The organism is Puniceibacterium antarcticum (genome assembly GCF_002760615.1).
Lineage (GTDB): Bacteria > Pseudomonadota > Alphaproteobacteria > Rhodobacterales > Rhodobacteraceae > Puniceibacterium > Puniceibacterium antarcticum.
On the sequence record NZ_AWWI01000122.1, the window covers coordinates 1 to 56,869 of the forward strand.

58 protein-coding genes and 1 pseudogene (1 of these 59 cut by a window edge) are annotated in these 56,869 nt (G+C 59.3%); 28 read left to right on the top strand and 31 right to left on the bottom strand.

Features of this window, described 5'->3' with window-relative positions:
* The first annotated feature begins 213 nt into the window (after positions 1-213).
* From P775_RS18910 to P775_RS18950, 9 genes are all read left to right on the top strand, one after another.
* Positions 214-807 (top strand): helix-turn-helix domain-containing protein, encoded by a 594-nt coding sequence (locus tag P775_RS18910; protein ID WP_099912463.1) that lies wholly within the window; start codon positions 214-216, stop codon positions 805-807.
* Positions 794-3,127, top strand: coding sequence for a relaxase/mobilization nuclease domain-containing protein (locus tag P775_RS18915; protein WP_099912464.1), 2,334 nt, complete (start codon positions 794-796; stop codon positions 3,125-3,127). Before P775_RS18910 ends, P775_RS18915 begins: the two co-directional genes overlap by 14 nt.
* Before the next feature lie 65 nt (positions 3,128-3,192).
* Positions 3,193-5,115, top strand: a complete 1,923-nt coding sequence (locus P775_RS18920; RefSeq protein WP_099912504.1) for a type IV secretory system conjugative DNA transfer family protein — start codon at positions 3,193-3,195, stop codon at positions 5,113-5,115.
* Between the two features lie 206 nt (positions 5,116-5,321).
* Positions 5,322-6,479: a cysteine desulfurase family protein gene (locus P775_RS18925; protein WP_099912465.1), complete on the top strand. Its 1,158-nt coding sequence runs from the start codon at positions 5,322-5,324 to the stop codon at positions 6,477-6,479.
* A 9-nt stretch (positions 6,480-6,488) separates the two neighbouring features.
* Positions 6,489-7,415, top strand: coding sequence for a DUF4007 family protein (locus tag P775_RS18930; protein WP_099912466.1), 927 nt, complete (start codon positions 6,489-6,491; stop codon positions 7,413-7,415).
* A gap of 1 nt (position 7,416) precedes the next feature.
* Positions 7,417-10,719: an ATP-binding protein gene (locus tag P775_RS18935; RefSeq protein WP_099912467.1), complete on the top strand. Its 3,303-nt coding sequence runs from the start codon at positions 7,417-7,419 to the stop codon at positions 10,717-10,719.
* Positions 10,716-11,552 (top strand): phosphoadenosine phosphosulfate reductase family protein, encoded by an 837-nt coding sequence (locus tag P775_RS18940; protein ID WP_099912468.1) that lies wholly within the window; start codon positions 10,716-10,718, stop codon positions 11,550-11,552. The genes P775_RS18935 and P775_RS18940 overlap by 4 nt, the downstream gene beginning before the upstream one ends.
* 66 nt (positions 11,553-11,618) lie before the next feature.
* Positions 11,619-14,024 (top strand): sensor histidine kinase, encoded by a 2,406-nt coding sequence (locus P775_RS18945; protein WP_099912469.1) that lies wholly within the window; start codon positions 11,619-11,621, stop codon positions 14,022-14,024.
* Positions 14,021-15,964 (top strand): hypothetical protein, encoded by a 1,944-nt coding sequence (locus P775_RS18950; RefSeq protein ID WP_099912470.1) that lies wholly within the window; start codon positions 14,021-14,023, stop codon positions 15,962-15,964. The genes P775_RS18945 and P775_RS18950 overlap by 4 nt, the downstream gene beginning before the upstream one ends.
* A gap of 81 nt (positions 15,965-16,045) precedes the next feature.
* Here the strand turns inward: P775_RS18950 and P775_RS18955 are convergent, their stop codons facing one another.
* From P775_RS18955 to P775_RS19035, 17 genes are all read right to left on the bottom strand, one after another.
* A complete protein-coding gene (locus tag P775_RS18955; RefSeq protein WP_099912471.1) occupies positions 16,046-16,984 on the bottom strand; it encodes a phospholipase D family protein in 939 nt (312 codons plus the stop codon).
* Entirely contained in the window at positions 16,984-18,816 is a 1,833-nt protein-coding gene (locus P775_RS18960; protein WP_099912472.1) for an ATP-binding protein, read from the bottom strand. The genes P775_RS18955 and P775_RS18960 overlap by 1 nt, the downstream gene beginning before the upstream one ends.
* Positions 18,800-20,452 carry a DEAD/DEAH box helicase gene (locus P775_RS18965; protein WP_218967728.1) on the bottom strand — a complete coding sequence of 551 codons (1,653 nt, stop codon included), beginning with the start codon at positions 20,450-20,452 and terminating at the stop codon, positions 18,800-18,802. The genes P775_RS18960 and P775_RS18965 overlap by 17 nt, the downstream gene beginning before the upstream one ends.
* 187 nt (positions 20,453-20,639) lie before the next feature.
* The gene (locus tag P775_RS18970; RefSeq protein ID WP_099912473.1) at positions 20,640-21,719 is read right to left on the bottom strand and encodes a TrbL/VirB6 family protein; all 1,080 of its coding nucleotides are present in this window, start codon (positions 21,717-21,719) and stop codon (positions 20,640-20,642) included.
* Positions 21,720-22,126: 407 nt separating this feature from the next.
* On the bottom strand, positions 22,127-22,315 hold the full coding sequence (locus P775_RS18980; protein ID WP_099912475.1) for a hypothetical protein: 189 nt from the start codon (positions 22,313-22,315) through the stop codon (positions 22,127-22,129).
* Positions 22,312-23,298, bottom strand: a complete 987-nt coding sequence (locus P775_RS18985; protein WP_099912476.1) for an ATPase, T2SS/T4P/T4SS family — start codon at positions 23,296-23,298, stop codon at positions 22,312-22,314. Before P775_RS18985 ends, P775_RS18980 begins: the two co-directional genes overlap by 4 nt.
* 4 nt (positions 23,299-23,302) lie before the next feature.
* Positions 23,303-24,682 (bottom strand): TraB/TrbI/VirB10 family type IV secretion system protein, encoded by a 1,380-nt coding sequence (locus P775_RS18990; RefSeq protein WP_099912477.1) that lies wholly within the window; start codon positions 24,680-24,682, stop codon positions 23,303-23,305.
* On the bottom strand, positions 24,679-25,374 hold the full coding sequence (locus tag P775_RS18995; RefSeq protein WP_099912478.1) for a TrbG/VirB9 family P-type conjugative transfer protein: 696 nt from the start codon (positions 25,372-25,374) through the stop codon (positions 24,679-24,681). The genes P775_RS18990 and P775_RS18995 overlap by 4 nt, the downstream gene beginning before the upstream one ends.
* A gap of 2 nt (positions 25,375-25,376) precedes the next feature.
* Positions 25,377-26,030, bottom strand: a complete 654-nt coding sequence (locus P775_RS19000; protein WP_099912479.1) for a VirB8 family type IV secretion system protein — start codon at positions 26,028-26,030, stop codon at positions 25,377-25,379.
* A gap of 17 nt (positions 26,031-26,047) precedes the next feature.
* Positions 26,048-26,857 (bottom strand): type IV secretion system protein, encoded by an 810-nt coding sequence (locus P775_RS19005; RefSeq protein WP_099912506.1) that lies wholly within the window; start codon positions 26,855-26,857, stop codon positions 26,048-26,050.
* Positions 26,857-28,011 carry a lytic transglycosylase domain-containing protein gene (locus P775_RS19010; RefSeq protein ID WP_180287503.1) on the bottom strand — a complete coding sequence of 385 codons (1,155 nt, stop codon included), beginning with the start codon at positions 28,009-28,011 and terminating at the stop codon, positions 26,857-26,859. The genes P775_RS19005 and P775_RS19010 overlap by 1 nt, the downstream gene beginning before the upstream one ends.
* Positions 28,001-28,168, bottom strand: coding sequence for a hypothetical protein (locus P775_RS28185; protein ID WP_180287504.1), 168 nt, complete (start codon positions 28,166-28,168; stop codon positions 28,001-28,003). The genes P775_RS19010 and P775_RS28185 overlap by 11 nt, the downstream gene beginning before the upstream one ends.
* On the bottom strand, positions 28,165-30,540 hold the full coding sequence (locus tag P775_RS19015) for a VirB4 family type IV secretion/conjugal transfer ATPase (RefSeq protein ID WP_099912481.1): 2,376 nt from the start codon (positions 30,538-30,540) through the stop codon (positions 28,165-28,167). The genes P775_RS28185 and P775_RS19015 overlap by 4 nt, the downstream gene beginning before the upstream one ends.
* A complete protein-coding gene (locus P775_RS19020; protein ID WP_025042451.1) occupies positions 30,530-30,808 on the bottom strand; it encodes a VirB3 family type IV secretion system protein in 279 nt (92 codons plus the stop codon). Before P775_RS19020 ends, P775_RS19015 begins: the two co-directional genes overlap by 11 nt.
* Positions 30,801-31,094 carry a TrbC/VirB2 family protein gene (locus tag P775_RS19025; protein WP_099912482.1) on the bottom strand — a complete coding sequence of 98 codons (294 nt, stop codon included), beginning with the start codon at positions 31,092-31,094 and terminating at the stop codon, positions 30,801-30,803. The genes P775_RS19020 and P775_RS19025 overlap by 8 nt, the downstream gene beginning before the upstream one ends.
* Positions 31,091-31,711 (bottom strand): lytic transglycosylase domain-containing protein, encoded by a 621-nt coding sequence (locus P775_RS19030; protein WP_099912483.1) that lies wholly within the window; start codon positions 31,709-31,711, stop codon positions 31,091-31,093. The genes P775_RS19025 and P775_RS19030 overlap by 4 nt, the downstream gene beginning before the upstream one ends.
* 43 nt (positions 31,712-31,754) lie before the next feature.
* Positions 31,755-32,123: a hypothetical protein gene (locus tag P775_RS19035; RefSeq protein WP_099912484.1), complete on the bottom strand. Its 369-nt coding sequence runs from the start codon at positions 32,121-32,123 to the stop codon at positions 31,755-31,757.
* A 202-nt stretch (positions 32,124-32,325) separates the two neighbouring features.
* Between P775_RS19035 and P775_RS19040 the strand changes: the two genes are divergently transcribed.
* The 3 genes from P775_RS19040 (at position 32,326) to P775_RS28580 (ending at position 33,365) form a co-directional block, all read left to right on the top strand.
* The gene (locus tag P775_RS19040; RefSeq protein ID WP_056037269.1) at positions 32,326-32,586 is read left to right on the top strand and encodes a hypothetical protein; all 261 of its coding nucleotides are present in this window, start codon (positions 32,326-32,328) and stop codon (positions 32,584-32,586) included.
* 124 nt (positions 32,587-32,710) lie between these two features.
* Positions 32,711-32,968: a helix-turn-helix domain-containing protein gene (locus P775_RS19045; RefSeq protein WP_047997961.1), complete on the top strand. Its 258-nt coding sequence runs from the start codon at positions 32,711-32,713 to the stop codon at positions 32,966-32,968.
* 169 nt (positions 32,969-33,137) lie between these two features.
* Positions 33,138-33,365: a hypothetical protein gene (locus tag P775_RS28580; RefSeq protein WP_099912485.1), complete on the top strand. Its 228-nt coding sequence runs from the start codon at positions 33,138-33,140 to the stop codon at positions 33,363-33,365.
* A gap of 120 nt (positions 33,366-33,485) precedes the next feature.
* On the opposite strand, the gene P775_RS19055 is transcribed toward P775_RS28580, so the two are convergent.
* Positions 33,486-34,241, bottom strand: coding sequence for a hypothetical protein (locus P775_RS19055; protein ID WP_245875763.1), 756 nt, complete (start codon positions 34,239-34,241; stop codon positions 33,486-33,488).
* A gap of 279 nt (positions 34,242-34,520) precedes the next feature.
* Between P775_RS19055 and P775_RS19060 the strand changes: the two genes are divergently transcribed.
* Positions 34,521-35,186: a L,D-transpeptidase gene (locus P775_RS19060; RefSeq protein ID WP_040652264.1), complete on the top strand. Its 666-nt coding sequence runs from the start codon at positions 34,521-34,523 to the stop codon at positions 35,184-35,186.
* A gap of 370 nt (positions 35,187-35,556) precedes the next feature.
* Here P775_RS19060 and P775_RS19070 read toward each other — a convergent pair whose 3' ends face one another.
* The 7 genes from P775_RS19070 to P775_RS19100 form a co-directional block, all read right to left on the bottom strand.
* Positions 35,557-36,147 carry a L,D-transpeptidase gene (locus P775_RS19070; protein ID WP_099912507.1) on the bottom strand — a complete coding sequence of 197 codons (591 nt, stop codon included), beginning with the start codon at positions 36,145-36,147 and terminating at the stop codon, positions 35,557-35,559.
* 108 nt (positions 36,148-36,255) lie between these two features.
* Positions 36,256-36,813 (bottom strand): methyltransferase family protein, encoded by a 558-nt coding sequence (locus P775_RS19075; RefSeq protein WP_237273224.1) that lies wholly within the window; start codon positions 36,811-36,813, stop codon positions 36,256-36,258.
* Positions 36,806-37,714, bottom strand: coding sequence for a cation diffusion facilitator family transporter (locus P775_RS19080; RefSeq protein WP_099912487.1), 909 nt, complete (start codon positions 37,712-37,714; stop codon positions 36,806-36,808). Before P775_RS19080 ends, P775_RS19075 begins: the two co-directional genes overlap by 8 nt.
* Positions 37,704-38,474, bottom strand: a complete 771-nt coding sequence (locus tag P775_RS19085) for a transglutaminase-like domain-containing protein (RefSeq protein ID WP_099912488.1) — start codon at positions 38,472-38,474, stop codon at positions 37,704-37,706. Before P775_RS19085 ends, P775_RS19080 begins: the two co-directional genes overlap by 11 nt.
* Positions 38,475-38,560: 86 nt before the next feature.
* Positions 38,561-39,178 (bottom strand): cation efflux transmembrane domain-containing protein, encoded by a 618-nt coding sequence (locus P775_RS19090; protein ID WP_099912489.1) that lies wholly within the window; start codon positions 39,176-39,178, stop codon positions 38,561-38,563.
* A 113-nt stretch (positions 39,179-39,291) separates the two neighbouring features.
* Entirely contained in the window at positions 39,292-39,648 is a 357-nt protein-coding gene (locus tag P775_RS19095) for a YnfA family protein (RefSeq protein ID WP_208596091.1), read from the bottom strand.
* The gene (locus tag P775_RS19100; protein WP_099912490.1) at positions 39,615-40,043 is read right to left on the bottom strand and encodes a MerR family transcriptional regulator; all 429 of its coding nucleotides are present in this window, start codon (positions 40,041-40,043) and stop codon (positions 39,615-39,617) included. Before P775_RS19100 ends, P775_RS19095 begins: the two co-directional genes overlap by 34 nt.
* A gap of 247 nt (positions 40,044-40,290) precedes the next feature.
* Here P775_RS19100 and P775_RS19105 point away from each other — a divergent pair, with 247 nt between their 5' ends.
* The 11 genes from P775_RS19105 (at position 40,291) to P775_RS28190 (ending at position 47,858) form a co-directional block, all read left to right on the top strand.
* Positions 40,291-40,830: an SCO family protein gene (locus tag P775_RS19105; protein WP_245875764.1), complete on the top strand. Its 540-nt coding sequence runs from the start codon at positions 40,291-40,293 to the stop codon at positions 40,828-40,830.
* Positions 40,827-41,270, top strand: coding sequence for a disulfide bond formation protein B (locus P775_RS19110; RefSeq protein WP_099912491.1), 444 nt, complete (start codon positions 40,827-40,829; stop codon positions 41,268-41,270). Before P775_RS19105 ends, P775_RS19110 begins: the two co-directional genes overlap by 4 nt.
* Positions 41,267-41,929, top strand: a complete 663-nt coding sequence (locus P775_RS19115; protein ID WP_099912492.1) for a DsbA family protein — start codon at positions 41,267-41,269, stop codon at positions 41,927-41,929. Before P775_RS19110 ends, P775_RS19115 begins: the two co-directional genes overlap by 4 nt.
* A gap of 70 nt (positions 41,930-41,999) precedes the next feature.
* Positions 42,000-42,431, top strand: a complete 432-nt coding sequence (locus P775_RS19120) for a copper chaperone PCu(A)C (RefSeq protein WP_043939878.1) — start codon at positions 42,000-42,002, stop codon at positions 42,429-42,431.
* 8 nt (positions 42,432-42,439) lie between these two features.
* On the top strand, positions 42,440-43,063 hold the full coding sequence (locus tag P775_RS19125) for an SCO family protein (RefSeq protein WP_099912493.1): 624 nt from the start codon (positions 42,440-42,442) through the stop codon (positions 43,061-43,063).
* The gene (locus P775_RS19130; RefSeq protein WP_245875765.1) at positions 43,060-44,409 is read left to right on the top strand and encodes a M23 family metallopeptidase; all 1,350 of its coding nucleotides are present in this window, start codon (positions 43,060-43,062) and stop codon (positions 44,407-44,409) included. The genes P775_RS19125 and P775_RS19130 overlap by 4 nt, the downstream gene beginning before the upstream one ends.
* Positions 44,410-44,429: 20 nt before the next feature.
* Positions 44,430-44,882 (top strand): DUF411 domain-containing protein, encoded by a 453-nt coding sequence (locus P775_RS19135; protein ID WP_099912494.1) that lies wholly within the window; start codon positions 44,430-44,432, stop codon positions 44,880-44,882.
* A 67-nt stretch (positions 44,883-44,949) separates the two neighbouring features.
* Positions 44,950-45,675: a ZIP family metal transporter gene (locus P775_RS19140; protein ID WP_043939879.1), complete on the top strand. Its 726-nt coding sequence runs from the start codon at positions 44,950-44,952 to the stop codon at positions 45,673-45,675.
* Positions 45,676-45,678: 3 nt separating this feature from the next.
* A complete protein-coding gene (lspA, locus tag P775_RS19145; protein ID WP_099912495.1) occupies positions 45,679-46,155 on the top strand; it encodes a signal peptidase II in 477 nt (158 codons plus the stop codon).
* A 6-nt stretch (positions 46,156-46,161) separates the two neighbouring features.
* A complete protein-coding gene (gene lnt / locus P775_RS19150) occupies positions 46,162-47,697 on the top strand; it encodes an apolipoprotein N-acyltransferase (RefSeq protein WP_099912496.1) in 1,536 nt (511 codons plus the stop codon).
* Positions 47,694-47,858 (top strand): hypothetical protein, encoded by a 165-nt coding sequence (locus P775_RS28190; RefSeq protein ID WP_099912497.1) that lies wholly within the window; start codon positions 47,694-47,696, stop codon positions 47,856-47,858. Before lnt ends, P775_RS28190 begins: the two co-directional genes overlap by 4 nt.
* Positions 47,859-47,883: 25 nt before the next feature.
* On the opposite strand, the gene P775_RS19160 is transcribed toward P775_RS28190, so the two are convergent.
* Complete coding sequence (locus P775_RS19160) at positions 47,884-48,384, bottom strand: L,D-transpeptidase family protein (RefSeq protein WP_047998128.1); 501 nt, start codon at positions 48,382-48,384, stop codon at positions 47,884-47,886.
* A gap of 61 nt (positions 48,385-48,445) precedes the next feature.
* Entirely contained in the window at positions 48,446-50,797 is a 2,352-nt protein-coding gene (locus tag P775_RS19165) for a heavy metal translocating P-type ATPase (protein ID WP_180287505.1), read from the bottom strand.
* 190 nt (positions 50,798-50,987) lie between these two features.
* On the opposite strand from P775_RS19165, the gene tnpA (P775_RS19170) reads away from it, so the two are divergent.
* The 3 genes from tnpA (P775_RS19170) to tnpC (P775_RS19180) are packed head-to-tail and all read left to right on the top strand — an operon-like array spanning position 50,988 to position 53,358.
* Positions 50,988-51,392, top strand: coding sequence for an IS66-like element accessory protein TnpA (gene tnpA, locus P775_RS19170; protein ID WP_099912498.1), 405 nt, complete (start codon positions 50,988-50,990; stop codon positions 51,390-51,392).
* Positions 51,389-51,742, top strand: coding sequence for an IS66 family insertion sequence element accessory protein TnpB (gene tnpB, locus P775_RS19175; RefSeq protein ID WP_099912499.1), 354 nt, complete (start codon positions 51,389-51,391; stop codon positions 51,740-51,742). The genes tnpA (P775_RS19170) and tnpB (P775_RS19175) overlap by 4 nt, the downstream gene beginning before the upstream one ends.
* 56 nt (positions 51,743-51,798) lie before the next feature.
* Positions 51,799-53,358 (top strand): IS66 family transposase, encoded by a 1,560-nt coding sequence (tnpC, locus tag P775_RS19180; RefSeq protein ID WP_099912500.1) that lies wholly within the window; start codon positions 51,799-51,801, stop codon positions 53,356-53,358.
* A 29-nt stretch (positions 53,359-53,387) separates the two neighbouring features.
* On the opposite strand, the pseudogene tnpC (P775_RS19185) reads toward tnpC (P775_RS19180), so the two are convergent.
* From tnpC (P775_RS19185) to tnpA (P775_RS19195), 3 genes and pseudogenes are all read right to left on the bottom strand, one after another.
* Positions 53,388-54,356 (bottom strand): annotated as a pseudogene (gene tnpC / locus P775_RS19185) (IS66 family transposase); the annotation flags it as partial.
* 63 nt (positions 54,357-54,419) lie between these two features.
* On the bottom strand, positions 54,420-54,773 hold the full coding sequence (gene tnpB / locus P775_RS19190) for an IS66 family insertion sequence element accessory protein TnpB (RefSeq protein ID WP_099912501.1): 354 nt from the start codon (positions 54,771-54,773) through the stop codon (positions 54,420-54,422).
* Complete coding sequence (gene tnpA / locus P775_RS19195; protein ID WP_099912511.1) at positions 54,770-55,201, bottom strand: IS66-like element accessory protein TnpA; 432 nt, start codon at positions 55,199-55,201, stop codon at positions 54,770-54,772. The genes tnpB (P775_RS19190) and tnpA (P775_RS19195) overlap by 4 nt, the downstream gene beginning before the upstream one ends.
* A 215-nt stretch (positions 55,202-55,416) precedes the next feature.
* Between tnpA (P775_RS19195) and P775_RS19200 the strand changes: the two genes are divergently transcribed.
* Positions 55,417-56,031 (top strand): efflux RND transporter permease subunit, encoded by a 615-nt coding sequence (locus tag P775_RS19200; RefSeq protein WP_245875766.1) that lies wholly within the window; start codon positions 55,417-55,419, stop codon positions 56,029-56,031.
* Between the two features lie 50 nt (positions 56,032-56,081).
* Here P775_RS19200 and P775_RS19205 read toward each other — a convergent pair whose 3' ends face one another.
* Positions 56,082-56,869, bottom strand: partial view of a sialidase family protein gene (locus P775_RS19205; protein WP_245875767.1) — the 3' portion only. 454 nt of this gene lie beyond the right edge of the window; the window shows 788 of its 1,242 coding nt (coding positions 455-1,242); its start codon lies beyond the right edge, outside the window — the gene reads right to left on this strand; the stop codon is at positions 56,082-56,084.

Here is a 56,869-nt window from a genome sequence, read left to right on the forward strand (position 1 = left end):
GGGCGGGGCTGGCGGATGGGCCCCCTAGGACAGGTGGGTCGCCCGGTGGTGAGGGCGGCATTGCCGCGTCCCTGCGGGCCGCGGGGGAAGCGGACACCAAGGCTGCCTGAGACTGAATGCGACGTAAGTATATAATTGACAGATCGGTATATTATCGTAAGGTGGGGGCAGCCTTGGTGGAAGGTGGCAGGAAATAGGGGGTCTTTCTTCCGCATGTCCCGAACAAAACGCCTGACAGAGATCGAGAAGATGCAGATCGTCCGCGAGGCCGCGGAGGGTGTGTCGACGACCGCTCTGGCGACGCAGTTCGGGGTGACGGCACGGGCCGTGCGGTACGTCCTGAAAGCTGATGTCGAACGCCAGACGGACACGGGCGTTCCTGTTTCTGCGGTCAGTGTGAAGGTGACCACCGCCGAGCTCGCAGCCCTTGACGCGGTGCTGGCGACAGCCGGGATCGAGAGCCGGGCCGAGGGGCTGCGGCGGCTCATTCAGGCGGCGGGTGGCGTGTTCGTTCCGGACGCGCAGATGGCAGCAGAGATGGCGCGCTACCGCGCCTCTCTGCACGAGGTTGGCAATGGGGTCGCGCAGATCGCCAAGCAGATGACGCTGGCCAACCGGCAAGGGCAGGGGGCCGGGGGAGGCACGAGTGCCGAGTTCACCGAATTGCGCCTTGCCCAGATGCGCGGGTTGGCGCGGTTCATCCTGGATTCCGCTGACGAGATCGATCTGCTCCTGCGGCGCCGTCGGGACGCGATGCAGCTGGAGGCCACGGCCGCGCTGAGGGAGTTTGCGCATGCGGCTGAATGATGCCGTCCATGCCGTCACGGGCGAGGTCTTCCGGGATGGCTGGAGCCGCGTCCGGGGCTCGATGCAAGGTCTGCATGTCGCCAAGCAGACCCAGCTTACCCGCGCGGCAGCAGGGCATCGGCCAGCGGTCTTCAAGGCGATCCGGGGCGGGGGCACGCATACCAAATCGCAGCTCGCAAACCAGCTCGATTACCTCACCACCAAGTCCACCCATATCGTCGACAGTAGCGGCTTCCTGGATGGCAAGGCGAAACTCGAGGCGGGTGACATCAAGGACCTGACCGAGCGCTTTGCCAAGCGCTGGGATGCGGGCTTCAGGCCCAAGCTGGGCCAGACCACCCACATGCTCATGTCATTCCCCATCGGCACGCGCGGGGAGGATGTGCGCGACATCGCAACCGATGTGGCCGAGCGGTTCTTCCAGACTGACGCGGGGCATTTCGACTACATCATCGCGGTGCATGAGGACCGCGATCACCCCCATGCGCATCTGGTGCTGAACCGCCGCTCGCAGGAAGGCGAGTTCTTCTTTCTGGGGCGCAACCACCGCTTCAACTACGACGATTTCCGCCTCGCCATGGTCGAGGAGGCGGAGAAGTACGGCGTGCGGCTGGAGGCCACGCGCCGGGTGGATCGCGGGGTTGTGCATTACCCGGCCCGCACAAGCGAGATCTATGCGGCGAAAGAAGAGGGTCGCGCGCCCCGCGAGCGGGAACGCGTTGGGACCGACCTAGCCCGGACGCTGGCGGAAATCGCCAACACCAGAACCGTCTACCATTCGCTTGCCGCGGAGGCCTCCCGGGAGGCCCGCGAGGATATTGCCGCGGCACTCTTCCGCGCGGGCGAGGTGCTGGCGCGCGGCGGGCAGGTGGACCGAACAGGAGATGTGTATATGGCCGAGGATCAGAGTTTCGAGGATCTGAGAAGCCTCTATGCGGAGAAGCTGGCGCGGGTGCAGGGCATGATCGCCGAGAAGTCCGACGCGGAACGTCCCGTGCTGGAAAAGCGCCTCATCGAGATCCAGACGCAGGTCCAGCACATGCAGCCCTTGGGGCTGCGCTCAGGCTCACTGTCAGAGACCCCCTCGGAGGGCGGGATCTATTCCGAAGCCAATATCGACGCCAGCCAGCGCGAGCGACTGGCCGAGCCCGACCTGAGATCGCGCATTGACGCGGCACTACGGGGCACCGGGATCAGCACATCGGAAGTGGTGGCCCGGATCGAGACGGGCGCCTCAAATGCAGCGCTCGAGCATCAATGGATCGCCAATGATCTCGCCAAGGTGGCCGAGGCGCGGGATCTGAACCTCGAGCGCCGCGCCGATCTGGAACAGGCGCGCGACATTCTCAACGATGTGCATGTCGCGCTCGGCACGCTGCTGGAACGCGAACAGGTGCTGCGCCGGGATGGTGTCATGGAAGCGGAACCGGACAGCGAGCGGTTCCATTATCATGAGGGCGCGGTCCGGGCGATGGAAGGGACAATCCGTCAGGAGATGCGCGCAGACGACCTGACAGCGCAGCAGATCGAGGACCGGGATTGGGAGGTTGTATCGCGAGCGGAGCGCCGGATCGAGACGGAGCAGCGCGCGTATCTCGAGGCACACCCGGAGCTGCTTGCACGCCCTGGCGATGTGATGGACCGGTCTGAGCCCTACAGGGAGACCATCACCGATGCGGCCCGCGCCAGCGAGATCACCCGAGAAGTCGACCGGATCATGGAGGGACGCGACCTCCGCACGCCCGTTGCAGATGCTGTCACGGATGACTTGCGCGCGCGCTATCCGGACATGCCGTCCCACCTCGCCCGCGGGCTCGGCGCGACCTATGCGGCCGTCGTCGAGATCCGCGACACGGAGGTCATCAATCAGGTCCGCCGCGAAAACGAGTTGCGCGAGGGGCTTGGGGTTGGCACGCGCGACGCACTCCTCGCAGCCCGCGGTGAAACTGCTTCGCAGTCTGGCCGTGCCGACCGCCTAGCAGACGAGATTGCGCGTGTCCTGGACCATGAGCGGGCCGGGGAATTGTCCGCGCCCTTCGAGACCGAGGCGGAGCGGGACGCCTTTCGCGACGAGATCGCGCGGGTGCTGGACGTTCGCCAACTCGATCGGCTCACATCCGGCGATGCCGATGCGCTGGACAAGGTTCTCGAGGACCGCCTCGACCGGCTCTATGTCGCCAAGGTCTATCTGCAATCGGATGCAGCAACGGCCAACACGGAGGCCTTGCGCCAGGTGGTCGATGATCTTGCCGACACCGAATATGAAAAACACCGCACCGCTGACGTGGATGGCGAGACCGAGCGGGGTCAGGTCCATTGAGCGCCTCCACGGGAAAAGCGCGGATCGCAACAGGGGTCTTGCTGGTGACGCTGGTGACCGCCGCCATGGGCTATACCATCGCCTCGGCGGTGCTGACCTACCAGGATCTCGGCTTCGGGGCCGAGATCGACTTTGCCTATATCGCGCAGAACTACATGGCGATCCTCGATCGCCGCCCGGAGGACGCCCAACTTATTCACCTGATCATCGGCAGCTTCGCCGCCGCCGGCCTCATGCTGAGCCTCGCCCTCTCGGGGTCGGCCCTGACACGCTTTGGCCAGACCCATTGGCAGAGCGCGCGCGAGATGAAGGCCAATGGGTTCTTCGGGGCGCCCGGCACCGGGTTCATCCTCGGCAAGCTGGGGCCGCCGGGCTCCCGCGCCAGCTACATCTGCTCCAAGGTCTTCCCCCATGCGCTGATCGTGGCGCCCACGGGCCGCGGCAAGACCACGGGCTTCGTCATTCCGAACCTGTTGACCTGGCAAGGCTCCGCCGTGACGCTCGATGTGAAGGGCGAGTGTTTCGAGGCCACGGCCCGGCACCGCGCATCTCAAGGCGACAAGGTCTATCGCTTTGCCCCCACCGATTGGGAGGGCAAGCGCACGCATCGCTACAACCCGCTCCTGCGCATCTATCAACTGAAAGATCCCGCGCGGCAACAGATGGAACTGCAGCTTCTGGCGACGCTCTTCCTGCAAAGCGACAATGACCGGGTGCAGGGCCTGCTCAAAGGCGGGATCGATCTCTTCGTGGCGGCAGGTCTGCTGGCGTTCCAGCGCAAGCGCCCCACCTTGGGCGAGATCTATCGCATCGCGGCCTCCGGAGGGAACAAGCAGAAGGAATACTTCGCGCGGGGCCATGAGGTCGACAACAGGGCCGCCAAGCTGATCTTCACCCGGCTGGCCTCGACCAACAACGACACGCTGACCTCATACGTCTCGCTCCTGATGACCTCGGGGCTCGATCAATGGCAGAACCCGGCCATCGACGAGGCGACGGCGGTCTCGGACTTTGATTTCCGGACGATCCGCAAGAAGCCCTTTTCGGTCTATCTCGTGGTCCAGCCGCTGATGGTGAAGCCGCTCGCGCCGCTGATCCGGCTCTTTTTCTCCGACCTCCTTTCCGCCATGCAGGAAAAAGATCCCGGGCCCGACGAGCCGTGGCCCGTGATGATCATGCTCGACGAGTTCAACCGCCTAGGCAAGATGCCCATCGTGGTCGAAAGCATCGAGACCCTGCGCACCTATCGCGGTCACCTCGCTGTGGTCACCCAAACCATCCCCGCCCTCGATGAAATCTATGGCGAGAACACCCGCCGCGCGCTGCAAGGCAACGCGGGCGTGAAGCTCTACCTGACGCCTTCGGATGAAAAAACCGTCGAAGAGCTGAGCAAGGCGGTTGGCAAGACCACGAAGACCGTTATCACGCGGTCCCAGTCCATCGGCAAGAACCCCTTCGAGGGCCGCAGCCAATCCACACGGACCGAAGAAAGCTCGCTGTTACCCGAAGATGAGGCGCGCCGCCTGCCGCTCGACGAAATCGTCATGGTCATCGATGCGCAAATGCCGGTCCGTGCAAAGCGGATCCAGTACTTCGACGATCGGCTGTTCAAGGCGATCCATGCGGCGCAGACGGGCGAGCTGCCGTTTCCGGAGCCGGGGGGAGGGGGGCCGCAAGGCAGTCTGCCGCTGAGTGTGCGCGCTATGCCGATGACTCCGCCTTCGAATGGACCAAGTGGACCTGACGCCGTCGTGGAAAACTCAGCTCAGGCTTCTGGGGGTCAACTGTCACGACAAACTGACGGCGTTCCAAAGAAAACCGCGCCCGTCGTTCAAGCCGTTATCGCCGAGGAACAGCGACAGATGGAGATGGATTTTGCCTCTCAGGTGTCCTCTGATGATCTGGCAAAGGAGGTGGGTGACGAGCAGGTGAGGACCGCTGTGGATGGCCTGGGCGCGCTAGAGTCGGCTATGAAAGATGGGCCTTAAGACGTCTAGTGATTTTGTGGAGGGATGTTTTCTTGAAAAATGGGAATGAGGAATGAAATTTTGGTGCAATGAGAACAGTATGGCAACATTTGCAGTCGCCCGAAATCGTGGTAAGCGGGAAAAGCCATCAGAAAATGGGGTTACTGTGGCTCATTGTGTTTTTTGTTTGAGCGCTAATCGGCGGATGACGGAGTAAAGCTTACACCATGTATTACCTTGATGGCCTCGCCAGCTGGCCAATGCGTCCGGAAGCCAAGGACGTTCTTATTGAGGCGCTGGCTCAACCCGGAAACGCGAACTCCAATCACGTTGCAGGCTGGCAGGCTAACCGCCTCTACGAAAAAGGAAGGAGGGCCGTTGCGACCCTCATCGGTGCTGCGCCAAACGAGATCTTCATTACCTCGGGCGCTACTGAGGCAAACGCGCTCGCGATCATAGGGACTTCGCGCGCCGTTGCAGAACAGTTTCCGCACAGAAACAAAATCATTCTGTCCGCGCTGGAACACGACGCGGTTCGACGTCCTGCGGAAGCACTGCGCGAGTTGGGCTTCGAGGTCCTGATGTGTCCTGTCGGCATAAATGGTTCGATTTGCCTGGAAAGTCTCGAGGCTCTTTTGGGCGAGACCACACTGCTCGTCAGCACAATGCTTGCAAGCAATTTAACGGGTGTAATCCAACCAATTGAAAAGATAAGTGAAATGGCGCATGCCGTCGGCGCGCTCATGCATGTCGATGCTGCTCAGGCCGCGGGCAAGCATCCGATCGACGTATTCGATCTCGGTGCCGATTACCTCAGCCTGTCGGCTCATAAATTTGGGGGACCACAGGGTGTCGGTGCACTTTTTGTGGCCGCCAACGCCCCAAAGCCAACCGAGCTGACATCCGCAAGACAGTTGGAAGAGCATCTGAGCGGAACGCAACCAGCCGCGTTAGTTGCGGCAATGGGCCGTGCAGCCGAGATATCGGCTCAGAATATGGCGCGAGAGTCTGTCCACAGTAGGGGTCTGATATCCCTGTTCGAGGAGCAACTCTCTGGCGACGGCTTGCGTGTGGAACGGCTTTTCCCATCAAGTCCGGCGGTTCCTGGAGCTGCCGCATTCATAGTCGACACGCCGGCGAGCTCAGATCTGATCGACAGTCTGAACACCAAAGTATGTCTTTCGAACGCGTCTGCCTGCCATTCCGGTTCATTGCAGCCTTCGCCGGTTCTTTCCGCGCTGCATCTCACTCATGACGAGCAGAAACGCTTCCTGCGTATAGGTGTCGGGTGGTGGCTTTCTGAAGACGATATTGGCTCGGCGACGGCGATCATGGTCGGCGCTGTGGAGAAAGTCCTCCTTGCTACTGGTGAGCTTCACCAGTAGCATGGGCTTATGGCCGATGTATTTGACAATTGGTCCGGCAAACCGCAATTCGCCGGGCACGAAACATTCCCGCTGCGCATCCTTTGGTTGCGCAAAGCATATGACGCGGTTCGCGGTGGCGCCCCGCTGACGGTATTCAAGGACGACGAAGCCATCTCCCGGTTCGGCGTTGGCCGAAACATGGCTGTTTCAATGCGATTTTGGGCGCAAGCCGCGGAAGTTATCCAACTCGACGGCAAGGAGTTAAAGCCTGACAATTTGGGTGACCTGCTCTTCGGCGAGAACGGATTTGACCCTTTTCTGGAGCATCCGACCTCTCTGTGGCTCATCCATTGGAAGCTTGCATCGGTGCCGGAGCACACCACAACTTTCTACTATTGTTTCAACGGGTTATTTGGCCACGAGTTTCGATCGACAGATTTGGTGGATGTCATCGAGAAGTTGATCGAGCAAAAGGGATGGCGTGGTGCTCACAAGACTATCCAGAACGACGTCACGGTCTTTCTGCGGAGCTACTGCAGCCGACCGAGCGGGGCGATGGATGACGCTGCGGAACCCTTGCTGGCTGAACTGGCATTGGTCCAGGAGACCGGCTCGAGCGGATGGTACGAATTCTCGATTGGCCCAAAGCCGAACCTTCACGACGCCCTGTTCGCCTACGCATTGGATGCCTACTGGACTCGCGCGCACGACAACCGCGCGACGCTCGCCGCAGAAATGATCTGCCACGACGCCGGCAGTCCCGGCCGGGTGTTTAAGATGGACGAAGACAGCGTCATCGAACGGCTGATGCGGATCGACGAAAGCACTGGTGGCGCTTTCGTCTGGACCGATACGGCAGGCCTGCGACAAGTCCAACGGAATCGGCGTCCTGACTTGGATGCTCTGCTGCAAAGCGCGTTTGGCGAGATTGCGCGCCGCGGAAAGGCTGTATGACATGGCGCGTGAAACGCTCTCAGACAAAGTCAGACTGAACGGCCGGTTCGTACGAAGCGCGCGGATCGACATGGATCTGACCGGCACGCCGCCCCTTCAAGGTTATGTGCTCCAAGCCAGTACCGAAAAATTGCTCCTCGCGATGGCCGCATCGCTATCGGAGGGAGCACAAAGTGCTTTTACCTGGACAGGACCCTACGGCGGCGGCAAGTCGAGTACCGCACTGCTTTTGGGTAACCTGGTTGCCGGTTCCAAAGAGGGAAGGTCTCTCGCTCGGAAGATCGCCGGTCCGAAGCTGTCAAAGGCAATTGAGAAAGCCTTTGATCCCGGCTTGGGTGGTTGGAGCGTTATTCCGGTTACCGGAAGCCGTGTTAGCCTGAGACAGGCCATCGCCGAGAAGATGGCAGAGCGATACGGGTGGACACGCGCAAAAAAGGACCGCGCGACAAAAAGCGATGGCCAACTCGTCCAAGACATATCTGATCACGCAAGTCAGGGACCAATTATTCTGGTTCTGGATGAACTGGGAAAGTTCCTCGAAGCCGCGGCCGATAAAGACCACGATGCGCACCTCCTGCAGGATCTGGCTGAGATAAGTGCCAGAAGCGAAGGCCGTTTCGTTGTGATCGGAATCTTGCATCAGGCTTTTGAGGCATATGCGGACAAGCTCGCTTCGAGCGCCCGTCTCGAATGGGCGAAGATCCAGGGGCGGTTTCAGGATCTCTCCTTCCTTTCCGCAAGTGATGAAACGGTCAGGCTGCTCGGGCGGGCGATCGATACGGATAATATCCCTAGCACAGCGGAAGCGCAGGCCAAAAGCTTGGCCAAAATCGTCGGTTCAAATCGACCAACGGACGAAGAGGAGCTGACCGAGGCGCTTTCGCAGACCTGGCCTTTGAACCCGATTTGCGCGTTGTTGCTCGGCGGCATCACGCGCCGAAGTTTCGGTCAGAACGAGCGTAGCATCTTCGGATTCTTGGCGTCCGAAGAACCTGGGGGGTTTCGTGAGTTCCTGAAGTCCACATCGGCGACGTCAGGGGAAACCTTCGGCCCCGATCGTCTTTGGGACTATCTTCAAACGAACTTTGGTCTTGCTCTTGCGGCTGGTCCGTTGGGGTTTCAAATGACGCTCGCGGCGGAGGCAATCGAGAAAGCGAACGTGCTCGGAACCGACCTTCACGTTAGGCTGACGAAATCTGCCGCACTCATTGAGATATTCAAGAACGGGACTGGATTGGCCGTCGATCAAGACGCCCTTTTGATAGCAGTTCCGGAAAGCCACATCTCTGATATTACAGGGGCACTCGACGAGCTATGTGATTGGGGAGTCATGCTTCGCCAGAAGCGAGTGGGCGGGTATGCGCTGTTCTCCGGCAGTGATTTTGACCTCGATGCGGCTTTAGAGAGATTTGGCGGTCGGACGACCTCCTCCGATCTTTCCCAAGTCGCCGCAAAAGCGGGCTTCGACCACATTGTCGCTAAACGACATTACTTCGATTGCGGCGTGCTGCGGACCTTCGCGTTCCACGTAGAGTGCCTTGGGGACCAATTCGATCCAACTGAGTTCAAGCGCACAGTAGGTCGCAAGGCGTCATCCGCGAGTGGTGTCATGGTAATGGCTATCGCGCCCCAAGACGCGCGCTCACCGGACATCGAAGCGAAGATGGATGACATTGTTCGACTCCTGGAGGGCACGGGAATTGTGAGTGCAGTCTCTTTGGTCGGAGATGGGAAGCGGTTGATCGAAGATGCGGGCGACTTAGCGGCATTGTCTCAAGTTCAAAAGCATGTGCCGCAGATCGCAGGTGATAGGATCGCGCGGCGCGGAATTCGTGCGCGCGAAGCATTGCTGCGCAACCGCTCGAATGTCGAACTCCAGCGATTGATGTTGTCGAGCCAATGGCAAATCTTAGCAGCAAACGCCTCCGAGTTGGTGTTCTCCCTATCTGCCGCCGCATCGCGCCTGGCTGATGTTGCATATCATTCGACGCCAATCATCCACAGTGAATTGCTGCAAAAGGACAGGCCTTCCTCGAGCGCCGCGGCTGCTCTTCGAGCGCTTTGCCATGCTATGGTTCAGAGCCCCGACCAGAAGAGCCTTGGTTTCGTAGGGTTTCCCGCTGCATTCGGTCTCTACCTCACGACTCTTGCTCCGAATGGTTTACATCGAAAGACCAAGTCAGGTTATGGTTTTGCCGAGCCAGATTCGACCAAAATTGGCGTCTCCCTGAAGCCAGCCTGGAAGGTCTTGCACTCGAAGAAAGAGCAGTCGCTGGCGGATGTCTATGAGACTTGGCGGGGCGCGCCCATTGGTATGAAGTATGGTGTGATGCCGGTTTTGGCGCTCGCATTCATGCTTGCAAACCGGCAGAGCTATGCGGTCTACCAAGACGGTCGCTTTGTTGCAGCGCTCGATGACATCTTTGTCGACAGGATGCTTCAAGATCCTTCGGCCATCGTTTTGAGGCCAGCCGGACGTTCGGAACACCACCTAGCATTCCTCTCCCGTCTTGCAGAAGCGCTAAATCAATCTGATGCATCTGCACTGACCGTAGCAAGTGCAACCTTTCAGCGTATCGAGGCATTGAGCGACTTTGCCAAACGAACCAATCGCGTCTCGGCCGACACGCGGAAGATACGAGATGCGATACGGCATGCAGACGATCCGGAAACACTCCTTTTCGAAACGCTTCCCGGTTTGGATATCAAGGGTGATCTTGTAGATAAGACCATTGCGGCGATTGAAGAGTGTGAAGCGGCTTATGACGTCCTCGCCAAGGAATTGCGACACGCGCTGGCGCAATCCATCGGTGTTCCAAGTGACACATTTTTTGGAAGTTTTGAGCGTGCAAAGTCCATCAAGGGTTTAAGTTCTGACCTCAAGTTCGAGGCATTCGCGGCGCGTGTAGGGGAGCTTGAAGCAGGGGCCGGCGGCTTAGAGGCGGTGGCCGGAACCCTGCAACCGAAGCCCATGCGCGACTGGTCTGACCGTAACTGCGAAGGAGCTCTGTCTGAGGTCGCCAGGCTTGGGCGCCGTTTCAAGCAGGCCGAGGCCGTTGCGTTGATGCGCGACCGAAAATCGAACACGGAAGCAATAGCTCTCATTGTAGGTGTCGATCCCAAGCAGCCGCCAATCCTTCAGAGTTTCGAACTTAGCGAAAGCGAAAAAGTAGCTGCAAGCAAGCTTGCAGACCAAATCCTTCGGAGTCTTGACCAAAGTGAACATGGTCATGTGCTCTTGCTAGCGGCTCTCGCTCGGGCTGTTGCGGCGCTCACCGACAATATGGACAAGATCGAAGCATGACCAACGAACGACACATTCTCGGGATATCGGGCGGCCGCGATAGTGCGGCCTTGGCTGTCTATATGCGTCAAAACCACCCCGACATCGACATGGAGTACTTCTTCACCGACACAGGGAAGGAACTACCAGAGGTCTATGACTTTCTTAACAGGCTTGAGGGGTTCCTTGGCAAGCGGATCAATCGATTGAACCCGGATCGGGATTTCGATTTCTGGCTTGCCGAGTATGGGCATTTCCTACCGTCGGCCAAGACGCGTTGGTGCACACGACAGCTTAAGTTGAGGCCATTGAACCTATGGCTGCGTGACGACTTGGAGAAAGGCGTAGTCGTCCATTCCTACGTCGCGATTCGGGCCGATGAGCCAAATCGGTCTGGATACAAATCGCAGCATCCAAACATGTTGGTTCGCTTTCCACTTCGGGATGCCGGCATCGACAAGGCAGGTGTCGTCGGCTTGCTGAAAGACACTGACATCGGCGAGCCAGAATACTACCGCTGGCGGTCTCGGTCAGGATGCACCTTCTGCTTCTTCCAACAGAAGATAGAATGGGTGCGTTTGATGGAAGAGCATCCTGAAGCATTTGAAGAAGCCCGCGCCTATGAGAAAACGGCTGAGGAACACGGCTCCCCCTTCACCTGGAGCGATGGTGAAAGTCTAGACGACCTCGCCAAACCTGAACGTGTTGAGGCGATCAAGGCGGATTACGAAAAGCGCCGGGCCCGCGCCATGCGCGCCGTGCGACCCAACCCACTGTCAGCGCGCTCCGAGCCGTCGATCGACGAGATTTTTGGTGTCTCTGAGGGAAATTCATGTGTTATTTGCCACAAATAGTACTTGGCTCGCTCACAACCTGCATGAGAGGCTTCACACGTAAGCAGAATGAAAAAAGGCCGCTAGTTGTTTAAAGTTACAGCGAGAACTGTTTTGGAACTAGGGTCTGAGCTCATTAGCTCAGACCCAATCGCGTTCTACGAACTGATTAAAAACGGTATCGATGCTGGATCGAAAGATGGCGTAACTATCTTATTTGACATTGTCTTGCCGCGCAGAGATCTTGAGGAAGCTAAAGCACAAATCAATCGCGCGATTTCGACTGATCAATTTGGCCCTGAAGGTGAGACCTGGGACTTTGAAGAGCTGAAGAATTGGATTTCCGCGAAATTAGTTACAGAAGCCGGGGTGCTTTGGGATCAGGCCGCAGAACTGATTGAGCAGAGCAGAAAATTTGAAGATCTCCTTCATGCCCTTGATAAAATCAATGGGTTAAACACGATCACCGTCAGGGATTCTGGCTCTGGAATGTCGTTGGATGATCTGAGCTCGCTTTTTCTCGTCATCGGCACACCTTCGCGTCGCAAAGACATTGATGCCGCCATTTCGGATGGGGCGTCAGATACACCTTATCTAGGAGAGAAGGGGATCGGGCGCCTCTCGGCGATGCGTTTGGGAGACGAACTGTCGGTCCGTACGGCCCAAAGGACTGATGAACATTTCAGTCTCATCAACATAGACTGGTCCGCTTTTGATGACCCTTCAAAAATGATCGAGGACATTGAGATCAAACCAAAGCGGGGTGCTGAAAAGCCGAACCCTGATTTTAGCGGTACAGACATCCGTATCCACCGCCTAAACGCTGACTGGTCGGAAAAGCGCGTAGAGCGGCTTGCCATAGATGACTTGTCTCTACTCGTGAATCCGCTGGGAAAGAAAACCCGTCAACGGATTGCGGTATTCTGGAACGGGAAACGGGTAGCGATCCGTCGCTTGGAGCGGAGCTTTCTGTCTCACGCAAATGCGGTCGTTCGGGGGTCATACAAAGTTAGCGAAACCGGACCGGAGCTTGAGCTGCGTATCGAACTCAACAATCTTGGATTTAAGCATCCCAAAGAAATTAGTATCGAAACAGCGACGGCGGACGTTCTACATGGCGCATTGGTTGGACCCAAAGCCAAACGCCGCCGCATGAACAAGCGAGACATAGACTACACAGCACTGCGTTCAGTTGGTCCGTTTGACTTTGAGTTACATTGGTTCAACCGCTCGATACTCCGCAAAGGTAAGTCGACGGGCGACTACCAAGCCTTACGCAATCTTCTGGATCAATGGATGGGTGTCAGGCTTTATAGGGATGAGTTCCGAGTTTATCCGTATGGTTCAGAAGATGACGACTGGTTAGAGCTCGACAAGACGGCCCTGGCCTCAAAGGGGTATGCCTTGAACCGTATCCAGCTTGTCGGGCAAGTCGAAATAGGTCGCTTATCCAACCCAAGCCTCATTGATCAAACTAATCGTGAGGGTCTTCGTCAGACGCCAGAAGAGGCAATTCTCAAGGAGACAGTACAGTTCGCGGTCGAACGTCTGCGTGATGAGATGAATCGTATCACCCGGGAACAGAAAGACGCCAAAGAACCCTTCATTGTAGATGAAACAAGGACTGTGGATCTCGAGAAGCGAATGAAAAATACCATTCGCGCGATCAGCAAAGTTGTGCCAAATGAACATCGCAATGCCGTAGAAGAATTGGAGCTTATGCGAGAAGAATTTTCTCGATACGCGGCGCAAGCACGCGAGCGGATTGCAGATATGGAAAAGGACGCCGATCAGATGCTTGTTATGGCGGGGATTGGCTTGATGGTCGAAGTTGTTGCTCACGAGCTGACTCGGTCCGCCGAAGATGCCCTCGATATCCTCAATGGACTACGCAAGAAATCTGTTCCCGACGAAATCCGTCGTCGGTTGGAGAGTTTACGTGCCTCGATGAACAGCATTAGCAAGCGTCTGCGCATTCTAGACCCTTTAAGCGTCACCGGACGACAGCGGAAAGAACGCTTCAAACTCGATGAACTCGTGGAAGAGATTATAGAGGCGCACGAAGCCCAATTTGAGCGTCACAAGGTCAAGCCCAACGTCTTGTTACCCGACAAGCCTATTGAGATATCCGCCGTAAAAGGCATGGTAGTTCAGGTTTTGGAGAACTTGATATCCAACTCCGTTTACTGGATGGACGTTGAAAAGCAACGCAAGCTCTCGCTAGAGCCCGAGATAACAATCGTGGTGGAAGACAATCCACCTCGCATTAGATTCAGTGACAATGGCCCCGGTATCTCAAAGCAATACCGGGATCGTATCTTCGATCTGTTCTTTTCGCTCAAAGACAAAAGCCGACGCCGTGGGCTGGGATTGTTTATTGCTAAGGAGGCAGCAGAGCACAACGGCGGTAGCCTGACATTGGATCCAGATATGACCAACTCTGAGGGTCGGTATACGACTTTCGACTATCGCGTGGTGGGCGAGGGAGCATGAACGATCGACGTCAGGTAGCGAATGCTGGTCTCCGATCCGCTATTATCGTGGACGACGGTTACGATGTGATCCCACTGGTTGATGAACTAAGAGACGAAGAAGGCTGGGATAATTTCTTTGATGATGTTCAGGTCGGCGACGAGGATCGAATTATCGCTTTTTATCCGGACTTCGATATTGGCGATCGAGACCGGCTTAAACAAGAACAAGGATTTGTTACGGCCCTGTGGGAGAACCGCAACGCAGTAAACGACCTCTTGGGCGATTTGTTTGCCAATTATGAGCAGAAGGCGGCCGATAATGCACCCTTCCTTCGGTCGGCAGAGGCGGCACTTAGTGCGCTAGGAATTCCGTTTACGACTCATGGGCGTGACTTCGTTGCCGCAGCCGCATCTGCTGATCTCATTCTCATCGACTTGTTTCTGGGAATTCAGCAAGGCGCCCGAGATAGGGAGGTTACGGTTGAGCGCTTGAAAGAGGTGATCGACATGCGGAATGGGCCCCTCCCGTCAATCGTATTGATGTCCCAGATACCGACAATCGATGACCTGGCGAAGGAATTTCGCAATGATGTTCAGCTTCACGCGTCGGCTTTTCGTTACGTCCGCAAGAACGATCTCTCTGTCCCTGGGCGTGTTCGAGGCCTGATTCTGACGCTCGCGGCGCATCGCTCAGACAGCCTAGCCTTGGCAACATTTGTCGATACGTGGGAACAGAAAGCCATTGAAGCCGTAGGAAAAGCAGCTGCCTCACTGCGAAAGATCGATATCGATGATCTTCAGCATATTCGCACCATGCTCTTGCGTTTCGAGGGAGTAAATACTTCAAGCTATATGCTCGATGTATTCGATCGTGTTTTACAGTACCAAATCGAAGCACATGACGAGGTTCTCGAGGCCGCAGTTCCGCTTGATGAAATGGCTGACGATCCGCCACCGTTGATGATCTCGAATGATCGCGACACTTTTTCGATTCTGGAACAAACATTATTCGTTAATCCCTCCCGACGGGCACATGCGACAGGTGCGGTATGGCCAGTGACCTTCGGAGATATCATTGGGCCGAGACTCGGAGCTCCAGACAAACCTCGCGGGTTTTTCGGAGGTAGGAGAGATTTGGTATTCTTCGTCGCGTCGCCAGAGTGCGATCTCATTCGCACAGATGGTTTGAAAACTGTTTTGCTCGTTGCCGGAACGCTTGAGGAAGTTGATATGGCCAAACCTGTTCTCGGTGTATCAGGGAATACAACTCCGATCCTCAACTATGCTGGTGTTGGGCGCTTCCAGATTACTTGGGACTTCGGAGATCTTAGAACAATTGGCTTGTCGCGGGCGAAGGGGCTTTTGAGACCCGGTGGTGACGCAACCATTTTGGGACGTCTTCGGGATGTTACGGCACTAGGTTTGAGACAACAGCTGCTTGGAAATGTCGGTAGAGTAGGTGAAATGGCACCTCTCCCACGATCATTCGCGTTTGATGCAGAGGTACATTTTCCTCAAGCAGACGGAACGGTTGCACGGCTTGCTTTGCCGGATGGCGTGCAAATTCGTGGCAACATGTTGGTCCCACGCAAAGCGCGTTCCGCGAACCTCGTTCTCGACTCGAACTGCGAGAACGAGTTAACGCGAGCGATTTTGGACCTCGATATCGCAACTGTTCATCAAAGCAGCCGTGCCCGCATTAGCAAGTTGAAGGAACAAAGCCAGCTCAGAAAGCTGTTTCGGTCAGGACTTCAGTGGACAACGCTCCCCTTGCAAGGTGCGCGTGAAGCTGAACTACTGAAGGATGGTGAGCCGTTACCCGATGAAGACGACAAGAAGCCAAAGACAGAGAAGATCGGCAAGATCGTCTTTGAACCGGATATCGTCGGTCAACTGGGTGCCGATCTAAGAAAGGCGGGGCTCATTTTCAGAATCAACGTCGAGGAGGTACCCGCTTAAGTCTGGCTAGGGGGCTTTTCCCTACTCTGCCGACTAACGAGATTTACAAGTGTAGAAATTGTTCGAAGGCTTAGTCTCGTGTCAGCTGGATAAAGTACGGCCCCTAACCAGTATTTCTTGGCCAACTTCGATGCGATATTGCGCAGGGAAGAAGTGCATCATCCAGCGCTTGAGAATTCTCCAGGCGTCAGTCGGACTGATCATTGATGACGCATCGATATACTCTGCGATCAAGTCGGCCGCTTGAGTATCCGAAACCCCTGAACTGCTGGCAGAAACCACTTTTTGGACGACTTCCAACTTTTGGAGCCGATCTGCAACGTACTCCAGGAACTGTTCCTCCGAGTAACCTTTGGGCGGACCCAGTGTTCTCAAATCGCGTTGTGCGAACTCGAAGGCCGACCGGACCATCTTTGCCTCGTCAAGCTCGCCGGTATACACTTTGAATAGCCGTTCTGGCGACGGGCAGAGGGGTATCCATCGGAAAGTCGGATCATCGTCGTGCTCAACATCGATCGAGGTTTTCTTTGGACGCTGAGCCGCCAAGTCTGCGGCCTGGTGCGCGATCTGATCACGCAGTTCGACTGTCACTGAGACGCAGCTGCTCATTAAGGATGTTTCCCACGCCTGGAGCTCATGTAGGTTCATATCTAGCTGAACAAGGAGTTCGAGATTGGTCGGGAGGCGCCAACCGAGTGCTCGCCCGGTCAGATTTGAGGAGCCGAGGAGACAAGATTGGTCGGCCCTGAAGAATTTGGCATGCAGGTTTGGGTGCCTCCAAAGCTGCGCGTTCTCGCGATCGGTAATGACCTCGAAGATCTCCAAGTCACAGACGCCGTCTACGATATCTTCGGGCCGCCAACGCGTTACGCAGTCGATATGGAGCCCTGCCGAGATTGGGATGGCGTCCAATACCCGCTGGAGCGCATCGACCTTAATGAAGGGCGCAACGAGGACAACTCGCTCTTTCGCCGATGACACTAGTTCCAGCAGTTGGTCGCCCAGCATCTCACCCGCCATCAATCATCCTCGCCATCGTCCAGGAAGAACCGGGTCATCTTGCCCCACTCTTGACGCATGTCCGATAGGCGTTGCTTATGCCTGACTTCTTCCATTTCGTAGCGAGCCCAAGCCGAAAACACGATGCGCAGTGTGTCAGAAGCCATGTGTACGCGGTCGAGCAGTTCCTTTTCGGTATCTTCTTCTGTGTCCGGGTTCAGCGCTCTCACCAGGTTTTCGTAGAACGGATGGTTGGAATTGAAGATAACGTTGGTGACACCGCCTTGGACGCTCTCCACGTTGAAGAACGCATAGCCTTCCATGGCTTTTTCGAGGAAAGCAACCTTGCGCTTTCTCGTAAGGATGGCGTCAGCAATGGCTTTGGCGACGTCGTCGGGATAGTGCTTGTCGTCCTTCAAGTCGTCTTCATAGGCATCCCGGTCATCGGCTCCAAAATCCTCCGTGTCTCCTGGCGTCTCATGTCCCTCGTCCGCACGCTGACGGAATTTCGAGGTGACTGTGTCTTCTACGCCTGGTTCTTCGTGACGTTTGCGACCGCCCGTGCTTCTTGTGCCTTTCGTCTGCTGTTCTGTTCTTTTCCTCAGTTGGGTGATCTGTTCCCGGATGTGCTCGACGATAGGGATTAGGAGCGCCCGCGGGTCACCTTCGCTGCTCGCTCGTTCAATGAAAGAGGAGCGGCTTTCATTTTCTTCCGCGTCGGCCTTCCAATCATATTGGGCCAGTTGCGAAAAGATCGTCGCACTTTGCTTGTTGTTCGTTACGCCGAAGATTTCGTCGAGCGTGGCAGGGAATTCGACCTCAGCTCCCCACCATCGTTCGGTGGGATCATAGCTGTTGGTCCAAGATGTATCCAAATCGAGTTCACGACCTTCTCGAACGATCGAAAGGCCGAGGTTCTTCATGGCATGTTTGCCATACGGCTTTGCGCCGCGATTCAGCCCGTCATCAGGCACGGTTTCCGGCTTGGCCCAACTGAATCTGACAAATACTTTATGCTGCTTGCCTCCAAGATCGATTGTGAACTCTTCGTCGTTCTCGCCCCAACGTTGAAACATTGCAACCTTGTCAAAAGGTTCGGGAGTGGAGGAGTTCGGCATAAGGTAGAGGGGATCATTGACAACCGCCAACCGGCGGCCGGTGTTCCCACCCTCTTCCACCCGTACGAGATGAATGGCGACACGGCCATCGTTAATGAACTTGCGATACATCCGGCCGATGATCGCCTCGGTGTTTCGCAGGGTCGCCTCAGCGCCTCGCCATGTAAGTCGATACTCTTCAAATCGCGACCAGACCACGAGTGTACCGGAGGTCCCCAAGATTTCGGACCGTTCGCGCCATTTGCTGGGAAGGGCTGAAGGAGTTGGCGGCGGCACCCGATCTTTCACACCGCTTTGAATGTCAGCGACATCCAGATAGGAATGAATGGCATTGTCCGGCCCGTTCGTCCAAGTCCAGACATCCAAACGGCGACATTGCGAAATTGACGAGTTTGGAAGTCCCATGCCGAACCGTCCAATGCCAGCTCGATCATCCAGGTGAGTGCCGTTTCCAAACTGCAGAGCGATGGCCAATGTTCGTGCGGACATGCCCTTGCCGTTGTCGATCGTGCCGATTTCCTGCAGGCGAAGGCGCTGCTGAGAATTTACCTGTTCGTACTTCTCGACACAGATGAGCTCAACTTCACTGGCGTCAGCCTGAATTGAGTTGTCGATCAGCTCTGCGAGAGCGTATGCGGTATTTCGATACCCACTATCGCGCATCGCTTTTACGGCGAGTTCCGGTGGAATAATGAACCCGGATTCAGTGGTCCCGTCGCTAACAATTTCGTTCATTCCAAACATCTTCCCAATTGCAGAAAGCGTCAGCTACATCTCCGAAGCCGTGCATTTCAGTATCCGTCACCGTGACAATCTCTGAGGTTTCATTTCCCCCAGCTCTTACACCTCGCGTAGCCCGGCCCACCATTTGGCTAAAGAGAACCAAGGATTTGGTCGGGCGGGCAATGATGGCCGCGCTCGTTTGCGGTGCATCGAATCCAGTTGTCAGAACGCCATAGTTGAACATCACAATAGGTTCCGGCGCCTGGCTCTTGAAGCGTCGAATTGCCCGTTCGCGAGCCGCCGGAGCGGATTCTCCGGTGACGACAAGTGCTTCGGTGCCGCGTGCGACCATGATGGCTGCCAGCATCCTAGCGTTGGCAACCGATGGGGCAAAGACAATGACGCGGCGATGGGATGACACGAGATGCTCGCACTCTGAAATTATCCTGAGGTTTCTTTGTGTGCTTTGACCTAGTCGCTCCAGAACGTCCCCCGGCACATCAATCGCCTGTGACAGGCCCTTCATGTCCTCTTGTGACAAGTCGAGTCCGGCCTGCACATTCAGAGTCCGGAAGTGCGGACGGGCAAGATAGCCTTCTTCCATCAGATATGTGACCGGGTCGGGGTGGCCTTCGATTTCCAACATTACCTTTTCACGACCGAAGAATTCGGAGAGCTCTTCGTCTTTGCTCAAATCATCCCAGGTTCGTCCGGGAGTGGCCGTAAGGCCAAGGAGACGCGTCGTCGCCCGTTTTGTTGCTAGGGCGTCAAGTACAGAGCGATATGTTGGAGCGATCGCTTGGTGTGCCTCGTCGATGATGACCAAAGATACTCGGTCAGCCAAAGTGAGCAATTCATTCACCGAGTTCTTTTCCAATGCTGACATTTTACCTAAGCCAGCGACAACTAGCCCGTCCTTGGCGTTGGCAAGATCGACACGCTTGTTTCCCCAAAGCCGCCAAAGCCCGACATCCCTGTTGCCAAGGAAGCGCCACGACTTCTGAAACTCATCTGCGGCTTGATCGAGAAGCTCTATGTTCTGGGCGAGCCATACGACCAGTGTCGGCTCACTGGCGCTCAGGTGGGATGCGACAAGGTGCATTGCGGTACGTGTTTTTCCTGCGCCTGTTGGCATGTGCAGGACACCACGGTGGGGGCCCTCGAAGAGCATCCGTTCAGTGCGCCTTGCCGCCACTCGCTGATGCTCAAAGAGCCCATAGCCGACGGGCGCGCGATCATTTCCTGGTAGCTGCGCCCCTGGGGCAGTCGGGTCATCGATGACCCCAAAAAAGGAAAGCAATGCTGGGAAGTTCTCTTCGTCCGACGCGAGCTTCAGTGCATCATCGAAAGGGTTTCGCCCGGCTGGTGTCCCGAGTTTTGTGCAAAGCTCGCGCGCCTTCTTCAGCGGCATCAGAGAAATCACGGAGTCCCGCAACGTATCGTTCTGCAGCGTCTCGGTAGGATCCAGCATGTTCACTGCCAACGCAGTCAATTTCTTTGAAGTGCTGAAACCCGGTTCTAACCCATCCAGAATGTCGAGCATTTCGTCAGGAAGAAGCGCCTTTACCCTCCCGGGCTTCGCCAGCATTAGAAGTTTGGAAAATGCAAGGCCCGGCGAATCCAAATCAATGTCTGTATCGGATGACATGGCCTGCTCGCTGCCCTCTCAATCGTTCTGGAACAATTGCTGGCAGGTTACGGTGGTTCTGAATAACGCGCCACCTTGAAAGCAGAATTTGCTTCCGTTTCGTCATAGAACGCTTGTTGCGAAGGATTAGCATACCCTCGATCAAGACGGTTGGGTGCGTGAATCAAGTCGGTAGACTAGATAATCCTTACCGTCTGCCTAATCTCCCCAACCTAGAAAGCTGTGCCAGCATCCGAGCGCCAGTTCCGGTCCCGTCGCCGGCAGGAGATGCAGTTGGCCCACCCGCTGTATTGGGCCGGCGTGGCAACGCTTGCACACCGAAGAATTGTCGCGCTCGAAGGGCTGCGTATTCAGCCCCGGTTGCACCCCCGATGGCGTAACGGTTGTAAACCTGTTGGCTACCTGCCAGCCCTCTGGCGAACGCATAGCTCCCCCCGAACCCTGCCGAAAGTGCCGGCATCATGATGTTGCCGGAAATTGCCCGAACCAAAAAGGGCGTTGCAATGATGAAGCCTTTTGCCATCAGCACCATCATGAAAAATGGGATAAGGGCCCCTATGTTCGAGGCTCCCTCCGGGTCGCCCAGTTCGGCAAGAAGAGCCCGAGAAACCCCCGTGATCGTCGCGAACACGCCAGCTACGACGATCGGATACATCGCAAAGGATATGAGTGCCGAAAGCCAGCGCGCGAAGTAGTCCTTGGTCACCTCGAAAAGGGTCAGGAAGATCATGACCGGCGCAATGCCGATTAGAAGAGCGATCATGAGCCGTGACGCCACAACAATGAACGCTGCCAACCCGCCCAAAATTGAGAGCAGTAGGACGCCGAGCGTGTCCAGCAAGGCACCGGCCATCCAGTTTAGCTCAGATCCCGCCGCGTTCAGATAGTCCCCGAGGGCTGCGATCAGTTCGTCGAATTCCTCCGCAAAGGTTCCGGACGGACCTGGTGATCCGCCGCCGACAGAAGCCACAAGGGCCCCGGCAATGCTGTCGATCCCATTCAGTATCGCTGAGGCAACCGCATTGAACTGGACCCAATTGGCCGCGAAGACTCCTATCAGCCCGACCTTCACGGCCAGCCAAAAGGCAGTTCGGCCGTCCATGGCGCGATACTGGTAGATCATGTTGATGAAGACCAGAATGACAACCAGTGTTGTGCCCAGAACCAGCAACGTGCCCACCGTTGCTGCGACCGCGCCGAATTGCGTCTCGGCAGCGGTATTGAGATAGCCTTCGGCCGTTTCCACGAAGTAGGTGACGACACTCATGGATACCTACCAGTTTCCAGCGGCTTCGCAGATTGGCATGGCTTTGCGTCGAAGCTCATTTGCTTGGCGCCGGTATTGGGACGTCGCTTCCACGATGTCCCAGTATTCGGACGAGGCGAAACGCTCAACGTATACGCGTTCGGCTGCTGCCCAAGATGGATACCGCGTGGGACATTCACAGCTTTGGGCTTCAACGATGCGTTGCATACTCTGCGCCCGATAGATTTGTTGGATCAGGAGCCGTTTGTGGGACTCGCGTACATCGATGTCTTGCATCCACTGTGGCTCGGGAGGCTGGTCTGGGCAGACATTCGGCTGATTGTCGAGCGTTGGGACCAGGTTCCGCTCGGCCACGCCAGCGGTTGGGCAGAGAGCGACGAGCAGGCCTGCCGTTGCAACGACCCGCATCATTCTGAAGCCGCCTTCGTCGCAACAGTTTCACGCTTCAAGAACGTGGTGTAGCCGTAGTCACCCGCTTCGGCGGTGATGACTTCCCACCCCTCCGCGCCGCGCTCATTCAAGGCGCTTCGCATCGCGTCGTAGTCCTTTTGTTTTTTCACCTCAAAGAACAAGATATCGTATTCAAAGTTCTTCATGAGGAAGTTCCAATCTCAGTTGCGCCGGGGAGGTAGAATTCGGTGATGCCGCGTTTGCCGTCATGGCGGCCGGCCTGGATGATCACGTCGATGGAGTTCTCGATGTACTGGATCATGTCGGCATAGGTCATCGGGATTTCGGTCTTGAGTGCTGCGATCGCAAGCCGCTGCACGGCCAGTTGCGGGGTTTCGGCATGAAGCGTGGTCATGGAGCCGCCATGGCCGGTGTTGATGGCTTCCAGAAACGTCATGGCCTCCTTGCCACGCACCTCGCCCAGGATGATCCGGTCGGGGCGCATGCGCAGCGTGGCGGTGAGAAGCACATCGGCGGTCTGGAATTCTGCGTCGCGATTGGCGATGAGGGTCACGGCATTGGGCTGGGTCGGCAGAAGCTCGGCCGCTTCCTCGATGGTGACGATGCGTTCCTCGGCCGGCACATGGGCGAGGATCTTGCGCGCGGCCACGGTCTTGCCGGTGGAGGTGCCGCCCGAGACGATCATGTTGAGCTTGTTCTCGACGCAAAATGCCAGCGCATCATCGATCACGCCCGCGGCCACGACGGCGCGCAAGGCGCGCTTCTTATCCACGCGCAGGTCTTCGAGCTTTCGCTCCTTTCCGTAGAGGAAATCGAGCGCAATGCCCTTGAGTGGCAGGCTTGAGAAGAACCGCAGGCTGATCGACATGGCCGAGAGCACGGCGGGCGGGGTGATGACCTGTGCGCGGATCGGGCGCCCCTTGTAGGTGATCGAGACCGAGACGATGGGCCGGTCCTTGCTCATGGTGGTGTTGGCGGAGGAGGCGATCTGGTTGCCGAGATCCTTCACTTCTGTCGCGGTCAGCGTTTGATCCAGCGCCCGCATGAAATGATCGCCCTGGAATTCGCCCCAACAGGTCCCGTCGGGGTTGATGCAGATCTCGATGACGTCGTCGCGGGCGGCGGCGTCGATCCGGTCGAGCGAGGTTTCGAGATAGCTCAGCGACATGGGCTCAGAATATCTCCAGATCGCGGTCGACCATGACCGTGACGCGGGCGCCCTGGTCGACATAGATGACGGGGCCGATTGAGAGATAGTCGCCGATGACGCTGTCCGTCGCATCTGCCAGATCATCGCCCACGTCTTCGAGAACGTCGGCGGCAGTCTCATCCTGGACCTGGGATGCGGCGGCACTTGGTGCGGCGGAAATCAGCGAGATCAGGGCTGCCGACCCGAAACGCTTGGCAAAGCGCGTGTCTATGAGGCCGGTGACACCGGAGCGGCCCAGTTCATCACCTCCGAAGGAGCTGATCTGGACGGTTTGGCCCGCGGGCAGGATAATCCGATCCCAGGCGATCGTGACGCGGCGCTGCGCGATATCGACGCCCGAGCGATAGCGCCCGATGAGACGGGATCCGCGCGGGATCAAGAGGCGCGCGCCATCGACGCTGTAAACATCCTCGGACACCACGGCACGGGTCTGGCCGGGCAGGGAGCTGTCGAGGGCGGTTTCCATGACGGCCTGGATCATGGTGCCCTGGATTATGGTGTTGGAGGGATTGGCGATCACCTCGGCCTGCGTCACGGCGGAGGGCAACGCACCGTTCAGCACGAAATCCGTCACCTCGCCAAAAGTGCGTTCGGTCAGAGCCGTTTCATTCGCTCCGGAGGCACCGCCAAAGGCGATGGTCGGTGAGGCGATGCGCCGCTCCTGGAAGGCGCGTTCCTCCGCGGCGCGGCGCTCCAGCTCGGCCATGCGCCGGGCTTCTTCCTCGCGGCGCAGTCGCTCTTGCTCGCGTGCGCGCAGCTCGTCTTCCGAGGGCCCGGCTGGGGCGGGTTGCGGGCGATTGGCTTCGAGTTGGACCAGCTCCAGATCCATGCGCAATTGCTCGAGGCTGCGATCCCGCGCCGTCAGTTCATCTTGGAAGCGCTGCTGTGCGGCTTCCGATGCAGCTTGCAGCGCAGCGATCTGAGCGGTCAGCGCGTCGATCGCCTCTGCGGCGGCGGTGTCTTCCTCGACGACCGGTTCGGGAGCGTTGCGCAATTCTTCGATCTGGGCCTGCAGGGCGGTGATCTGCGCCAGAAGCTCGGCATTGGGCTCGACCGGATCGGGTGCGACGAACACCACCTCGGGCTCGGGCGGGGGCAAGGTCTCGATGGTGCCAAAGCCGTCCCCCTCGTTTTGGAAGACGTCCGGGGTGGCCGTCGGCAAGGCTTCCTCTTCGTCGGGCTGTGAGAGGAGATAAAGCAGGGCACCACCCGCGCCGATGACGAGGACCACGATCAGCGCGAGAAGGGGCGACCGGCGCTGCGCCGCCGTGGGGGCGCGGGCACTGCCTTTCTCAAGGGCGGCGAGGCGTTTTTCCAGCTCGGTGTTCCCGGTATCGCTCATGAGGTGGCCTCTGCGGGCGGGATCGCCTCGATGCAGACCACCTCTTCGCCAAGTCGCAGGACCCATTGGCGGTTCACACCGCTGACGCGGATCACGCCGTCCTCAGGGGTTTGCGTGTTGACCGTGCGCTCACGGCCGCCCGCGTAGCGGAAGATCGCGGGCACAGGTGCGTTCCGCGGAAACGCGAAATACGTGAACGTCCCGTCATCCCAGATGCGGGTTGGCGTAAACTCGGTCCGCGCGCTGGCACCGTAATTGTAGTTTGGCGCTTGGGCGGCGATGGCTCGAGTCGGGCGCCCAGCGTCATCAGGATAGCGGAACTGCACCACATAGAAGGTCGGGCTGCGAACCTCCTCGACGTTGAAGTAGTAGCTTCGCCTGTTCGTGTAGACCGTCACATTGGTATGGACACCGCGCGCGACGGGCTTGATGGCGAAGGCCTGCCCGCCCGGCACGCCATCGATCTCGAAGCCCTCGGTGTCGCCCGCGATGATCGAGCGGATGCTTTCACCCTCACCGAACTCGATGGTGGTCACATGGGTGAGCGACACGCTGAGACGGTAGACCTGACCCTCCTGGTAGGTGGCCAAGCGCACTCGGCTGTCGTTGGGACCGCCACGCGGGATGGCTTCGGCAGACGCGAGGCCGGGCAACAGGGCAATGGCAAAAATAAGCGATCTTATAAACAACAACGTCAGTTCTCCAATCTGTCGGAGCGGATGGAATATTCGAGGACGGTGAAGCCGAATGGATTGGTCCAGACCTCATCGATGGACCGGCGGGTCTCGGGACGGAACTCAAAGAGAAGCGTCGCAGTGAAGAGGCCGGTTTGGGTGCCGTTGATGGAGGTCAGACGCTTGCGGAGGCGCACCGTGGCGCGGTTGGTGCCGATCCGGTTGATGCTGAGGATTTCCACGTCGAGCCGGGCATTGGGGCCATAGACGGTCGGCGGATAGTTTTCATTTGCGCTGTTCCAGATCTGGCGCAGCCCGCTCTCGGCAGCTCCGTCCGAGCGGCGCAGGACGCTGCGGATGCGCAGATCGTTGTCGAGCTGGTTATAGACCTCCCGGTCGGTCACATAGCGGAAGACCTCCGCCTCGATGATCGCCTGGTTGGCGGTCACCGAGGAGGCGCCCACCGAGGCTTCGGGGAGTGCAAAGCCGGTGGCGGGATCATAGGGGACAACGACGGGGGGTGGGTCGACATCGAGAATCGCGACTGCTGCTGCGCTCAGACAACCGATGATGCCGAAGACAAGACCTGCCAGACCAAGGCGTTGCCAGAGCCGTTCGCGGCGCAGGGCACCGTAGACCAGCTCTTCCTCAATGATCTCTTGTTCAGTCGCCACCCGTCATGCCCCCACGATCAGTCTGCCCGGAGGTCTGGTAGCGTGAAATCCATGAAGCGCTGCTCTTCGGAGATGGTGGCGGCATCGATCACGCCGCCGGTGCCATCACCCACCGTTTGCACGGCTTCGAGCTGCCACATGGCGACCAGCGCAATGGCGAGCTCCGCCGTCACGCGCGTGTTGAGATCGACGCTTTGCTTGAGCTCTTCCATGTCGTCAATGAGCCCGACAAGGCGGTCTACCCGCTCGAGCGACTGGCCGGCATCTTCATAGCTGTTCTGGGCGGCGGCTGAGACGAGTGCGCCGGTTGTTGCCTGCGTGGCCACACGGTTGGCCCCGGGATTGCCGCTGGTGGCCATTTCCGAGAGCGTGTCTTCATCGAAGCCGAGATCGGCCAGCACCCGGTCCATCTGGGTTTCGATTTCGCCTGCGCCGGAGCCCGAGAGTCCCGAGAAATCCCCAGTCTTGATCGCCTCAATCGTGGCGAGGATGTCCCCGAACTCCTGGTCGAGCAGGCCATTGAGTTCGTCTTCCATCTCGGTGCGAATGATTTCTGGAAGCTCGGCAAGGCGGGTAAGCGCTTCATAGGTGCGTTGCAGCTCCGCGAGTTGATCCGTGAGTGTGGCAAGCTGTTCACGGAGCTGCGTCAGCTGCTCGTTTTGCAGGATCTCGTCTTCGATCATCTGCCGCAGCTGCTGGATGTTTTGCGCGATGTTCTGGGTGTCGACGACGGGCACGCCTTGTGCTGCGGCAGGGGGTAGGGCGCTGAACTGCAAGCCAATGCCAAGCGTGGTGACCAAAGCCGTCCTCAAGAGCAGATGTCCCATCATTCAATCTCCCTGATCGTAAAATCCATGAACGCGCCTTCGGCCATGCGGGCGCTGGCCTGGGCCAGCTCCTCGGCAGAAAGGACGCGGGTGCGTGCCGACTGAAGCCGGATGCGTGCAGCGACGAGGCGCACGAGTTCGGCGCGGGCATAGGTGTTGAGTGCGATGCTTTCCTGCACGTCTTCAGTCTCGGAAATCCGTTCGACGATGTCGGAAATGCGCAGGGCGGCTTGGCGGATCGCGGCGGGTGAGTTGCTGCCATAGAAGGCAGCGCCATGCCCGGTGATTGAGAGGTTGGCATTGGCCAGAAGCGCGGGGTCGATCGTGCCAAGCGCTTCGATCCCGCCGATACGGGTCAAATAGAGGTTATAGCGTTGGGGGATCACCTGGACGTAGTGCTGGGTCTCGCGGAAGGGCGGCACGCCGCCATACTCGAAAACCCGGCCGGGTCCGGCGTTATAGGCCGCGAGCGCGTTGATAATATTGCCATCGAATGTGTTGAGCTGGGTCGCGAGATAGCGCGCGCCGCCATGCACCTGCAGGTAAGGGCTGTCATAGTATTTTGGGTTGATGCCCAGATCGCTGGCCGTCCCAGGCATGATCTGGGTGAGGCCAAAGGCGCCGACCGGCGAGCGCGCGCCGATGGTAAACCGGCTTTCCTGCCAGATGAGCGCCTGTAGGAGTGCGCGCCATTGGACCGGGGAGAGGCCCGCGCGGCCAACGCCGGCAAAGCCGCTGGTCTCCTGAGCCACGCGGATAATGAGCTGCTCGATGTTTTCCGCCGCATCCCCGAACATCTGCGCACCGCCGGGATTGGGATCAATGTCACCCGTGCCATAGACGGCTTCCACGGCGCGGTCGGGATCGCCGCTGCCGCTTTCCAGCCCCGAGACCATAGCCGGCAATCCCTGACCGCCGAAGCTGGTGTGGGCATCGAGGATGCGTCGGAGGGTTTCCAGCTGTTCGCGCTCGATCTCCGCGATGAGTTCGCGCACTGCAAGCTTGTCGGCCTGAACAGCCAAGTCTGCGTCGCGATCGCCGGTCTCGACGATATCACGCGCGGTCAGCCCACTGTCATTGGTCGGCACGCCTTGAGACAAGGCGAGACCGGGCAGCAGGCAAAGCGCCAGGATATGAGGCAGGCTAGACTTCAACGTCGCCCTCCCGCGCGCCGAGCGGTGCGAAGTGGCAATCCTGGGCTGTCGCTGCCGTCGAGGCGAGAAAGGAAAAGCAATTGGCCTGCGGCTCCCGATACTGGGTGCAGGAGGCCAGCGCGCCGAGCGCAGCCAAAGCGATAAGAATACGGATCATGAAAGCCTCCAAAAATCTGGGCGGTCGCGGTAATCGGCGCCAACAAGCGCTTCGCCCTTTTCCATGCCGCCAAGGATGGTGAGATTGGGCCCAAGGGCGCTCAGATCGGCATCGACCACGATCGAGCCCTGATCGTCGCGGATCAGCGCCAAGCGGCTGTTGCTGCCCGTGTTGAGAAGGACGTCGAGCTCCTTCTCCGTGAGGTTCAGCATGGCGTAATCCGCAGGCTGCGCGCGGATATTGGGCAGCAGGATCTGCGTCGGCACCGCCTCGATGATGGTCTTGCCGGTCCGGGTGCGCTCGAGCTGGCTGGCATATTGCGTCATCATCACCGCGACGGTGTTCTGCTTGCGCGCGGTCACCAGCCAGTTCGACAACCGTTCGGCGAAATATGCGTTGTCGAGCGCCTTCCAGGCCTCGTCGATCACGATGATGGTGGGGCGGCGATCCTCGATCTCGCGCTCGACCCGGCGGAAAAGATAGGAGAGAACCGCCATCCGTTCCTTGTCGGCCTCGCTGTCGAGAATGCCGGTCAGATCGAAACCCACCACATCGCCTTTGAGCGAGAAGGTGTCCTCGAGGCTCTGCCCGAAGATCCAGCCATAGCGGCCGTCTTCGGTCCACTCGAGCAGGCGCTGGTGCAGATCGCCGCCATCATCGGTGGACACAAAAAGCGACGCGAAATCCCGCCAGTTCCGCAGGGCGGGGTTTGTGGCCTGTGCGTTCTGGCGCACGACCTCCTGGATACGGTTGGTCTGCGCCGGGGTCAGGGGTTTGTCGTCGCGGTAGAGCAGGGTGGCAAGCCAGTCCGAGAGCCAGGCGGTGCCGCGCGCATCGGTCTCGGTCCAGAGCGGGTTGAGGCCCGTGGGCTGACCGGCGTTCAGGGACGCGTAGCGCCCGCCATTGGCGCGGACCGCCATCTCCATGCCGAGGCGGTAGTCGAAAACGAAGATCCGGGCGCCCGCGCGACGGGCCTGGGTCATCAGAAAGGCCGAGAGCACCGACTTGCCCGACCCGGGGCGCCCCATGATCAGGGTATGGCCGCTGGTGGGTTCTTTGTCGGGCGAGCCTTGCTCGTGATAGGAAAACCGGTAGGCGCTCTGCTCCGGCGTGGGCAGATAGGTGATGACCCGGCCCCAGGGCGTAAGCGCTGCGGGTTTGCCGAGCTGCGTCCGGTGGAAGGCCGCGAAATCTGCGAAGTTGCGATTGGTCACAGCGCTCGCGCGGACGCGCTTGGGCTGGTTGCCGGGGTGCTGGCTCAAGTAATGCGCCTTGGCCGCGACCCGCTCGCCGATCATCTTCACGCCTTCGGTCGCGGCGGCATTCACGATCTCGGCGCTGAGGGTTTGCAGTTCTTCGAGCGTGTCGCAAAAGAGCGTCACGACCATGTGATGCTCGCCGAAGCTTTGGCGCTTGGCCTCGAGATCATCGGCGGCGATGTCGAGGGCTTCCAGGAGCGAGAGGGCTGCGTCCTGGCTGGCCTGCATCTGGCGCTTTTGCCGCTTGATACGGCCCGCCATAAGGTTCGAATTGATCGGCGTGAAGGAATGGGTGACGATCATGTCGACCGGCAGGTTCAGCATGTCGAACATGGTGCAGGAGGTGCCTTCCGAGTATTCCCCGATGGTGAAACTCTTGCCGTAGCGATGGCCCACGACGCCTTCCGAGAGCTCGAAATGATCGCCGTGGAACGTCACGCGGGTATTGGCGACGTTGAAGGACAGAAATCCGTAGGTGTTGGCCGGGTAGAGCGGCAGCTCTTGCCCCGTGTTCAGCGCGCCCAGAAACCCCACCAATTCCCCCGATGCAGCCGAAAGCAGGCGCGGCTTGAGCTCGGTAAGCCCCGAGCGGAAGACGTTCACGGCCTCACCGAGGCGCTGCAGGCGTTTGCGGGTCTCCTCCTTCAGTCGGTCCGGCGCGCTGCGGCTGAGGAACGGCAGGAGGCTTTTCGGGGGTGGGCGGTGAATGACGGTGAGCGTCAGCGTCTTGTCGCGCAGCCCGCTGGTTGCGAGTTTCGCGCGCCAGCGCCGGTCCACCTCGCCTGCGAAGCTGTCCTCACGGATGGGGTCCAGATCCGGTCTGATGGCCTTGGAGACCTTGTGGACGTAATAGCTGAATTCCGGCCCGAGCTGCGCGACGATGCGGGCAAAGAGCGCCGTCACCTTGTCGAGATAGGCATCGTCGGTTGTGTAGCTGTTGATCCCCTCGAGCCGGATGCAGCGGAAGAGTTCGTTCACCCGCGTCCGCACGGTCTGGTCGTCAACGAGGCTCACATAGGGCAGCATATGCGCGAGGCGGGTCTCGCGCGCATACCAGTCCGGCGTCATTGTGCGGGCATCGAGCGCAGCATCACGGGCGTCATCACGGGGCATAGCTGTCCCCGCCATGGATGGACCTGTTGCGCGTGGGCGGTGTCTCCTGCAGGGCCGTCATCATCACATCTATGAAGCGCGGGTCCCAATCCGCGGCCTTCCACAGCACCGGATAGAGTAGGGCGGCGACAGCCAGCACCGCGATATGCTGGACCCAGACAAACAAGAGCACCGAGCCAAAGAGCCAGACCATCGCGTACATGATGGGCAGGCCCAGAAGCTTGGGCGGGCGCACGAGGCCGAGAAAGAGAGGCGCGCGCTCAGCCACCGGCAAAAACCGCGGCAACGATGGTGGGGGCGGCCGCAACACCGGCGATGCCCACGAGGACCCAAAGCGCTTGGCGCAGGTCGATGATGTTGAAGAACCAGCTCAAGAAAACGCCGAGGACCGCGAGTGTGGCGATGACCACACCAAGAGGTCCGGTCAGCGCATCGACAATGCCCTGCAACAAGCTTTGGATCGGGGAGAGATCGATGCTCTGTGCAAGGGCGGGCTCGGCAATGAACAGGAATAGTGCCAGCGAGGCGACGAAAAGCGTTGAAATCTGTCTCATGAATTTGATCCTTCCAATCGGGCCACGACGGCCATGACGCGGGCCACGTGGTTCTGGGTTTCTCGGTATGGGGGAATGCCACCGTGCTGGCGCACGGCGTCCGGCCCCGCGTTGTAGGCCGCCAGCGCCAGATGCGGATCGCCGAAGCGCTCCAGCATCATCGTGAGGTAACGGGCAGAGCCCTCGAGGTTCTGTTGGGGGTCACGCGGGTCAACGCCGAGATCACGGGCAGTGGCGGGCATCAGCTGGCCAAGGCCAATGGCGCCCGCGCGGGAGACCGCATCCTGCCGGTAGGCGCTCTCAACCTCGATATTGGCCCGGTAGAGAGCCAGCCAATCCGTGACGGACAGTCCCGCGCGGCGCAAACCGGGATGGCTGGCATAGCGCAGGGCTGTTGCCTCGATGTCCGAGAGAACGTCTGCGCGGGGCAGGGGTGCTGGCTGGGCGAGTGCTGCAAACCTCAGCGCGTCAGGTTTGGGCGCTGCTTCAGTCTCGCCAAGAATGGCCAAACCATCGGACGCCGATCCCTGACCAACGCCGTCATTGTAGTTCTGGGCAAAACCGCTCTGAGACCGGGATGGGGTCAGAGAGCCGTCGCTCTCCATGACCAGGACCATTTGCGCTGAGGCTGGCGCGGCGACCAGCCAGAGGCAGACAAGGTTAGTTGCCAGCGCCCTTGTCTGATGGGGCTTTGTCTGGCGGGGCGAGTTTTTGCGTGCGGCTTGTACCCGCCTCAAGCGGCAGGTCGACATGCGCAAAGCCAAGGCCAATGAAGAAAGACACCACGCCGGAGATCGTCTTGAACTCACGGATTTTGATATCGTTGTAGGTCGTCCGCGTGCGGGCGGTGACGAGGAGCTTTTCCACCCCGTCATCAGAGACAACACGCATGATCCAGACCCCGTAATAGCTGGGGCCTTTCTTATGTGCCGACTCCTGGCACAGGATTTCTGCGCTATAGCCGCTTTCCACGAGTTCGCGGAAACGCGCTTCCGTAACCACATTTGGTGCTTCGATGTCCCAGTTCATGGCCCGGCTCACGCTTTCTGCAAAGACGCAACGCCTGGGCATTTCTACTTGAAGCCCAGAGTTACGATAGTATATTATCAACCGCAAGATGTAATATCGTGCTTTAGCTGTAGTTTGGTTACGCAAACACTAGTCACGGCCAGTGTCCGCGATCAAGGAGATAACAGGTTTGAGAAACCGCAGGTTGAGAGGCCAACACCTATTGCGGGCTGTACCGATACTCCTGGTTGTCCCTGGCGCGGGTTTCGCAGAATCCTGCTTCGCCCCGGCCCGTCCTTTTCTGCCAAGCGATTCGCAGGCGGCGCGGGACTATGCGGACATCATCCGTGGCGATTTCGAAGACTACATCCAGGATATCCAGAGCTACTTCCGTTGCCTCGACAGCGAACGCGCCCGCGCTTTCGAGGAAGCGCGCGAAGTCAGCGAGGACTATGGCCGATTTCTGCAATTGGTAGGGGATTGATGGGCAGCCTCGGGAGCATCAGACTTGCAGCCCATGGAAACCAGACGCCGATAACACCCTCAAATATCTACTTTTTAGATAACAGATTTCATCCGCTAGCGACGTCACAAAAGGTATGTGACGCGTGGCAAAGACAATCAGAAGCACGGGACAGGTGGCACTCTGCCAAGCATTGGTCGACGCCCGTGTCAAAGCGGGCCTTGGTCAGAAAGACTTGGCGGACAGGCTCAGATGCCACCAATCCCTTATTGCCCGTCTTGAAAGCGGCCAGCGCCGGGTTGACGTCGTCGAACTGGTCGTTTTGGCCCGCGCCATCGGCTTTGACCCGTTCGAAGTTCTGGCGATCGTTGAAGCCGCCACGGAGCCCGACCACAGGATTTGAAGCCAATGAATTGTTGAGAACACGGGAACCCATTTTCCCGGTCTGATGAGCACTCCCTCATCTAGAACCAGTTAGCCAAAATCAACGAAGTCCGGCGCGCGGTCGTAGTGAACGCTCTGCAACCCCACGCCGCAATTCGCAGCGCCATAGTGCAGGAAGTCAGTAAACAGTGAACGAAGATAAGGGTGAGGGCGTCGCGATCGCCAATCTGATGGGGACCGATGGGTGCAGTGTTGTTGGTTGGGTTTATCGCTGGAGTACAGGATCACATGCGGTGATGTGGGACGTCCAAGGGCCCCAGCCGGTATCGGAAACCCGGCCGGATATAAGTGACGAACAAAAGCAAGAAATCGACTTCGATGCGCTGACGAGGATCGGAAGAAGGGACGACGGGTGAATAGAGCGAACCCGCAGTGTTTGCCGAAACGCCAAACAGCATGTGGACCGCGACGCGTATGCGGTGCGGTCGTACACGCCAAAGGAGCCGTCTTCCGAGACAAATCTACGTGGCGGCAGGTCAGTAGTTCACCTGCTCGAACCCGTAGTTGCCCTCATAGTCACGCCAATCGACGAAGACGGATCGGTGATAAATGCCAGGGCAATGCTCGCCCCAGCGTTCAAGACCTACGTGAGCCGAAGGAAGGGCAGTGACGGAAGACCTTTGCCAGGCGAAGTCACCTTGGGTCCCATATGTGCCGAGGACCACGGTCGCACTTCGGTTGCAATCCCCATCTCGCCCGGATTCGTGCTGGCGGGCATAGCGAACGTCAAAGACGCGGATGGACCGCACAAAATTGAACTCCGGACCGCTGATATCGATATCAGCACGATCCTGAACAAGGCGAAGCACGAAGTCTGCTGGAATGCCGCCCGTTCCGGTTTCTGGAGAGCGCCAAACGGCACTTGTTGATTTTGTTTGGACGGCAACATCATTGCCTAGAAACGATTGGTGGGGCGAATAGTCCTTGGCGTGAAACAAGGTTTCGAAGATCCGGCCTACATTGCTCGGATGCCGTTCGGTCTCATAAGATGCGCCCATAGGACAGCGCCAAATCTGTAGTGGTGGTTCCACAGGCCATGGCGTGATGCGACGAATAAACTCGGCGCGGGCACGGCTGCAAGGCACGGAAGCGGGCCAACCCCCGGACAGACAGAGGAGGATTGCGCAGTCGATTGGGTAGGTTTGAGCCTTTGTGATGCTCGGCAGCCAACCAGCCGCTAAAGTGATTGCTGCGGTTAGGCATAGCGACAGTCTCTTGAGTTGAAAGCGCATGGTAGGGGCCCCTTTGTCGGACACCATCTTACCTTCAATAATATACTAACGCAACATTAAGTATATTGCACCCATAATCAGGGTTATGTAAATTACAGTCGTATTTTACATTAAGTGCTCGAATAATCGCCATCGACCACGCGACAAGATGTAGAAGCCGAGCAATCAATCTGTGTCAAAAGAAACTCCTTGAAGCTCTAGTTGGTAGAGGTTCTATGGTACATTAAACGCCGTTTCTCGTGTCACGGCATTCGCCAGACAAAGCTGGAAGAGTATAGTATGCTGACTAGACGACATTTCGTGATGACCACCGCCGCCCTCTTTTCTGCCCCGGTTGCCAGCCCGGTGCTGGCAAATACCTGGCCGACCGAATCGCAGAAGGTTGCCTGGGACGCACAGGTGACGCCGCCCGGCTTTGACCCGGCAACCTCGAACCCCTGGGGCTTACATCCGCGGTTTCTCCCGACCCGGGTGGCCGCGAAAGACGGGCTGACACCGGGTGACATTCATGTCGATGCGGTTGCGCGCTACCTTTATCACATCGAGGAGGGCGGGACTGCCATGCGCTATGGCGTCGCCATTGCTCGTGGTGATCTGTACGAACCAGGTACATACACGATCAAGCGTAAAGTCAGATGGCCGCATTGGCAGCCGACGCAGAACATGATCGACCGCGACCCAGAACTCTACGCTGATATCGCCGACGGTATGGAGCCCGGACCTAAGAATGCGCTTGGGTCGCGAGCTCTCTATCTCTTTCTCGGCGACCGGGACACTTATCTCCGCATTCACGGTACGCCACAGCCGAGAAGCATTGGCGGTCGTGCAAGTTCCGGCTGCGTCAGAATGGTCATGGCGCACATAAACGAGCTTTATCCCAACGTCGATATTGGTTCGACGGCTTTCCTCTACTCGGCCGAGGACAGTGTCACTGCGGGAAGCTGAGGCCGTGTACCAAAGCACCATCGGTCAGGGAAAGTGACGGGAGTTTATCCTAGCCGGGGAGCACTTCGGATTATTGAACCCCGCTAGGCCGCCGGCGCGGTACAAATCGGATTTCCGCGAGGGGTTCGGAGCGGCACCAGGGTAACTTCCACGGGACCGTTGTGCAGATACCAGTAGCAGCCGTCTTCCGGCAAAAGGCGCGCGGACTGAAGATCCTGACCCGTTGCGGCCATAGCGACGACTGCCTCCGGCAGTGGTCTGTTTTGTGCAGTGTCGGGCCCGCCAGGAATAGAAGCGGAACACGCTCCCAACAAAAACGCTGCTGGGAGAAGTAAGCCAAGATGAATTCGCATATTTAAAATTTCCGCCCTTAGAACAACTTAACCTGAGTACCAACCTCGGCTAATCCAAACAACTCTTCGATATGTTCGTTGTAGAGGCCGATGCAGCCGTTCGACGATTGTCGACCGATCTTGCGCGTGTCACCTGTGCCGTGAACGCGGTAGTACTGCCATGACAGATAAAGGGCGTGTGTTCCAAGGGGATTGTCGGGGCCAGGGCCAACGAAATCCGGCCATTCGGGATTGCGCTCCTTCATCGACGGCGTAGGTCGCCAGCTCGGGCCATCCACCTTGCGAACGATTTCGGTGTAACCGCGCCGCGTCAACTCCTCCGTAAGAGGGACGCTGGAGGGGTAAAGCTTGTAGACGTTTTCGTCTTCCGACCAGAACTGCACCGCGCGGGAGTCAATGTCGCAGAGAATCGCGCCATTCCGCAGGTTGTCAAAATGATGTTGCCAGGACGCAACCCTAAACCCGGAAATATTGCTTCGCACCGCCGGTGTCGCCAGACCCTCGTTTGTCTGTGCCACTCCCCTGCCGGTTCCGAGAACCAAGCCGCTTGCGGCGGCCCCCAGGAGCGCAGCCCTGCGCGTGACTGACATGTCGTTCGCTCGTTTCATCATGAAAACCTCAAATTTTATCTGTTTGGACTATTCTCGGACCTCCACCCACTAGAGCTTCAACAGGCTGCCACTCACAAAGCCGTGAGATCAGCTGTCCTTATGCTGTCAGAGAAACCTGCGGGTTGTGCGGAGGTAGCCTCGGTATGGGTCCCCGTAGCGATCAATCAACCAGCGCTCTTCAGCGAAGGGCGCGAGTGCCAATGCAGTAACGCCGGTGATAATCACTGGCCACGCGAGGATCGAGGCGGAGAGCAGTCCGATCCCGATGAGGATCGCCATGTCAGCCACATACTGAGGATTGCGGGAGAACCGGTAAAGGCCACGGGTCCGCAGAACGCCTTCATCACCACTCGTCGCCGCCATCCCAAGTTGCATCACACCGGACCAGACAACGGCATTGCCCAGAACGATCAGACAAAGCCCTAGACCCCAACGTATGATCCATGGGAAGTCGAGCTCACCCCATTCTAGCAGAGCCAAAACGATGGCAGATCCGAAGCCGACGCACGTAAGTCCCCAGACGACAATCTTGTGGGCTCCTGTAGAGTGAATCGGCGGCCAGACTCGTCGCTCCGGTTGGAACATGGACCAGAGTATACCCGCGACCAGCAACAGATTGGCCGCACAACCCAGCACGAGAACCACGGTTTTGAGGTCACCCATGACCATACCTGTCTGCGTCCCGATGTTTGGTCGCTGAGCGTTCAAACTCCAGCGTTAAGTGGTCGATCCCGAATTCCTCGTCGAGGCGGGTCTTGATTGCCGTCTTGATGTTTTCGAGGTCATCCCAGCGGTCCTCGGCGATTACGACGTGGGTATCGAGCGCCGCACGATGCTCCTGCATCTGCCAGAAATGTGCGTGATGAACTTCCTCGACTCCGTCCACGTCCTCCACGGCCGCGATAACCTTGTCCGTGTCGATATCGGGCGGGCTTCCCAACATCAGGGTGCGGATCGGGCCACCGATCTCGCTGAAGGCGAGCCAGAGGATATAGGCGGCAATCCCGATGGTGATCGCCGGATCAACCCAGCGGACATCGTAGAGAAGGATGAGAACGCCACCGACGATCACGGCCACAGACGCCAGCGCATCGCTGAGGTTGTGGAGGAACAGCGCCCGGATGTTCACGCTGCCTTTCTGCATCGAATAGGTCAGCCACGCGGTGAGGGTATCGATGAACAGCGCCACACTGCCCAGGATGACCACGGTCCAACCCGCGACTTCGGGCGGATCAACAAACCGCATCGCGCCCTCATAGACCAGATAAAGGCCGATGATGATCAGCGAGGTATAATTGATAAGCGCGGCGACGATCTCGACCCTGCCATATCCGAAGGTCATTTTCGCATCGGCCGGGCGGCGCGCGATCTTGCGCGCGCCGAATGCGATGACGAGCGACGCCATGTCGGAGAAGTTGTGGATGGCATCCGCGATCAGCGCGAGGCTGCCGGATAGTATCCCGCCGACAATCTGCGCGACTGTCAGGAGGCCGTTTGCCCAGATGGCAATGGCAACCCGCCGGTCGCCTTCTTTAGGCTCCATATGGGCATGATCATGCGGCACGAGAAGCCTCCTCATGGCCGTGGTTTGGCCGGCTGAGCCCTGGAACGCTTGGCAAACGACAAGCGCGGATCGCCCTGACGCGGGCATTCATCCAATGGCGAATGAGGTGCCGATAGATCCAGTCGCGCAGGGGGCCAAACGCCTGACGATGGTGCTCATAAAACATGTCAGGATTATCGAATGTTCCAAAATCGCGGGCGATGCCGGTCTTCTGGATATATGTACTCTCCCCCGTCCATCCGACTGGCGGTGCGCTCAAGCAGTCGGTCCCGGCACCGTAGCCGCATAGGGACCGTGTCTCGGGAAACGACCGCTGCAGGGCCAACAGGAAGGGTGTGTCGAGGATGAAGCCCTCAAGATCGACCCATCCTGCCTCGGTCTCGACCTCGATCCATGAGTGGAGGATTTCTGCGGGTGCGATCGGATAGATCAGTTCAGGCACGACGCCCCGTTGCAACGCTTTGTGGATTGTGAAGCCGTGCAAGCGGCATCTTACGCCGACAGCGCGTAGAAGCGCCATCAGCAGCGTTCCCTTCGTGTTGCATTGTCCATACCTGTCGTCGAGTACTTCAGAGGCAGGAATGTCGTCGGCGCGGTTATAGCCAAAGTCGATCTCGTTTCGCACGAAGTCGTAGATTGCACCAATTCGATCATGCAACGGCAAGGTTCCCCACCCCCGGTCGGCGATCAGAGCGGCAAGTGAAGGATGCCTGACATCCAAGAGTGGCGTCGACGAAAGCAGCGGGTCAACAGGGGTCATGAGCGTTTCCTAGAATCAACTATACAGAGATGATAGTTTCTACAGTCACTGTAGCTTCAACCTTTATCTTGTCGCGACGCGAGAGACTATTCTGGTTGGTGATTGTGAACTGCCTTGTGATGCTCGTCATGCGCGTCCCGCAGGATGCCTATGCCGCCCCACGCCGCGATGCCAGCCACCGCGACCCCGACAACGAGGTCGGGCCAGTTGCTGCCCAACCACCAAACGAGACCGCCCGCGATCAGGATGCCGCCGTTCGATGCGAAATCGTTGAGGCTGAAGGTGTTGGCGGCCCGGATGTTCACGTCCGGTTCCTTCAGTCGCCCGAGCAGCCAGATGCAGGCGAGGTTGACGACCGCAGCGATCAGCGACATTGCGATCATCAGAGTTCCGAGCGGTTCGGAACCGCCGACATAGCGCCGCCAAGCGTCAATCAGAATGCCAACCGCAAAGATCAGAAGCAATCCGCCGGATACGTTCGCGGCACCCCGCTTCCACTTCGACGACCGGGACAAGGCCAGAAGGCTGATGCCATAGACGAGGCTGTCGGATGTGTTGTCGAGACCATTGGCGATCAGGGCGCTGGAATCGCCGATAGCTCCCGTGGCGAAGAACCCCGCAGCGATTGCGAGATTGAGACCGAGAACAATCCAGAGCGTCTGGCGCTCTTTTTCATTCTTCTCGCTGAATTCGCTTTCGACCATCGAACTGGCAAACCTTTCGATTTCTAAGAAAGGGGGCAGAAACGCCCTCTTCGGATGCAGCTGTCAATAAGATATATAGAACCTCTAGCGACTGTAGATCCAAAATAGCTTATTTACGTCCCTCTGGGCACCGAAAGAATAATCGCGGCACCGATCAAACAGATGGACGTCCCTATGAAGTCCCATCTGTCAGGTCGCTCGCCCTCGACGAACCACATCCAGAGCATGGAGGCCCCGATGTAGATGCCGCCATAGGCTGCGAAAGCGCGGCCCGCTGCGCTGGTTTCGACCTGCGCCAGCAACCAGCCGAAAAGCGCGAGCGCGATTATGCCGGGTGCGAGCCAGAGCGGTGATGCCCCAAGACGCCACCACGCCCAGATGGCGAAACACCCGCTGATCTCCGCGACAGCAGCCAGCGGATAGGCAATTGCGGCGTTCAAGCCCCAATCTCGTCGTGCTCGGTGAGACATTCCGCATGGTCTCGAAGGACCTCCAGAACCTTGCACTCCGCAACGCTGTCACCGTCGCACTCGGCGACCATGCGTTTCAATTCCTTCTTAAGCGCTTGCAGACGCTTGATCCGCTGTTCGACTTGGTGGAGTTGCCGACGCGCGATCGAATCCGCCTCCGCGCAGGATTGGGACGGGTTGTCCGAGAGGTCCAGCAGCTCCCGGATGGAGTCGAGCGAAAATCCGAGCTGGCGTGAGTGCCGGATGAAAGCCAGACGGTCGAGGTCCTTTTCAAAGTAACGGCGCTGGCCGCCTGAGGTCCTTCCGGCCTCGTTCATCAAACCGATTTCTTCGTAGTAGCGGATCGTCTGAACCTTGGTTCCGGTTCTCCGCGAGAGTGTTCCAATTGCCAGCATGTACGATCCTTCAATCTACAAAGACTGTAGCTTACTGAAGAGCCAACTCCATTGAAAAGACAAAGGTTTCACTTTGGTGTGACTTCGGACAACAAAAAGTAACTTTTCGCTTGAACCTCTATCTGCTGTAGCTTGCATCCCGCGCACAGACAAACTGAACAGGTGGGTAGCGCAAGCAATGAAGAAGGTCCGGATAGTTCTCTGGTCGGCAGTGGTTGTCGCTGCGGCGGTGTCAGCCACGCTTTGGATGACTGAACGCAATCAGGGACCGGTCCCCGCGCGTGTTGATCCTGAGGCCGAGAGTTTCACTGCGGATTTTGAGCTGACGGACCATACCGGTATGGTGCAGACCGACGAGGATTTCCGAGGGCGCTGGATGCTCGTCTTTTTCGGATTTGCGAACTGCCCCGACGTGTGTCCCATGGGGCTCGCAACCATCGCGCAGGTCATGGACGAGCTCGGCACCCAAGGTTCCGCCGTCCAGCCCCTGTTCATCACGGTCGACCCTGAAAGGGATACGCCAAGCGCTCTGGCCGACTACGTTCCCCAGTTTGGTCAGGGAATCCTTGGGTTGAGCGGACCGCCGGACCAAATCGAACGCACTGCCGAGACCTTCAAGATCTACTACCAGAAGATCGAGGAAGCCTCGGCGCCCGACGGCTATACGATGGGGCATACCTCGTCCTTCCTTCTCTTCGATCCGGAAGGCGAATTTGTCCGCATCTACGAATACGACGAGGAACCCAGACTGATCGTTACTGATCTTCGCGAAAGGATCGGCGCGTGACAGCTGGCCCAGACGCAACGCCACGCGCCGCGAGCCCGGTAGCTTTCCTCTTCGCGGCATGGTTCGTCGCCTTGTCCGCGTCGCTTGCCGTGCTCTTCATCGGAGAGGTTCTGGGGCAGACCCCCTGCAATCTGTGCTGGTTCCAGCGTGCCTTCATGTTCCCGCTCGCGGTCATCCTCGGGGTGGCGGCTTGGCGCGCCGACCTCTCGATCTGGCGCTATGCCGCGCCGCTCGCGGTTCTGGGTGGTGCCGTCGCCCTTTACCATTCCCTGCTTTACGCAGGGATCGTGCCGGCGCCGATCGTCCCCTGCACGGCGTCCGGGCCATCCTGCACCGATGACGCGATGCTGATCCTTGGCCTGCCAATCCCTCTGCTCTCCCTGCTGACGTTCGGGGCGATCCTTGTCCTTCTCATTCAACTTCGACGGATATCAATATGAACCGAAAGACTCTTCTGCTCGCGATACTCACTCTGGTACTGGCCGTTTTCGTGGCTGGTGCCTGGTTCGTATCGCGCCCCGATCCGACCCCGGTGGCGACAGCCGCTCCACTGGAACAACAGGATAGTCTTGTTCGGTCCTATTCTCCCATACTCGGGCGTGAGGATGCGCCAGTGACCATCGTGGAGTTCTTCGACCCGGCCTGCGAGGCCTGCCGCGCCTTCCATCCCATCGTGAAGCAGATACTGACGCAATACCCCGACGATGTGCGCGTCGTCATGCGCTACACGCCGTTCCACGGCGAGGGGTCCGAGCTGGCAATCAAGGTGCTGGAAGCGGCCCGGTTGCAGGACGTTTTTGTTCCCGTGCTGGAAGCGCTGCTTGAAAATCAGCCCGCCTGGGCCTCTCACGGCGCTCCGGCAGCTGAGCGCATCATGGAGATCGCCGGAGCGGCGGGCTTGGACACAGACGCCGCCGCAAATCAGATCATGTCACCCAGCATCGTCGGCGTCCTCAATCAAGACCGGGCAGACGTCGAAGCTGTCGGAATCCAAGGCACACCGACGTTCTTCGTCAACGGTAAGCCTTTGCCAGAGTTCGGTGCGGAGCAGCTCTTGTCGCTCGTCCAAGCCGAAGTCGAAGCTGCGGCAACAAACTAGAACGAACAGGAGACCCAACGTGTTCAAAACCTTCGCAAAGGCAATCCAGAGCCTGTCTGTCGCTTTTCTGATGGGCTTGCCAATGGCATCCTCAGCGCAGCAGTTGTCAGAGAACGCATCGATTGTGGTCGAGAGCCCCTGGGCGCGCGCGAGCCTTGGAATGTCGCGGCCCGGCGGGGCCTATCTGACCGTTCGGAACGAGGGCAGCGATCAGATCTCCCTTATCGGTCTTCGCGCGGAGATCTCCGGCATGGCTTCGATCCACGAAACCAGAACCAATTCTGACGGCGTCAGCAGCATGGCTCCGGCGGACGATATCGTGATCCCGCCCGGGGGTATGTTCGCCCTTGAACCCGGCGGATATCACGCCATGCTGATGCAACTGCAATCTCCGCTCGTCGAGGGGGAGACCTTTCCGCTGACCCTGCTCTTTTCCGATGGAACAGAGCTTGAAATCACCGTCCCGGTCCTTGGCATCGGCGCACGCGGCCCCGAAGGCTGATCCGGCTGATGATGAGGGTGGCCAAAATCGCAGCGATCGGAGCGGCGGCGGTCTTTGCCGCCCTGTTTGTCGGCTGGTGGCAGGTAGATGGGCCTGGCGCTGACTCCGCGCCGGGCAAGCGGTCTCTACCGCTGACTGCTATGGAATTCAGCCTGACGGATCAGGATGGTCGGGATGTCGGCCCGGAAACCCTCATCGGCGAGCCGAGTCTGGTCTTCTTCGGATTCACCTATTGCCCCGACGTTTGCCCGACGACCCTCTCGGACATTTCCGGATGGCTCGACGAGATTGGGCCGGACGCCGAAGACGTGAATACCGTTTTCATCACCGTAGATCCGGACCGCGACACGGTCGAGACCATGGCCGAGTATGTCTCGTATTTCCATCCGCAGATACAAGGATGGACGGGCTTGCCAGACCAGATCGCGGCCATCGCCGATGGTTTCCGTGTCACCTATGAGAAGGTTGAGGCGGAAAACGGCGAATATACGATGAACCACACGGCGGGTGTTTTCTTGTTCGATGCGACAGGTCGCTTCGTCACCACCATCGACTATCACGAACCACTCGAATTCGCCGTGCCGAAGATAAGGCGCGCGATGCAGAACAGAACCGAGAGGGCAGAATCTTGAAACTGAGACATATCGTTCTGGGAACGACAATGGCCGCGGCAGCGGTCAGCACGATAGCGAGCCGGGCTTTGATCCTGGAGGCGCCGCCCGAGTACATCTTTTCCGAGGCTCCGGAAGCCTTGGACAGTCCGCCCGAACCTCTCGATGGACCAGGCGTCAACGCATCCGGCGAGACGATGCCGAATATGCTTCCGGCCGCTTTTCAGCCGCCTGAGTTTCCCGCACTCGAAGGGGCCGAGCCAGATAATCTGATGGCGCTTGTTCAGGCCCTCGCCACGCCGCCTTGGGAGGCGACGGTCGAGGCGGGTGACACATTGGACGTGCTTCTCTCTCTCGCGGACATGGATGCGCAAACACGGACCGAAGTCGCACTGGCACTGACGGTTGAATACGACCTGCGCCGCCTTCGACCGGGCCATCGTCTCAGCGTCGACTTTCGCCCGGACGGGACGCCATCCGTTGTGACGTTGGCTGTCGATGACGGTGTGCGGATCGAAGTCACCCTGGACGACACCATTGCGAGTCGGACGGTAACGCCGAGCGCGTTGACAGTCGAGCGTGCGAGCCAGCTGCTGGTAAACGGGTCGATCTACGCTTCGCTGGATCGAGCAGGCGTCCCGGCCCGTTTTGCCGTCGATCTCGCACAAATCCTCGGGGAAACGGTCGACTTTCGCAGGGATCTTCAAGGCGGAGAGACCCTGAATATCCTTTGGGGTCAGACCGTCCTTCGCGATGGTTCAGAGGTCGGTCAACCGTCAATCTCCTATGCGGCCCTCGATCTGGCCGACGACCGCTTCGAAATCCTCTGGTCAGCCGAAGACAGCGGGCGGGCAACGGTCTATTTGAATGGTGAAATCCTGCGGACGGTCGCGCCGCCGGTGGAAGGCGCACGATTGTCGTCGGTCTTCGGGCAGCGCAAGCATCCGATCTACGGCAATATGCGGATGCACACAGGTGTCGATTATGCCGCCGCTGCGGGGACACCGATAGCAGCGACCGCACCCGGACGGGTGTCCTTCATCGGATGGCGGAGCGGGTATGGCCGAGTGATCGAGATCACGCACGGGTCAGACACGATGACCCGCTACGCGCACCTCAGCGCCGTGCCGGAGGGTCTGGCCGTCGGAAACCGCGTGGTCGCGGGCGAAACGATTGGCCAGGTCGGTGAGACAGGCACGGCGACAGCTCCGAACCTTCACTACGAAGTGCGCGTGGACGGCCGACCTATCGATCCGCTCGGGGAGGAATTGCTCGCCTCTGCGGAAAATTTCGACACTGCGGATGCCACTGAAATCCTTGAAGCGACGCGCACACGGTTCGCGACCTTTCTTCGCGAAGACACATGACTGATTTGAAAGGAATTACGATGAAAGACCGGTTCCAACTGCTGGCCGCCACAACCCTTATGATCGTAACCGCGACGGCCGTGACCGCGCAGACCGCTATCCACGTCGGAAAGACGCGCGGCTGCGGTTGTTGCCTTGCCTGGATGGAAAAGCTGTCCGAGGCCGGGTTCGCTCCTGAAGGTGAGAATATGGGCGGCGCGCTGATCCGTCTGAAGATGGATAGGGGTATCCCTGTCGACATGTTCTCGTGCCACACGGCGACTGTCGAAGGCTACACCATCGAGGGCCACGTTCCGCCAGCCGACATCGCCCGGCTGCTTGAGGAACGTCCCGACGCCATCGGTCTTGCCGTGCCCGGCATGCCCATCGGCTCGCCCGGCATGGATTTCGGCGACGATGCCGAAGCCTACGACGTCTTTCTGGTGAAACCGGACGGCACTACCGAAGTCTTCTCGTCCTATCCGGCGAGCTGAAGTGGAGCAGGTCGCAACACTTTCGCCTGTCGCACTCGGCTTTCTGGGCAGTCTCGCCGCCGGTCTGATGACCGCCGTCGGAGCGACGCCCGTCCTTTTGGGCAAGACCCCCTCGCGCAAATGGCGCGATATCTCGCTCGGTTTTGCTGCTGGGGTCATGCTTGCCGCATCGTTCTTCTCGCTCATCATCCCCGCCCTCGACGCGGCAGAGGGGCGATACGGAGACGGTGCGATACCTGCACTGATCGTCTGCATCGCGATCCTGATGGGCATGGGTGCGGTCGCCCTGATGAACGAAATGATACCGCACGAGCATTTCAGCAGCGGTCGTGAGGGCCCGGAGGCCGTCTCGCTACGACGTGTGTGGCTCTTCATCATTGCCATCACGATCCACAATGCGCCGGAGGGTCTGGCCGTCGGCGTCGCGTTCGGTGCCGACGGTTTTACAGGCGGATTTCCCGTCGCTCTCGGGATCGGATTGCAGAACGCGCCTGAAGGGCTGGCTGTTGCAGTCGCCCTACTGGGCGAGCGATACTCGGCGGGCCGTGCGTTCGGCATCGCAGCACTGACTGGTTTGGTCGAACCCGTCACGGGCTTTCTTGGTGCCGCGGTGATCGTCGTGGCGCAGCCTCTCTTGCCCTGGGGTCTGGCTTTTGCGGCGGGCGCGATGCTCTATGTCATCAGCCACGAGATCATCCCGGAAACCCATCGCAGCGGCCACCAGAAGCAGGCGACGACCGGGCTCGCGATCGGCCTCGTCGTCATGCTGTTCCTAGATGTCTGGTTGGGGTGATTCATGGCAATTCGCTCCATTGGCATTTGCACAGCTGTCGCGGCGCTCGCCGCCGATCAGGCATCGAAGGCGTTCGTGCTCGCGAATGCGGAAACGCTCGCCCCCGGCGTCGCTGTGTTCCCCGGCTTCAACCTGATCTTCCACCGCAACTACGGCGTGACCTTCGGGTTCTTTCAGAATGTGCCGTGGTGGCTCCTTGCATTGGTCGCCACCACCATCGTCCTGTTTCTTGCCGTCTCGCTAATCCGGGCAACGCGGGCAGCCGAGGCGGTTGCCTACGGCATGGTGATCGGCGGCGCTCTTGGGAATGTCGTGGATCGTTTTCGCTTTGGCGGTGTGACCGACTTTCTGGATTTCTATCTCGGAACGGCGCATTGGCCAGCGTTCAACCTCGCGGATGTCTTAGTGGTCTGCGGCGTCGGGATTTTGCTGATCTTCTCGGGGCGCGAAAAGGTCGCTGCGTCCGAAACCTCAAGATAGATCTCGGTGATTTCAATCGGCATCACTGTTCTCCGCATTTCCGGAATGTCAGGTATCATCCTCACATTCTGTGCATTCGGCCTCGGCGCTTTGGCGGTTCTCGCTCTGCCACCATTCTCGATGCCGGTGCTTTTGCCCGTCGCGTTTGGCGCGCTGTATCTCCTCACGGTCGGAGAGAGCCGCATGCGGGCCGGACTTGCCGGATGGGCGTTCGGCGTTGGCTTCTTCCTGTTCGGATTGTCCTGGATCGCGGAGAGCTTTTTCGTCGACGCGGAGCGGTTCGGCTGGATGGCCGTTCCTGCGGTGGCTGGACTGGCCGCCGGCCTTGCGCTGTTTCCGGCGGCGGCAATGGCAGCGTTCGCATGGAGCAGGACGAAAGGTGTCTCCGGCGCATTGATCTTCGCGGTCTGCTGGTCGGTTTCGGAATGGCTTCGAGGCACCGTGCTGACAGGCTTTCCCTGGAACCTGATCGCCTATGCATGGGCCGACTACGATGTTCCGCGCCAGACGGCGGCATGGGTTGGCAGCTACGGACTTGGCCTCCTCACAGTTCTGCTGTCGGTCCTGCCCGTAACGCTCCTCATGCGGAACCGTCGGCACAATACGTTCGCCGCATTTGTTTTCATGTCGGTCGTGGCGAGTGCCGGATCCATCGGCACGGTTCGCATTATGGCCACCACACCGCCAACAGACACAACCGTCAGGATCGTTCAGGTAAACATTCCTCAGACGGAGAAATGGGACCCCGCGTTCCGCGACCGGAACATATCCCGCTATCTGGACCTGTCTGCGCAGTCTGGCAGCTTCGACGTCCTTCTCTGGGCCGAAAGTGCATTTCCCGGTTATCTCGACGAGGATCCTGGAATGTTGGATCAGATTGCCGAACGTCTGCCTGAGGGCCGCGTTCTTCTCACCGGGGCACAGACGCGCGAGTCGGATGGCACTGACATACGCTATAGAAATTCGATCCTCGCGGTCGATCAGACCGGACGGATCGTCACGAGATACGCCAAGCATCATCTCGTGCCGTTCGGGGAATACGTTCCCTTGCGGGGTTTTCTTCCGCTCCAGCGACTGACCGCGGGTCTGGGGGACTTCACTCCCGGTCCCGGCCCTCAGACCGTTGAGCTACCCGGTTTATCTCCGGTCGGCCTTTCGATCTGCTACGAGGCCATTTTTCCGGGACGTGTCGTAGACGCCGCTTCGCGTCCGGACTGGATATTCAACGCCACCAATGACGCTTGGTTCGGTGCGTCTCTCGGTCCCCGGCAACATCTGGCCTCTGCCAGGATGCGCGCGGTCGAAGAGGGGCTGCCTTTGGTTCGCGCGGCCAACACGGGCATTTCAGCAGTTATCGATGGGTACGGCCGGATCGTCGCCCGCCTCGGGCTCGATGAGACCGGCGTGCTGGACGCCCGCTTGCCAGTTGCGCTCCCGGCCACGCCATTCGCGAAATACGGGCAGATGATGTTCCTGCTCGTTTTGGCAGCGTGCATCGCGGGAGCCATTGGGTTGACTATTGGAAAGGAAAAGGCACCATGATCGTGATCTTCGGAGCATTGGCCGGCACCGCATGGGGCGGATATCTCGCCAAGAAGCGTGGCGGCAACAGGCTGGACATCGCCCAGTACGCGGCAAGTTCCGCGATCGCATTCGGACTCCTGGCGTTGTTCGCCTCGATCGTTCTCGCACGGGTTCTATGAACCGCCGTCCAAGGCCGGATAGGCGCTAGGCGAATATGTCGATCGGCGTCCCGTCCCGCACCATCGCGTAGATATCCTCAATTTCGCGGTCCGACACCGCGATGCAACCCGCCGTCCAGTCTGGCTTGATCGCGTCGATGCCGGGTCGTGGCCCCCCATGGATGAAAATATCACCGCCCGGTTCACGTCCCTGGGCAGCGGCAAATGCGATATCGGCCTCGTTCGGATAAGAGATTCCGATGGAGAGATGGAACAGACTGTCGGGATTGCGTCGGTCGACGGTATAAGCCCCTTCGGGCGTTTTCCCGTCACCCTCGAACTGCTTGGGCCCCTCGGGCGCGAAACCGAGGTCTATCCTGTAGGCTTTCAGGACCGAAGTATTGTTGAACAGGAACAGGTTCCGGTCACCTTTGAACATCTGCAACCGGGTGACCTCGGGCCCATCGTAGGTTCGGAATTTGCTGGCGCACCCTGCAAGGCCAAGTGCAAGTCCGCCCAAGAGTGCCGTTCGTCGTGTCGTTTTCATCATGTCGTCCGCTCGATCTTTTTACCTGTCCACTCATATCGGTATCGGTATGTCTGATCAATCAATGGCCGTGCGCCAGGGCTCCCTGCGCCATCTTCTCGCCCACTTGCTCACCCCCGGACCCGTCCGGCCGATCCTTCTTGGCCCGGAGCAGCCTTAGTGCGTTGGCGACTACCAGTAGCGAAACGCCGACATCCGCAGCGATGGCACCCCACATTGTTGCCATGCCGAACGCTGTCAGCCCGACGAACAGCGCCTTCGTCGCAAGCGCAATTGCGATGTTCTGATGGATGACGTTCATGGTGCGGCGCGAATGCTCGATCAGCCACGGCACTTTGGAAATATCGTCTGTCATCAGCGCAATATCGGCCGTTTCGATGGCTGCATCCGATCCGACCGCGCCCATGGCGATGGCGAAATGCGCCCGCGCCATGGCTGGGGCGTCATTCACACCATCTCCGATCATTGCCACGACATCGTAACTGGCAACCAGTTCTTCGATTGCCGCCACCTTGTCTTCTGGCAGGAGTTCTGCGCGAACCTCATCGATGCCGACTTCCGCCGCCACGGCGCGCGCCGTGCGTTCATTGTCGCCGGTCAGCATGATGATCTTTTTTACGCCCTGGGCATGCAGGCGTGCCACGACCACCTTCGCATCCGGGCGGATGCGGTCGCGCAGTTCGATCAGGCCCAGCAGGCGGTCTGCGGAGCCTACGGCAACGAGTGTGCTGCCAGCCCCTTCTATCCGTTCCAGCAGGTCGCGGGGGATCGCTTCGCCAAGCCCCTTCTCGGTCGCAAATCGATCCGAGCCGAGCCAGACGGGCTGACCCTCCCAGGTTCCCTCGACACCGCGGCCCGGCACCGTTTTGGTGTCGGTAGCCGCCGACTGCCTCAACCCGTCGCGTTCGCCGCGCGCCAGGATGGCCCGCGCCAGAGGATGCGAAGAGCGGGCTTCCAACGCGACAGCGGCGCTCAGAAGGTCGCGTTCGACCGTGCCGCCTAAAGGATGCAGGCCCGCGACCTCCGGTTCTCCCATGGTGATCGTCCCGGTCTTGTCCATTGCCAGAGCTGTCAGGCGTGACGGAGCCTCCACATAGGCACCGCCCTTGATCAGCACGCCATTGCGTGCCGAGGCCGCGAGCGAAGCGACGATGGAGACCGGCGTAGAAATCACGAGCGCACAGGGGCAAGCGATTACCAGAAGAACCAGCGCATTGTAGAACCAGTAATTCCATGCCCCCGCGAACAGCAGCGGCGGAACGACGGCGATTAGAATCGCCAGCGCCATCACGATGGGCGTGTAAATGCGGGCGAATTTCGTGACCCATTGCTCGACCTCGGCGCGGCGCGAATGGGCGTCGCCTACCATACGGATGATTTTCGAGAGCACGGTATCGCCCGCGGCCTTCGTGGCCCTGACCGTCAACGTGCCGTCGCCATTAATTGTGCCAGCGTAGACCTCGTCTCCGGCTTCCTTGGCGACTAGTGCGCTTTCCCCGGTAATCGGAGCCTGATCAACATCGCCCCGACCCTCGGTCACCTCTCCGTCGAGCGGGATACGGTCTCCGCCGCGCACCACGAAGCGGTCACCGATCGCAACCTGAGCCGCAGGAACATCGGTCTCTGATCCGTCGGCGCGAATGACGCGCGCCGTGGGTGGTGCCAGGTCCAACAGGGCCGAGACCGCGTTGCGCGCACGCCCCACGCTCCAGGATTCGAGAGCGAGGGACAGAGCAAAGAAGAATGCGACCGTCGCCGCCTCGAAAAACTCGCCCAGCCCGATCGCACCGGCTACGGCAACGATCATCAGGAGGTTCATGTCAGGCGACAATCTACGCGCGGCGGACCATGCTTTGGGGGCGACCAGCCAGGCTCCGAACACCACCGCCAGCATGAACAGCCCCATCTCGACCAGAGGCATAGACGTCTCGCCATGACCGGAGAAGAGCCGCAGCGCGCCGCCCGCCCCCGTCTCGACGATGTGGTAAAGGAACCCCGCGGCCCAGAAGCCGCCGCTGAGTCCGGTGAAGAGGCGTTGACGTGCGAAATGCGCCGCCTGATCCGCTTCGGCGCTTTCGGCATCCCACATCTTCGCGCTCATCCCAGTCGACCCGACGATCTTGATGATCTTATCGTCGCTGAGCGGTTTGGCGCTTTTGAGGATGGTCATGCGCCCGTTGATCACATCGAAGGCCAGATGCTCGCTGCCGCCGACTTCCGGCCCGACGACCTTGTTCAGGATCGCGACCTCTTCCGCACAATCCAGCCCGTTAACGCGAAAACTGCGTCCGGAGGATGGTGGAGGTGCTGCCACCTGCGCGGTGTCTTCGGCCGTCTGGCCACAGCAAGCCTTTGTGTCTTTGCGATCATCCTGATGACCGTGCGGATGCGTGTCTGGACCGTCGTGGGACATGGGAAACCTCTGAGAATAAGCGTTGAGCCAAAGATAGGAGCTTCAGTTGCTAGAGGTTCAAGAAGTTTCTTGGGATGTTCTGTGCTTAAGGCCATCACAATCAGCGTATGCGGTGTCTGGATCCCACCTTCCCGGGGTTAATCTGATCTGAGACTCAGGTCCTGTTGGATAGCAGGAAGTGAGTTTCTCCATGGAGAGTACGAGAGAGTTTCTCACGCGGTTGGGCGTTGAGGTCTCACAGACGGGTCACCGGCGGTGGCCGGATCGCGTCAAGGCGCGGATCGTGGCGGAAACGCTGGCGCCGGGCGCGACGGTGAATGACGTGGCGCGGAAGTATGACCTGCGGCCGAACCATCTTTCGGCGTGGCGGCGTATGGCCAAGGATGGCGACCTCGTTCTGCCCGCACCAGAGGCAGAGGCGGAGTTCGCGCCGTTGGTGGTGTTCGATGTGGAGACGCCTCCACCGACCGAAGCTGCTGAACCGGTGACCTCAGAGATCGAGATCATGGTCGGCGCAGTTGCTGTCCGGCTGGACGGTGCCACGCCTGCGGGCCGGATTGCGGAAATTGTCCACGCGCTCGGTGGTGGCGCATGATCTTCCCGTCGAACCGTGTGCGCATCCTCGTGGCGACGCAGCCCGTCGATTTCCGCAAGGGACACGATGGCCTCGCCGCCATGGTGCAATCCGTGCTCCGAAAGGACCCGTTCACCGGGACGGTCTTCGTGTTCCGGGCCAAGCGCCTGGATCGGCTGAAGCTGTTGTACTGGGACGGGACCGGTCTGGTCATGGCGTACAAACGGCTGGAGGACACGACCTTCACCTGGCCCGCGATCAGGGAAGGGATGATGGCGCTGAACCACGCGCAATTCGAAGCGCTTTTTTCTGGTCTGGACTGGCGCAAGGTGAAGGCCTTGGAGACCCGCTCACCAGCTGCGGCGGAGTGACTCAGGGGCGTCGAATGCAGCGGTCACGGCTTTGATTTTGGTCTACAAATCCGGCCATGACCGCCGCCGCCAAAGACCTCGATCTGTCCGTTCTGCCGCCGGAATACCGCGCTGCGTTCGAGGCGCAGGCCGCCCGTGTGGCGGAACTGGAGGAGACCAACCAGCGTCAGGAACATCTGATCGCCGAGATGCACCATGCGCTCTACGGCAAGAAGTCTGAAAAATTGAACGAGGACGACCGGCAACTGGCCTTCGAGGATCTCGAGGTTGCGCTTGCCGAGGTCGAAGAGAAGAAATCGGAGCAGGTCCCTGGCGACGAAAAGCCCAAACGCAAACGGGTCGCCAAGCGTAATCGCGGCAATCTGCCCGAGGGGCTGCCGCGCATCGAGCAGGTGATCGAGCCGGATAGTCTCGAGTGCCCCTGTGGCTGCGGGTTGATGCACAGGATCGGCGAGGACCGCAACGAGCGGCTCGACATCCTCCCGGCACAGTGCCGGGTGATCGTGACCGTGCGACCCAAATACGCCTGCCGCACCTGCACCGACGGGATCACGCAGGCACCGACGCCGCCTTGGCTGATCGAGGGCGGGCTGCCCACCGAAGGGGCCATCGCGCATGTGCTGGTCAGCAAATATGCGGACCACCTCCCTTTATACCGGCAGTCCCAAATCCTGGCCCGATCCGGCATCGACATTCATCGGTCCACGCTGGCGGACTGGGTCGGGGTAGCGGCCTTCCACCTCCGCCCTGTCGTGGACCGGCTGGCCGAGCACCTGAAGACGTCCACGAAGCTGTTCATGGACGAAACTACGGCGCCAGTGCTGGACCCGGGCCGCGGGCGCACGAAAACCGGCTTTCTCTGGGCTCTGGCCCGCGATGATCGATCATGGGGCGGCGATGACCCGCCCGGCGTGGTCTATTTCTACGCCCCCGGGCGCCATGGCGAACATGCCGAAACTTTCCTGACAGGCTTCAACGGTATTCTGCAGATCGACGGCTACCCAGGCTACAACCGGCTGACCAGACCGGCGCGCAAGGGCGGCGATCCCGTCATCGTGGCGCATTGCTGGGCCCACGCCCGCCGCAAGCTCAAGGAGATCTTTGACCGCGACGGCTCGGAAATCGCCGCAGAGGGCCTGCGCCGGATTGCCGAGATTTACGCCATCGAAAAGGACATCCGCGGCACGCGTCCCGGCCAGCGCCTGTCCGCCCGTCAGACCCGATCCGACCCACTGGTCGCCGCCTTCGGAGACTGGCTGCAGGCGCAGCGCCTGCGCATCTCGGCCAAGTCACGCCTCGGCGAAAAACTCGCCTATATCCACCGCCACTGGGACGGCTTACAGACCTTCCTGACGGACGGCCGCGTCGAGATCGACTCCAACAGCGTCGAAAATCTCGTGCGCCCAATAGCTCTCAATCGCAAGAACGCGTTATTCGCGGGTCATGACGAAGGCGGCCGTGCTTGGGGTCGCATCGCCTCCTTGATCGAGACATGCAAGATCAACGGCGTGGAGCCATTCGCCTACCTGAAATCTACGCTCGGAGCGATCGCCGCAGATCATCCGAAAAACCGCATTGACGACCTGCTGCCTTGGAACTTCCAGCCGTCAACCTAAAAGCCCGGTGCCCTCCAGCCGCCGCTTACGCCCTTTCGGCCGGGCCGATAATGGAACACCACGCCCGGTGGCGCCGAGCCGTTCCAGCCCCGGTCATCGCGCAGCACCGCCCAAAGGTAGCCGGTCTTCGTCTTGCCACGCCCCGGGTCCAGAACAGGAGCGGTCGTCTCGTCGACATAGAGCCGGGTGCCGCCTTGCTTCAGCAGCACCGCCATTCGGTCCACCACCGGCGCAATCAGCGCACCGGTTCGACCCATCCAATCGGCGAGGACCGATCGGTCGATCGGCACACCGTGCCGCGCCATGACCACGGCTTGGCGGTTCAGGGGCATGTGCTCGGAATGCTTGGACACGGCGATCTGGGCCAACAGCGCCTCGGTGGGCCAGCTGCCCTCCAGAAGATGCGCCGGGGCTTTGGCCTGAACCACACCCGCGCGCCCTTTGGGGCAAGCGTATTTCGGGCGGATCGTGACGATCACCTGATAGCGCGCCGGGATGTAGTCCAGCCGATCGACCCTGTCCTCACCGATCCGCGCCATGTCGCCGCAACCGCATGGGCAGACGATGCTGTCAGGCTCGATGACACGCTCGACGCGCGGCAGGTGTTCCGGCAAGGCGCGCGCCTTGCGCTTCTTGCGCGGCGCCTTCTTCTCGGGATCGGTCTCGCTGGCCGCGATCTTCGCCTCGACCGCGGCAATCTGTTCCTGGGTTTCGGCGATGGCCGCTTCCAGATCCTCGAGAGCCAGCTCGAGCTGCGTGGGGTCCAGCTTCTCGGATTTAGGGCCGAACTTCGCATGCCGGTATTGACCGATCTGGCCTTCCAGCTTCTCGATCAGGGCCTTCAACTCGGTGATGAAGGCGTCCTTTTCGGCACCCACCGCTTGTTCATGCTGGCGGGCGGCACGCTCGACCGCCAGCTCGAACTGCGCGGCCTCGAACGCCTTCACAACCTCGGGCGGAAGGTCCGGAAACTGGCTGAGATCGAAGGGCTGAGACATGCGGATTCATAGCCGTTCCGAACAGGAAAGGCCAATAAAACAACGCCAAAACAGCTGAGTAAATCATCCCGCCGCAATGGGTGGAGCGACCCGTTGCGCAACGATCCGGCGCCAATCCAGTCCTTCGAACAAAGCCTCGTGCTGGGCCCGCGACAGCCGCATTGTCCCGTCCTGAACTTTGGGCCAAGCAAAGCTGCCTTGTTCCAGAACTTTGTAGATCATCACGAGACCGGTTCCGTCCCAGACCAGAATCTTCAACCTGTCGCCGCGTTTCGAACGGAATATGATCGTCACCCCGGAATGCGGATCGAGCTTCAGCTCGGTCTGCACGATCAGCGCCAGCGCCCGATGTCCGCAGCGGAAGTCCACCGGCCGCGTCGCGATCAGGATCGGCTGGCGCTGCCCCGCGACGATCATGCCGGTTCTCGCAGCGCACGCGCCACCGCTGCTGCCCGCTCTGCCGGAACATCGCCCGGCACCCGCAGCACGAGATCGTTGCCGATCTCAATCGTGATGACGCCGCCGGTCCGGTCGGCATCCATTGACGGACACACGTCCTCAGGCTCCACCGAAACCGGAACAAATGCCGGCAGAGGGGCGTCTGACGGCATCCTGGCCATGGCGTCAGCGGGCAGGACAAGACGGCCCTCGCGCGCCTGACGCCGCCAATCCGAAAGCTGATGCGCTGCCAGATCATGCTGCCGCGCAACGTCCGCCACCCGCGCGCCCGGCTGAAAGCTCTCGGCCACGATCCGGGCTTTCACCTCATCCGGCCAGCGCCGATATCCACGCGTCCGCTGCAGAACCTCGATGCAACCGTCAAACCCGTCCCCGCCGTCCGCCATCATCATCTCCTTCTGAATGCTCAGAACGAGACTCGTCCCTCGGTCAGCGTCGGGAAACCGCAGAAATCAATGGGGCGGAAACGGCGCATACCAATCAGCACTGTACCTCCTCTGAACTGTTCGGGCGCGACAGCGAGGCGATTGGACTTGACCTTCCATCTACGGGAAGCACTATTTGCGGTCCCAGTGTAGTTTTTGAAAGGCTGGGCTATTCTTTGGGCTGGAGCGGTCAGTTCGAATACCATGAACGCGCGAAACAGCGGCTGGCCACTGTTGTGCCGCTGACGCTGGCGCTGATCTTTCTGCTGCTTTACCTAAACTTCCGCCGCCTGACGGAAACCTTGATCGTGATGCTGTCGCTGCCTTTCGCTCTGGTCGGTGGCATTTGGCTCATGTGGTTCATGGGCTTCAACATGTCGGTTGCGGTGGCCGTCGGGTTTATCGCGCTGGCCGGGGTGGCGGCTGAAACCGGAGTGATCATGTTGATCTATCTCGATCAGGCGTTGAATGAAGCGCGTGCCCGCGCGGGCGACAGGGACCTGACCCGCGACGAGCTCCACGCCGCGATCATGGTGGGTGCAGTAGACCGCGTGCGCCCCAAGATGATGACAGTTGTCGCAATCATGGCCGGCCTGATGCCGATCCTTTGGGCGCATGGCACCGGGTCCGAGATCATGCAGCGCATCGCAGTGCCCATGATCGGGGGAATGGTGTCGTCAACCTTGCTGACCCTGATCGTCATTCCGGCGGTTTATGCCATCATCAAAGGGTGGAGCCTGAAGCAAGCCGGTACAGTGCCTGATTTGGCCCTCGGGCGGGCCGCAGAATAAGGGCAACGGCGTCAAGCAAGCAATAGGATATTGAGATGTATGCTCGAAACCTATGGAGTCACCGCGACTTCGACCATGCGGATTGTAGTGTCGCCATCCCCGCCGCCGGTCGGCTGCGTCCAGGCCACAAACGTACCGGCGTCTCCGCGCGCCATTCGGGGAAAACCGATCGATCCGCCGCCCCGATTGATATGGAGCGCCTGAGGCGCTGCGCATCCGGTACTTCGCGATATGTGGCACATGACGATCGCTTCACCGCCTCCCACATATTCAATCCAGAGCGCCAATGCGCTTCCATCCGGCATTTGCAGAACATCCACCCGTCCCGCGGCTGTGCCGAGGTCAATGCGGAGCGGTTCGTCAAACTGCGCGCCGCCATCGTCCGAAAACGCGATATAAACCTCCGGTTTATTCTCAGCTGCAGTGAACCAGATGACGGACACCTTGTCGTCCATCGTATCAACAGCTGGGCCATTTACGGGGCAGCCGGCAATTTCCCATCCGTCGTCGTGAACAGTGAGGGGTTGCGTCCAGTCCCCTCCGGTAGATCGAACAATCGAAATGTCGCGGATTTCATCGGCGGTTCGATCACGATAGACCGCCACGATATCGCCCGAAGCGGTCCGCGCTGCGGACGTCTGACAACAAGTACAAGCGCGCGCGTCCAACAGGCTTTCTGGCTTCATCGTTCCGTCAGAGTTGATCTGTCGTGCGCGCAGCTGCATCGCATTCTCGAAGTTTTCGCCTTCTGTTTGACTGTCATACTCCCGGCCATCCAGCCACAGCGCCGTCAACCCGCCAAACTGATCGGGAACCAACGAAACAAAACCGTGCTCGC

Excerpts from the sequence above, each read along its gene's own strand:
- P775_RS18930 (WP_099912466.1), top strand. The coding sequence starts at position 6,489 with ATGGCCGATGTATTTGACAATTGGTCCGGCAAACCGCAATTCGCCGGG.
- P775_RS28190 (WP_099912497.1), top strand. The coding sequence starts at position 47,694 with ATGATCGTGATCTTCGGAGCATTGGCCGGCACCGCATGGGGCGGATAT.
- tnpA (WP_099912498.1), top strand. The coding sequence starts at position 50,988 with ATGGAGAGTACGAGAGAGTTTCTCACGCGGTTGGGCGTTGAGGTCTCA.
- tnpB (WP_099912499.1), top strand. The coding sequence starts at position 51,389 with ATGATCTTCCCGTCGAACCGTGTGCGCATCCTCGTGGCGACGCAGCCC.
- P775_RS19090 (WP_099912489.1), bottom strand. The coding sequence starts at position 39,178 with ATGGTCGAAAGCGAATTCAGCGAGAAGAATGAAAAAGAGCGCCAGACG.
- P775_RS19035 (WP_099912484.1), bottom strand. The coding sequence starts at position 32,123 with ATGAACTGGGACATCGAAGCACCAAATGTGGTTACGGAAGCGCGTTTC.
- P775_RS19070 (WP_099912507.1), bottom strand. The coding sequence starts at position 36,147 with ATGAAACGAGCGAACGACATGTCAGTCACGCGCAGGGCTGCGCTCCTG.
- P775_RS19075 (WP_237273224.1), bottom strand. The coding sequence starts at position 36,813 with ATGGGTGACCTCAAAACCGTGGTTCTCGTGCTGGGTTGTGCGGCCAAT.
- P775_RS19120 (WP_043939878.1), top strand. The coding sequence starts at position 42,000 with ATGGGCTTGCCAATGGCATCCTCAGCGCAGCAGTTGTCAGAGAACGCA.
- P775_RS18965 (WP_218967728.1), bottom strand. The coding sequence starts at position 20,452 with ATGTCATCCGATACAGACATTGATTTGGATTCGCCGGGCCTTGCATTT.
- P775_RS19100 (WP_099912490.1), bottom strand. The coding sequence starts at position 40,043 with ATGCTGGCAATTGGAACACTCTCGCGGAGAACCGGAACCAAGGTTCAG.
- P775_RS19135 (WP_099912494.1), top strand. The coding sequence starts at position 44,430 with ATGAAAGACCGGTTCCAACTGCTGGCCGCCACAACCCTTATGATCGTA.
- P775_RS18980 (WP_099912475.1), bottom strand. The coding sequence starts at position 22,315 with ATGAAGAACTTTGAATACGATATCTTGTTCTTTGAGGTGAAAAAACAA.
- P775_RS18970 (WP_099912473.1), bottom strand. The coding sequence starts at position 21,719 with ATGAGTGTCGTCACCTACTTCGTGGAAACGGCCGAAGGCTATCTCAAT.
- P775_RS19165 (WP_180287505.1), bottom strand. The coding sequence starts at position 50,797 with ATGTCCCACGACGGTCCAGACACGCATCCGCACGGTCATCAGGATGAT.
- P775_RS18955 (WP_099912471.1), bottom strand. The coding sequence starts at position 16,984 with ATGGCGGGTGAGATGCTGGGCGACCAACTGCTGGAACTAGTGTCATCG.
- P775_RS18985 (WP_099912476.1), bottom strand. The coding sequence starts at position 23,298 with ATGTCGCTGAGCTATCTCGAAACCTCGCTCGACCGGATCGACGCCGCC.
- tnpC (WP_099912500.1), top strand. The coding sequence starts at position 51,799 with ATGACCGCCGCCGCCAAAGACCTCGATCTGTCCGTTCTGCCGCCGGAA.
- P775_RS18935 (WP_099912467.1), top strand. The coding sequence starts at position 7,417 with ATGGCGCGTGAAACGCTCTCAGACAAAGTCAGACTGAACGGCCGGTTC.
- P775_RS19140 (WP_043939879.1), top strand. The coding sequence starts at position 44,950 with ATGACCGCCGTCGGAGCGACGCCCGTCCTTTTGGGCAAGACCCCCTCG.
- P775_RS18990 (WP_099912477.1), bottom strand. The coding sequence starts at position 24,682 with ATGAGCGATACCGGGAACACCGAGCTGGAAAAACGCCTCGCCGCCCTT.
- P775_RS19015 (WP_099912481.1), bottom strand. The coding sequence starts at position 30,540 with ATGCCCCGTGATGACGCCCGTGATGCTGCGCTCGATGCCCGCACAATG.
- P775_RS19055 (WP_245875763.1), bottom strand. The coding sequence starts at position 34,241 with ATGCGCTTTCAACTCAAGAGACTGTCGCTATGCCTAACCGCAGCAATC.
- P775_RS18910 (WP_099912463.1), top strand. The coding sequence starts at position 214 with ATGTCCCGAACAAAACGCCTGACAGAGATCGAGAAGATGCAGATCGTC.
- P775_RS19160 (WP_047998128.1), bottom strand. The coding sequence starts at position 48,384 with ATGAAAACGACACGACGAACGGCACTCTTGGGCGGACTTGCACTTGGC.
- P775_RS19105 (WP_245875764.1), top strand. The coding sequence starts at position 40,291 with ATGACTGAACGCAATCAGGGACCGGTCCCCGCGCGTGTTGATCCTGAG.
- P775_RS18940 (WP_099912468.1), top strand. The coding sequence starts at position 10,716 with ATGACCAACGAACGACACATTCTCGGGATATCGGGCGGCCGCGATAGT.
- P775_RS19025 (WP_099912482.1), bottom strand. The coding sequence starts at position 31,094 with ATGAGACAGATTTCAACGCTTTTCGTCGCCTCGCTGGCACTATTCCTG.
- P775_RS19060 (WP_040652264.1), top strand. The coding sequence starts at position 34,521 with ATGCTGACTAGACGACATTTCGTGATGACCACCGCCGCCCTCTTTTCT.
- P775_RS19030 (WP_099912483.1), bottom strand. The coding sequence starts at position 31,711 with ATGGTCCTGGTCATGGAGAGCGACGGCTCTCTGACCCCATCCCGGTCT.
- P775_RS28185 (WP_180287504.1), bottom strand. The coding sequence starts at position 28,168 with ATGATCCGTATTCTTATCGCTTTGGCTGCGCTCGGCGCGCTGGCCTCC.
- tnpB (WP_099912501.1), bottom strand. The coding sequence starts at position 54,773 with ATGATCGTCGCGGGGCAGCGCCAGCCGATCCTGATCGCGACGCGGCCG.
- P775_RS19115 (WP_099912492.1), top strand. The coding sequence starts at position 41,267 with ATGAACCGAAAGACTCTTCTGCTCGCGATACTCACTCTGGTACTGGCC.
- P775_RS19125 (WP_099912493.1), top strand. The coding sequence starts at position 42,440 with ATGATGAGGGTGGCCAAAATCGCAGCGATCGGAGCGGCGGCGGTCTTT.
- P775_RS18925 (WP_099912465.1), top strand. The coding sequence starts at position 5,322 with ATGTATTACCTTGATGGCCTCGCCAGCTGGCCAATGCGTCCGGAAGCC.
- lspA (WP_099912495.1), top strand. The coding sequence starts at position 45,679 with ATGGCAATTCGCTCCATTGGCATTTGCACAGCTGTCGCGGCGCTCGCC.
- P775_RS18960 (WP_099912472.1), bottom strand. The coding sequence starts at position 18,816 with ATGAACGAAATTGTTAGCGACGGGACCACTGAATCCGGGTTCATTATT.
- P775_RS19085 (WP_099912488.1), bottom strand. The coding sequence starts at position 38,474 with ATGACCCCTGTTGACCCGCTGCTTTCGTCGACGCCACTCTTGGATGTC.
- P775_RS18915 (WP_099912464.1), top strand. The coding sequence starts at position 794 with ATGCGGCTGAATGATGCCGTCCATGCCGTCACGGGCGAGGTCTTCCGG.
- P775_RS18950 (WP_099912470.1), top strand. The coding sequence starts at position 14,021 with ATGAACGATCGACGTCAGGTAGCGAATGCTGGTCTCCGATCCGCTATT.
- P775_RS18920 (WP_099912504.1), top strand. The coding sequence starts at position 3,193 with ATGGGCTATACCATCGCCTCGGCGGTGCTGACCTACCAGGATCTCGGC.
- P775_RS19095 (WP_208596091.1), bottom strand. The coding sequence starts at position 39,648 with ATGTCTCACCGAGCACGACGAGATTGGGGCTTGAACGCCGCAATTGCC.
- tnpA (WP_099912511.1), bottom strand. The coding sequence starts at position 55,201 with ATGGCGGACGGCGGGGACGGGTTTGACGGTTGCATCGAGGTTCTGCAG.
- P775_RS19005 (WP_099912506.1), bottom strand. The coding sequence starts at position 26,857 with ATGGGACATCTGCTCTTGAGGACGGCTTTGGTCACCACGCTTGGCATT.